The 57,321-nt window shown below is 70.9% G+C and carries 50 protein-coding genes, 1 tRNA gene and 3 pseudogenes (1 of these 54 only partly in view); 28 read left to right on the top strand and 26 right to left on the bottom strand.

From position 1 onward, the window contains the following. The 4 genes in view from AZE13_RS30335 to AZE13_RS30320 are tightly spaced (at most 18 nt apart) and all read left to right on the top strand, a layout consistent with a single transcriptional unit that may run on beyond the window. On the top strand, nt 1-1,121 hold the 3' portion of the coding sequence (locus tag AZE13_RS30335) for a methyltransferase (RefSeq protein WP_066939128.1). The gene continues 94 nt to the left of window position 1, outside the view; only the last 1,121 of its 1,215 coding nucleotides appear in the window; the start codon falls outside the window, past its left edge; the stop codon is at nt 1,119-1,121. After that, nucleotides 1,118-1,771 carry a nucleoside/nucleotide kinase family protein gene (locus AZE13_RS30330; protein ID WP_066939125.1) on the top strand — a complete coding sequence of 218 codons (654 nt, stop codon included), beginning with the start codon at nt 1,118-1,120 and terminating at the stop codon, nt 1,769-1,771. Before AZE13_RS30335 ends, AZE13_RS30330 begins: the two co-directional genes overlap by 4 nt. Nucleotides 1,772-1,789: 18 nt before the next feature. After that, the gene (locus AZE13_RS30325; protein ID WP_079124531.1) at nt 1,790-2,500 is read left to right on the top strand and encodes a MarR family winged helix-turn-helix transcriptional regulator; all 711 of its coding nucleotides are present in this window, start codon (nt 1,790-1,792) and stop codon (nt 2,498-2,500) included. Then, nucleotides 2,497-3,345 (top strand): alpha/beta fold hydrolase, encoded by an 849-nt coding sequence (locus AZE13_RS30320; protein WP_066939122.1) that lies wholly within the window; start codon nt 2,497-2,499, stop codon nt 3,343-3,345. Before AZE13_RS30325 ends, AZE13_RS30320 begins: the two co-directional genes overlap by 4 nt. 65 nt (nt 3,346-3,410) lie before the next feature. Here the strand turns inward: AZE13_RS30320 and AZE13_RS30315 are convergent, their stop codons facing one another. The 6 genes from AZE13_RS30315 to AZE13_RS30290 all read right to left on the bottom strand — a co-directional run bounded on the left by AZE13_RS30315 (nt 3,411) and on the right by AZE13_RS30290 (nt 7,664). Further along, on the bottom strand, nt 3,411-3,908 hold the full coding sequence (locus AZE13_RS30315) for a VOC family protein (protein ID WP_066939119.1): 498 nt from the start codon (nt 3,906-3,908) through the stop codon (nt 3,411-3,413). 139 nt (nt 3,909-4,047) lie between these two features. Next, complete coding sequence (locus AZE13_RS30310; RefSeq protein ID WP_066939116.1) at nt 4,048-4,605, bottom strand: DoxX family protein; 558 nt, start codon at nt 4,603-4,605, stop codon at nt 4,048-4,050. A gap of 271 nt (nt 4,606-4,876) precedes the next feature. After that, a complete protein-coding gene (locus tag AZE13_RS30305) occupies nt 4,877-5,431 on the bottom strand; it encodes a hypothetical protein (RefSeq protein ID WP_066939113.1) in 555 nt (184 codons plus the stop codon). A gap of 80 nt (nt 5,432-5,511) precedes the next feature. Beyond that, on the bottom strand, nt 5,512-7,116 hold the full coding sequence (locus AZE13_RS30300) for an alpha/beta hydrolase (protein ID WP_079124530.1): 1,605 nt from the start codon (nt 7,114-7,116) through the stop codon (nt 5,512-5,514). Between the two features lie 3 nt (nt 7,117-7,119). After that, nucleotides 7,120-7,437: a hypothetical protein gene (locus tag AZE13_RS30295; RefSeq protein ID WP_066939111.1), complete on the bottom strand. Its 318-nt coding sequence runs from the start codon at nt 7,435-7,437 to the stop codon at nt 7,120-7,122. Between the two features lie 155 nt (nt 7,438-7,592). Next, nucleotides 7,593-7,664, bottom strand: a tRNA-Val gene (locus AZE13_RS30290). Nucleotides 7,665-7,885: 221 nt separating this feature from the next. On the opposite strand from AZE13_RS30290, the gene AZE13_RS30285 reads away from it, so the two are divergent. The 4 genes from AZE13_RS30285 to AZE13_RS34705 all read left to right on the top strand — a co-directional run bounded on the left by AZE13_RS30285 (nt 7,886) and on the right by AZE13_RS34705 (nt 11,457). Next, nucleotides 7,886-9,220: a hypothetical protein gene (locus AZE13_RS30285; protein ID WP_181690495.1), complete on the top strand. Its 1,335-nt coding sequence runs from the start codon at nt 7,886-7,888 to the stop codon at nt 9,218-9,220. A 101-nt stretch (nt 9,221-9,321) separates the two neighbouring features. After that, the gene (locus AZE13_RS30280) at nt 9,322-10,074 is read left to right on the top strand and encodes a DUF4383 domain-containing protein (protein ID WP_079124529.1); all 753 of its coding nucleotides are present in this window, start codon (nt 9,322-9,324) and stop codon (nt 10,072-10,074) included. Between the two features lie 479 nt (nt 10,075-10,553). Further along, nucleotides 10,554-11,174 (top strand): bifunctional 4-hydroxy-2-oxoglutarate aldolase/2-dehydro-3-deoxy-phosphogluconate aldolase, encoded by a 621-nt coding sequence (locus AZE13_RS30275; protein ID WP_066939102.1) that lies wholly within the window; start codon nt 10,554-10,556, stop codon nt 11,172-11,174. A 55-nt stretch (nt 11,175-11,229) separates the two neighbouring features. Further along, nucleotides 11,230-11,457, top strand: coding sequence for an FmdB family zinc ribbon protein (locus AZE13_RS34705; RefSeq protein ID WP_079124528.1), 228 nt, complete (start codon nt 11,230-11,232; stop codon nt 11,455-11,457). A 107-nt stretch (nt 11,458-11,564) separates the two neighbouring features. Here the strand turns inward: AZE13_RS34705 and AZE13_RS30270 are convergent, their stop codons facing one another. The 4 genes from AZE13_RS30270 to AZE13_RS30255 all read right to left on the bottom strand — a co-directional run bounded on the left by AZE13_RS30270 (nt 11,565) and on the right by AZE13_RS30255 (nt 16,967). Continuing rightward, entirely contained in the window at nt 11,565-12,224 is a 660-nt protein-coding gene (locus tag AZE13_RS30270; RefSeq protein ID WP_066939099.1) for an O-methyltransferase, read from the bottom strand. A gap of 131 nt (nt 12,225-12,355) precedes the next feature. After that, nucleotides 12,356-13,174: an HAD family hydrolase gene (locus AZE13_RS30265; RefSeq protein WP_066939096.1), complete on the bottom strand. Its 819-nt coding sequence runs from the start codon at nt 13,172-13,174 to the stop codon at nt 12,356-12,358. Then, the gene (locus AZE13_RS30260; protein WP_066939093.1) at nt 13,171-15,708 is read right to left on the bottom strand and encodes a phosphoribosyltransferase; all 2,538 of its coding nucleotides are present in this window, start codon (nt 15,706-15,708) and stop codon (nt 13,171-13,173) included. The genes AZE13_RS30265 and AZE13_RS30260 overlap by 4 nt, the downstream gene beginning before the upstream one ends. A gap of 86 nt (nt 15,709-15,794) precedes the next feature. Next, the gene (locus AZE13_RS30255) at nt 15,795-16,967 is read right to left on the bottom strand and encodes an HpcH/HpaI aldolase/citrate lyase family protein (RefSeq protein ID WP_066939090.1); all 1,173 of its coding nucleotides are present in this window, start codon (nt 16,965-16,967) and stop codon (nt 15,795-15,797) included. Nucleotides 16,968-17,184: 217 nt separating this feature from the next. On the opposite strand from AZE13_RS30255, the gene AZE13_RS30250 reads away from it, so the two are divergent. Beyond that, on the top strand, nt 17,185-18,354 hold the full coding sequence (locus AZE13_RS30250) for a TerD family protein (RefSeq protein WP_066939088.1): 1,170 nt from the start codon (nt 17,185-17,187) through the stop codon (nt 18,352-18,354). A gap of 9 nt (nt 18,355-18,363) precedes the next feature. On the opposite strand, the gene AZE13_RS30245 is transcribed toward AZE13_RS30250, so the two are convergent. From AZE13_RS30245 to AZE13_RS30220, 6 genes are all read right to left on the bottom strand, one after another. After that, entirely contained in the window at nt 18,364-19,107 is a 744-nt protein-coding gene (locus AZE13_RS30245) for a Tellurium resistance (protein ID WP_066939086.1), read from the bottom strand. 98 nt (nt 19,108-19,205) lie between these two features. Further along, a complete protein-coding gene (locus AZE13_RS30240; RefSeq protein WP_066939083.1) occupies nt 19,206-20,333 on the bottom strand; it encodes a DUF475 domain-containing protein in 1,128 nt (375 codons plus the stop codon). 52 nt (nt 20,334-20,385) lie between these two features. Further along, a complete protein-coding gene (locus AZE13_RS30235; RefSeq protein ID WP_066939081.1) occupies nt 20,386-20,961 on the bottom strand; it encodes a TerD family protein in 576 nt (191 codons plus the stop codon). Nucleotides 20,962-21,145: 184 nt separating this feature from the next. After that, nucleotides 21,146-21,721, bottom strand: a complete 576-nt coding sequence (locus AZE13_RS30230) for a TerD family protein (RefSeq protein ID WP_066939078.1) — start codon at nt 21,719-21,721, stop codon at nt 21,146-21,148. Between the two features lie 168 nt (nt 21,722-21,889). Beyond that, a complete protein-coding gene (locus tag AZE13_RS30225) occupies nt 21,890-22,357 on the bottom strand; it encodes a peroxiredoxin (RefSeq protein ID WP_066939076.1) in 468 nt (155 codons plus the stop codon). 136 nt (nt 22,358-22,493) lie between these two features. Continuing rightward, on the bottom strand, nt 22,494-22,925 hold the full coding sequence (locus AZE13_RS30220; protein WP_066939073.1) for a DUF3052 domain-containing protein: 432 nt from the start codon (nt 22,923-22,925) through the stop codon (nt 22,494-22,496). 516 nt (nt 22,926-23,441) lie between these two features. Between AZE13_RS30220 and aceE the strand changes: the two genes are divergently transcribed. After that, nucleotides 23,442-26,189, top strand: a complete 2,748-nt coding sequence (aceE, locus tag AZE13_RS30215) for a pyruvate dehydrogenase (acetyl-transferring), homodimeric type (RefSeq protein WP_066939069.1) — start codon at nt 23,442-23,444, stop codon at nt 26,187-26,189. Nucleotides 26,190-26,260: 71 nt separating this feature from the next. Here aceE and AZE13_RS30210 read toward each other — a convergent pair whose 3' ends face one another. Both AZE13_RS30210 and AZE13_RS30205 read right to left on the bottom strand, forming a co-directional pair. Further along, the gene (locus AZE13_RS30210) at nt 26,261-26,680 is read right to left on the bottom strand and encodes a peptidase inhibitor family I36 protein (protein ID WP_066939066.1); all 420 of its coding nucleotides are present in this window, start codon (nt 26,678-26,680) and stop codon (nt 26,261-26,263) included. A gap of 607 nt (nt 26,681-27,287) precedes the next feature. Then, nucleotides 27,288-28,889, bottom strand: a complete 1,602-nt coding sequence (locus AZE13_RS30205; protein WP_066939063.1) for an MFS transporter — start codon at nt 28,887-28,889, stop codon at nt 27,288-27,290. A gap of 126 nt (nt 28,890-29,015) precedes the next feature. Here AZE13_RS30205 and AZE13_RS30200 point away from each other — a divergent pair, with 126 nt between their 5' ends. From AZE13_RS30200 to AZE13_RS30170, 7 genes are all read left to right on the top strand, one after another. Next, a complete protein-coding gene (locus AZE13_RS30200; RefSeq protein WP_079124527.1) occupies nt 29,016-29,741 on the top strand; it encodes a TetR/AcrR family transcriptional regulator in 726 nt (241 codons plus the stop codon). A 171-nt stretch (nt 29,742-29,912) separates the two neighbouring features. After that, the gene (locus AZE13_RS30195) at nt 29,913-31,127 is read left to right on the top strand and encodes an alpha/beta hydrolase (RefSeq protein WP_066939057.1); all 1,215 of its coding nucleotides are present in this window, start codon (nt 29,913-29,915) and stop codon (nt 31,125-31,127) included. Nucleotides 31,128-31,360: 233 nt separating this feature from the next. After that, entirely contained in the window at nt 31,361-32,239 is an 879-nt protein-coding gene (locus AZE13_RS30190) for a DUF4429 domain-containing protein (protein ID WP_066939054.1), read from the top strand. Nucleotides 32,240-32,342: 103 nt separating this feature from the next. Continuing rightward, on the top strand, nt 32,343-33,743 hold the full coding sequence (locus AZE13_RS30185; protein WP_066939051.1) for a sensor histidine kinase: 1,401 nt from the start codon (nt 32,343-32,345) through the stop codon (nt 33,741-33,743). Then, nucleotides 33,740-34,420, top strand: coding sequence for a response regulator (locus AZE13_RS30180; RefSeq protein ID WP_066939048.1), 681 nt, complete (start codon nt 33,740-33,742; stop codon nt 34,418-34,420). Before AZE13_RS30185 ends, AZE13_RS30180 begins: the two co-directional genes overlap by 4 nt. 213 nt (nt 34,421-34,633) lie before the next feature. Then, nucleotides 34,634-35,800, top strand: coding sequence for an alpha/beta hydrolase (locus tag AZE13_RS30175; RefSeq protein ID WP_066939046.1), 1,167 nt, complete (start codon nt 34,634-34,636; stop codon nt 35,798-35,800). 115 nt (nt 35,801-35,915) lie between these two features. Next, entirely contained in the window at nt 35,916-37,154 is a 1,239-nt protein-coding gene (locus AZE13_RS30170; RefSeq protein WP_066939043.1) for an acyltransferase family protein, read from the top strand. A 29-nt stretch (nt 37,155-37,183) separates the two neighbouring features. On the opposite strand, the gene AZE13_RS30165 is transcribed toward AZE13_RS30170, so the two are convergent. Then, nucleotides 37,184-37,666, bottom strand: a complete 483-nt coding sequence (locus AZE13_RS30165) for a MerR family transcriptional regulator (RefSeq protein ID WP_079124526.1) — start codon at nt 37,664-37,666, stop codon at nt 37,184-37,186. Between the two features lie 181 nt (nt 37,667-37,847). On the opposite strand from AZE13_RS30165, the gene AZE13_RS30160 reads away from it, so the two are divergent. After that, on the top strand, nt 37,848-38,669 hold the full coding sequence (locus AZE13_RS30160; protein WP_066939040.1) for a serine hydrolase domain-containing protein: 822 nt from the start codon (nt 37,848-37,850) through the stop codon (nt 38,667-38,669). A 92-nt stretch (nt 38,670-38,761) separates the two neighbouring features. On the opposite strand, the gene AZE13_RS30155 is transcribed toward AZE13_RS30160, so the two are convergent. Next, on the bottom strand, nt 38,762-39,454 hold the full coding sequence (locus AZE13_RS30155) for a pirin family protein (protein ID WP_066939037.1): 693 nt from the start codon (nt 39,452-39,454) through the stop codon (nt 38,762-38,764). A gap of 58 nt (nt 39,455-39,512) precedes the next feature. On the opposite strand from AZE13_RS30155, the gene AZE13_RS30150 reads away from it, so the two are divergent. From AZE13_RS30150 to AZE13_RS30130, 5 genes are all read left to right on the top strand, one after another. Continuing rightward, nucleotides 39,513-40,697: a PucR family transcriptional regulator gene (locus AZE13_RS30150; RefSeq protein ID WP_066939034.1), complete on the top strand. Its 1,185-nt coding sequence runs from the start codon at nt 39,513-39,515 to the stop codon at nt 40,695-40,697. Between the two features lie 89 nt (nt 40,698-40,786). Then, the gene (locus tag AZE13_RS30145; RefSeq protein WP_066939031.1) at nt 40,787-41,752 is read left to right on the top strand and encodes an ACP S-malonyltransferase; all 966 of its coding nucleotides are present in this window, start codon (nt 40,787-40,789) and stop codon (nt 41,750-41,752) included. A gap of 13 nt (nt 41,753-41,765) precedes the next feature. After that, the gene (locus AZE13_RS30140; protein WP_066939027.1) at nt 41,766-42,812 is read left to right on the top strand and encodes a ketoacyl-ACP synthase III; all 1,047 of its coding nucleotides are present in this window, start codon (nt 41,766-41,768) and stop codon (nt 42,810-42,812) included. Between the two features lie 106 nt (nt 42,813-42,918). Further along, entirely contained in the window at nt 42,919-43,167 is a 249-nt protein-coding gene (locus tag AZE13_RS30135) for an acyl carrier protein (protein ID WP_066939024.1), read from the top strand. Nucleotides 43,168-43,244: 77 nt separating this feature from the next. Then, nucleotides 43,245-44,504, top strand: a complete 1,260-nt coding sequence (locus AZE13_RS30130; protein ID WP_066939021.1) for a beta-ketoacyl-[acyl-carrier-protein] synthase family protein — start codon at nt 43,245-43,247, stop codon at nt 44,502-44,504. A gap of 120 nt (nt 44,505-44,624) precedes the next feature. Here AZE13_RS30130 and AZE13_RS30125 read toward each other — a convergent pair whose 3' ends face one another. Further along, nucleotides 44,625-45,119 carry a DUF3145 domain-containing protein gene (locus tag AZE13_RS30125; RefSeq protein WP_030068422.1) on the bottom strand — a complete coding sequence of 165 codons (495 nt, stop codon included), beginning with the start codon at nt 45,117-45,119 and terminating at the stop codon, nt 44,625-44,627. A gap of 322 nt (nt 45,120-45,441) precedes the next feature. Between AZE13_RS30125 and AZE13_RS30120 the strand changes: the two genes are divergently transcribed. The 5 genes and pseudogenes from AZE13_RS30120 to AZE13_RS38570 all read left to right on the top strand — a co-directional run bounded on the left by AZE13_RS30120 (nt 45,442) and on the right by AZE13_RS38570 (nt 50,289). Next, a complete protein-coding gene (locus tag AZE13_RS30120) occupies nt 45,442-46,371 on the top strand; it encodes an SGNH/GDSL hydrolase family protein (RefSeq protein ID WP_066939018.1) in 930 nt (309 codons plus the stop codon). 287 nt (nt 46,372-46,658) lie between these two features. Beyond that, nucleotides 46,659-47,357, top strand: coding sequence for a DUF4097 family beta strand repeat-containing protein (locus AZE13_RS30115; RefSeq protein WP_066939016.1), 699 nt, complete (start codon nt 46,659-46,661; stop codon nt 47,355-47,357). Between the two features lie 116 nt (nt 47,358-47,473). Further along, on the top strand, nt 47,474-48,823 hold the full coding sequence (locus AZE13_RS30110) for a pyroglutamyl peptidase (protein WP_258528083.1): 1,350 nt from the start codon (nt 47,474-47,476) through the stop codon (nt 48,821-48,823). A 75-nt stretch (nt 48,824-48,898) separates the two neighbouring features. After that, a pseudogene (locus tag AZE13_RS38575) lies at nt 48,899-49,387 on the top strand (carbon-nitrogen hydrolase family protein); the annotation flags it as partial. A gap of 258 nt (nt 49,388-49,645) precedes the next feature. Then, a pseudogene (locus tag AZE13_RS38570) lies at nt 49,646-50,289 on the top strand (M15 family metallopeptidase). 34 nt (nt 50,290-50,323) lie between these two features. Here the strand turns inward: AZE13_RS38570 and AZE13_RS30100 are convergent. The 5 genes and pseudogenes from AZE13_RS30100 to AZE13_RS30075 all read right to left on the bottom strand — a co-directional run bounded on the left by AZE13_RS30100 (nt 50,324) and on the right by AZE13_RS30075 (nt 57,257). Continuing rightward, the gene (locus AZE13_RS30100) at nt 50,324-51,247 is read right to left on the bottom strand and encodes a ribokinase (RefSeq protein WP_066939014.1); all 924 of its coding nucleotides are present in this window, start codon (nt 51,245-51,247) and stop codon (nt 50,324-50,326) included. Nucleotides 51,248-51,356: 109 nt separating this feature from the next. Further along, nucleotides 51,357-53,479: pseudogene (locus tag AZE13_RS38565) on the bottom strand (substrate-binding domain-containing protein). Between the two features lie 79 nt (nt 53,480-53,558). Beyond that, a complete protein-coding gene (locus tag AZE13_RS30085) occupies nt 53,559-55,196 on the bottom strand; it encodes a sugar ABC transporter ATP-binding protein (protein WP_066939010.1) in 1,638 nt (545 codons plus the stop codon). Nucleotides 55,197-55,442: 246 nt separating this feature from the next. After that, the gene (locus tag AZE13_RS30080; RefSeq protein WP_066939007.1) at nt 55,443-56,462 is read right to left on the bottom strand and encodes a LacI family DNA-binding transcriptional regulator; all 1,020 of its coding nucleotides are present in this window, start codon (nt 56,460-56,462) and stop codon (nt 55,443-55,445) included. A 366-nt stretch (nt 56,463-56,828) separates the two neighbouring features. Beyond that, entirely contained in the window at nt 56,829-57,257 is a 429-nt protein-coding gene (locus AZE13_RS30075) for an organic hydroperoxide resistance protein (RefSeq protein WP_066939004.1), read from the bottom strand. Nucleotides 57,258-57,321: the final 64 nt, after the last annotated feature.

The following is a 57,321-nucleotide window of genomic DNA, read 5'->3' as shown; positions in this document are numbered from 1 at the left end:
TCGTCATCGCCGACGACCGGACGCGGGCCGACGAGGCGTACAAGCTCGCCTGCGAGGGCACCGCGCTGCTGTGGCGCGGCGACTTCCACAACGCCCGCCAGCTGCTGACCGCGATGGCCCGCCGCATCGACCGCCGGCCGCGCAAGGCGCTGCCCGCCGATGCCGCCCAGGCGTTCCACCGGCACCGCGCCGCCCAGAACCAGCGCGCCCGCATCCTGGGCATGTTGCTGATCCCGCTCGACGCGGCATACGCCGTTCCGCTGCACCGCGCCCCGGACGTCCGCGAGGCCTGCATCCGCGCCTACGGCGCCCCGGAGCCGGTGCCGGCGGAGGCTTCCGGCCCGGCGGAAGCCGCTGGCCCGCCGGAGGCTCCCGGTCCGGCGGAGGAGAGCGCCGCCCCGGCCGCCACCCTCGTCTCGCTGCGGGAGGTCCTCGCCCTCATCGGCGCCAACGAGTGGCGCAAGAAGGGCGTGGAGATCCCGGCGCTCGGCGGCGACCGGATCCATCCGCACTACGGCGTCTTCTCGCCGGCCCGTGGCGAGTACGTCGACCTGGTCGCCGAGGCGCCGCTCCCCTCCCGGGAACTGGCCTTCGACATCGGCACCGGAACCGGAGTGCTGGCCTCGGTACTCGCCCGGCGCGGCGTACGCAGGATCGTGGCCACCGACCAGGATCCGCGCGCGCTGGCCTGCGCCCGCGAGAACACCGAACGACTGGGAGTCGCCGACCAGGTGGAGGTGGTCGAGGCCGACCTCTTCCCGCCCGGCCGTGCCCCGCTGGTCGTCTGCAACCCCCCGTGGGTGCCCGCGAAACCGACCTCCCCCGTGGAGCGCGCGGTGTACGACCCGGGCAACCGCATGCTGCACGGCTTCCTGAACGGCCTCGCGGATCATCTGACACCGGAGGGCGAGGGCTGGCTGATCCTCTCCGACCTGGCAGAACACCTCGGGCTGCGCCCGCATGCCGAACTCCTCGATGCCTTCGCCAAGGCCGGCCTCACGGTCCTCGGCCGACTCGACATCACCCCGCGCCATCCACGCGCCCGCGACACCGGCGACCCCCTCCACATGGCCCGCGGCGCCGAGGTCACGTCACTGTGGCGGCTGGGAAGAGCCCGGTGACGCCACCCCTCCTCCCCCGCGCCCGGCGACTGGCCGCGTCCGCAACTCCGGCCCGGCGCCGGCTGCTCGGCATCACCGGGCCGCCCGGGGCCGGCAAGTCCACCCTCGCCGCCCATCTGGTGGCCCAGCTGGCCGGCCAGGCGGCGCTCGTGCCGATGGACGGCTTCCACCTCGCCGAGGCGGAGTTGCGCCGCCTCGGCCGTACGGACCGCAAGGGCGCGCCCGACACCTTCGATCCCGCCGGCTATACGGCGCTGCTGGCGCGCCTGCGCTCCCCGGAGCCGGACACCACCGTCTACGCCCCGGCTTTTGACCGCCGCATCGAGGAACCGGTCGCCGGCAGCATCCCCGTAGCACCCGGCATCCCGCTCGTCGTCACCGAGGGCAACTACCTGCTCCTCGACTCCGCCCCCTGGTCACGGGTCCGCGAACTGCTCGACGAGGTCTGGTACGTGGAGCTGGACACCCCCGAGCGGATCCGGCGGCTGATCGACCGTCATGAGCGCTTCGGGCGCCCGCGCGCCGACGCCGAGCGGTTCGTCCACGGCTCGGACGAGGCCAACGCCCGCCTCGTGGCGGCGACTCGCGACCGCGCCGATCTCGTCATCACCTTCACGCCCGACGAAGCCCCCCTTCCCAAACGACAATGATGATGCCATCATGACACCATGAGTGTCATCGAAGGAGACGCCAAGGGGCACGCCGGAGGGGACGCCGGGGGAAAGCACGCCGCAGAGTTGCTGTACGGCGTGATCCGCCGCCTGTGGCCGCTGCACCGCACGGTCGTCCGCGCAGTGGAGCGCGAGGTGAAGGACGCCGGTATGACCGCCGGCGAACACGCCCTGCTGGACGCACTGCGCACCGAAGGCCCGCGGACGGTGCCGCAGTTGGCGCGCTCGATGGACCTCGACAGGCAGCCGGTGCAGCGCTGGGTGAACCACGCCGCGGAACTGGGCCTGGTCGTGACGGCCCCGAATCCCGCACACCGCCGCTCGTCCCTGATCGAGCTGACCGCCGAAGGAGCGGAGGCGATACGCCGCATCCAGGACTTCGAGCTGGCCGAGCTGCGGCAGCGGCTGGCCGACCTGCCCGCCGGGGATGTCCGCACCGCACTGCGCGTACTCGACCGGCTCGGCGAGGAGTTCCGGCACCTGGCCAACGACTCACGCATGTCGCCGAACGAAACCGACACTCACCACACCGACAGAGATCACGGTAGAAAAGACAGACAAGACGCCCGAATCACAGACACCGCAGACACCACAGACGCCACAGACACTGCCGGCATCGCCGACACTGCCGACACTGCCGACACCACTGGCACCGCCGACACCGCCGGCAGCACTCGCGCACCCCGCAAAGGACGGTCCGGAAAATGACCCCGCCCATCACGGCCTGGTCCGAGATCGACAACGGCATCGTGCCGATCGACGACGGCGAGCTGTTCTACGAGACAGCCGGCTCGGGTCCCGCGGTGGTACTGCTGCACGGCGGGATGCTCGACCAGCGCATGTGGGACGAACAGTTCTCCTGGCTGGTGAACTCCGGCCTCCGCGCCATCCGCTATGACTTCCGCGGCCACGGCCTGTCCTCCACGGTGACCGGCGACTACGCCCACCACGACGATCTGTGCGCGCTGCTGGACGCGCTCGATGCCCCCAGCGCCGTCCTCGTCGGCCTCTCCCACGGTTCACGGGTCGCGCTGGACACCGCGATAGCCCACCCTGACCGGGTGACGGCCCTGGCACTCGCCTCACCGGGAATCAGCGGCCGGGCCTTCACCGACCCCTTCATCCTGGAACACATCAAGGAACAGGTGGCGGCGATCGGCACACCGGACGGCGCGGAGCGCTACGTCGAGCACTTCCTACGGATGTGGGTGGACGGACCGCGCCGCGAACCGTCCGCCGTGCACCCCGGATTCCGCGAGCGGATGCGCGCCTCGGCCGCGGCCAATGCGGAGGTGCATGCCGAGGGGATGGGCGCCGGGATGCCCCTCGAAGTCGGCGCGGTGGACCGCCTGGGCGAGATCCGGGTACCGACAGTGGTCTTCGACGGCGACCTCGACAGCACGGACATCTCCGCCAACGCCCATGCGATAGCACTCGCAGTCCCCGGAGCCCGGAGAGTCCGGATACCGGGCGCCGCCCACATGGTCAACCTGGAGAACACCATGGCCTTCGACCATGAACTCCACGCGTTTCTCTCGTCCTTGGACTACTGAGACCGCTGAAGACCACTGGCGACCGCTGAAGACCACTGACGACGACTGCTCTCCGCCGCCCTGCCTCAGGTGGCCGAGCCGGCCGCCGCGCCCGTCTGCAGATCTGGTCCCCAGCGCCGCAGCGCCCCGGCCAGATCGAGCGGCCGTAGCCGGTCCGCGTCCGGTCCCGGCCAGTCCGCCCGTGGGACCCGCCACATCACCTCGAACTCAACGCCGTCCGGGTCCTTGGCGTAGAAGGACTTGGACACCAAGTGGTCGGTGGAGCCCACGAGAGCCCCCCGCTCGGCGAGCCAGGTCCCGGCCGCGGCGAGTTCGCCGAGCGTGCCGACCTCCCAGGCCAGGTGGTAGAGACCGACCCGCCCGGCCTCGGGCCCCGGCGCGTCCGATCCCACCGCGAACAGCGCCAGATCGTGATCGTTGAGCGAACCGGGCGCGGCGAGGAACGCGGCCCGCCCCGGTAGCTCGGCTTCCACCGTGAGCCCGAGGGCCTCGGTATAGAAGGCGACGGACCGCGCCACATCGCGCACGTACAGCACCGCATGATTGAGCCGTCGTACGGCCATGAGACTCTTCCCCGATCTCTCACCGCGGCACCCTCCGTGGCGCCGCACTCGTACCCTGCCCGCGCCCCTGGCCCGAGCCTCCCTGCCCTTCCCTGTCCTTCTCCCGCCCCCTTTCAGGAGCTCACTTCCGCTCAGGAGCTCACTTCCGCAGCAGCAGCACGACGCCGGCCATCACCACCGCCAGCAGCAGCGCCGCCGCGCCGTACACCAGCCGATGAGCACGCAGACCCGGTACGAAGCGGTCGAGGGCGTAGCGTCCGGGGCCGGTCAGCGCCAGCGCCGCCGCACCGACGGTGAGCAGCAGCTCGTACTCCACGCCCTTGGGCGCGAAGAATTCGCCGCCCCCCTTCACGGCGAGGGCGTTGATCATCGTGCCGACCACCGCCGCCGCGGCGAGCGGCGTCAGCAGTCCGGCCACGAGCCCCAGCCCGCCCAGCGTCTCGGTCAGGCCGGCGATGACGGCCATGGCCCGGCCCGACGGATAGCCGCTCATCGTGAAGAACTGCGCGGTCCCGTCCAGCCCCGGCCCGCCGAACCAGCCGAACAGCTTCTGGACACCGTGGGCCGCCATGGTCAGCCCGAGCGCGAGCCGCAGCAGAAGCAGTCCGGCGTCGTAACCGTGCGGAGAAGGCGCACGGCTCGTCGCGGCGCCTATCCACGAGGACCCAGGAACGCGATCACCAAGAGGGGAGGTCATCGGACCCCTTTCCATATCGAGGCCGGCCGCCGCGCCGGGAACGGCGTACCCACACCGCCCGGCCGCAGCAGCCAACCCATCAACCATTTAGTTGAAAGTTCAAGCCTTTCTGTCTTCGACCATACACAGCACACCGCCCACGAACAACAGCCCTTCGCGTCACCTCACGCCCCACCCGTGAGCGGCGGCGATCGAGACGGCCGCCTGCCCCCCCCCGGAACGCAAAAATGCCCTTCCGGAGCATGATCCGGAAGGGCATTTCCTACGGTGTCTACCCGAAGGGGTTCTCGGGGGATGCGGGCCCGGTGGGCGCCATCAGTGCGAGGCGAGGGTCCTTCGGTGTGACGGGGGCGGTATCAGTCGCGGGGGCGGATACCTGTTGCTGCTTCACTCCGGGCGGCAGGAAACAGGGTGTGTTCACCGAGAAGACGAGTTGATCGGGCGGCATATAACTCTCCACCGAAACAACGAGGTTGTCCTTACCGCCCTTGGCGTCCATCAGCGCCCAAGGGTCCTTGGTTTTGTCCTCACGGTAGCCGCTGATCTTGTAGCCCTGAGCCTCCAGCCTCTTGCGCATGGCGCGGATCGCTGTGCCGTGCTCGGCCTCGGGAAGTGCGGCGCGCACCGCGTAGGTCAGGTCGAAGCGGCCGTCATCGGTGGACTCGCCCTCCTTGCCGAAGCAGTCGCGAAACTCTTTGTGCACGGTCTTGCCGTCCACCTTCAGGCCGTACTCCTCGGCCAGCGAGTCGACCAGGCCGCGGACCAGATGCTCGGCCTGCTCCTGGCTCTTGACCGGGAGCGGGTCGTTCTTTCCACCGTCGTTCATGCATCCTCCTGATGCGAGCAGGGCCGCCAGGGCGCATCCGAGCATCCCGATACGCCTGGTCCGCCCGGGGGTCCGCAGGGTCATGAGTGGTAATCACCTTCCGAGGCATCCCGGCCGGCGATGATGCGGCCCTGATTGCGCAGGCTCGTACTGCCCCTGTCCCAGTAGCCGCCGTGGCCTTCGGTGTCCACTTCGATGACCTTGCCGCCGAACTCCTTCTCCATGGGGTCTTCGCCCAAGGTCAATCCCGACGCACCGGTGGAAACGATGTCGTCTTCGGCGCCACCGGCCCACACATGATCGGGGTCGATGTTCAAGTCCTTGGCATGCTCCACGGTCATGCCCGGGCTCCCGACCACGACGATATCGTCGGCATCGAGGCCGCCACCTTGGGAGGCGCCGACGCCTATCACCGTCGAGCCGTAGCTGTGCCCGAGCACGGTCATATGCGCACGATCGCCCTCATGGGACTCGCGCAGACCGCGTGTGAAGCTCCGCAGATCTCCGCCGGCCGGATCGGCGCGCCCCGTGGTGAACATGCTGTTGTCGGCCTCGGGTGCGTCGTACCCGAGCCAGGAGATGACGGCGGTGTCCTTGGCGCCGCTGTCGACGGCGGACTGCTGCAGCCTGTCCACGCGGTCGATCTGCTCATCGACGTTCGACAAATCATTGTCGGTACCGGGAACCTGAAGGGCAACGTTGCGGGCGGTGTCGGGATTTCCCTGCGAGACGACGGCCCGCCCGTCGTGTTTCGTGTCGATCCCGAGTACGTAGAGCCGCTTGCTGTCGTCGCCGGTGCCGTCGGCCTTGTCGAGCGCGTTCTGCAACTTCTGCAAACCGTCGTAGTTCCGCTGGTCGTGGATGCCCAACTCGCCGTTCTGCCTCTTCATGTCGTACTCCGCGAGCTGGATATCCACCACCTTGCGGTTCGCCTCGTCACGGTCGGCGCTGGGTATGCCGTCGAGCCAGCCGATCTTCTCGGGGTAGGCGTCGAGGTACGACTGCCGCTCCTGCTCGGTGAGGCCCGACCACCACTTGGCGTTCTCCTTCGGATCCTTCTTCGAGGGAATGGAATCCTCATCGAGGTGGGCGAACTTCGCGACCTCGCGGGCGTCTTCTTCGGCCTTCGACGCGCCGTAGTCCTTGTCGAGGTTGAAGGCGTCGATCAGCCGAAGGAGCCCCTTCCCTTCCGCGTCAGCCCTACTGGCACTCTCCACGGGGTACTTGATGTCGTTCTGGTAAGCCTCCCGGTAGGCGACACGCAGCTGATGCTCTTCCTGCGCTGCGGCGTCGGCATTGTCGGCGGGGCCGGCCCTGCGGTCCGTCACTTTGCCGTGATCGTCGACGGCGTACCCGTCGAGTTCCGCGGTGCGCACATTCCGCCGCAAGTCCTCCTGGGCTTCCTTCATCGTGGTGTGGACGGTGTCCAAGGTGATGGCGATGGAGGTGACATCGGACTGCGCGGTGCCGAGCCGGGTCTCGCTCGTCTCCATCTGCATGAAGGCGTAGTGAGAGTCCGTCCCCTGCCATCCGCTGGCATGCAGCGGTCCGGTCACCTTGTGCCGGTGCCGGACCTGGGCCTCCTCCAGTGCTCTGGCCAGCTTCTGCCAGGACCGGACGGCGGCTTCCAGATCGGAGAAATCCTGCTTGAGCAGTGGCTTGAAATTCTCGGACAGGTCGGACACCGGTCACCGCACCCGGAACGACTGAGCGGTGAGGTCTTCGTTGTACTCGTGACCGTCCGCGGTGCGCCGCAGACGGGACGCCGCGCTCTCGGGGTCGGCGCCGCCGATCTGCTTGCTCAGCTCGTCCAGCGCCGTGCCCCAGTCGTTGGCCACCCGCTCCATGTCCGGACCGATGAGCCACGATTTCATCGCCGTACCAGCGGCCTCGATATCGCGCCTGGCGGTCGCGATGGCCTCCTGGAGATCCTGGCTGATGGCGTCGGCGGCGCCTGCCGCCGCTCTGAGTTCCTCGGGTGAGACCGAGATGGCTCCGTTGGGCATACCCCTGCATTCCCCCTGCTGATCGAACCTGCCGACGAAATGATCACACGATCACGACAACGGGGCCGGCAGGCCCGCGGGAGGCAAGGCGAAGGCCCAGGTCCTCGCAGAGCGCTGACCTGGGCCTTTGGCGTTATCGGTGCGGGTCGCACCAGTGGGCACAGACGGATTTGAACCGCCGACATCTGCTTTGTAAGAGCAGCGCTCTACCGCTGAGCTATGCGCCCTCGTCGAGCCGACAGACTACCTTGCCATCGGGGCTGAACGGCAAACCAGTGCTCGAAGTGCGAACTTACCGGCCGGTGTGTTCGTTCCGGTGAGTGGGAGAATGACACCCGGCCCTGGCGGCCCTGGGCGATCCGATCGGGAGAGGGAAGTGACGGCGACACACACGCAGCCGCATGACCAGCGAGAACGCCGTCGCGCGCGTGGGGGTCCGGCCCGGGACATGGCGGCGCTGGCCTTGCTGCCGCTGCCGCTGTTGGCCGCGCTGGCGGCGTCGGTGCCGATGTCGTTCGCGAGTGGCGGGACCCGTCGCTGGTTCGGGCGCGGGGAGAGCCAGCGGGCCGACGCGCAGGCCGCGAAGGATGCCGCCGCGGCCGCATTCTACGAGCTGGACAGCGCGCAGCGGGACCTCCGGATCTCCCTGGAGACGATCACCGCCGTCGACAGTTCACCGCAGGCCCAGCGGGCCGCCGCGGATTACGAGAGCTTCAGCCGGCGCATCGACGAGGTGAGCCACGGCTACATCACCGCGGTCGACTCCCACGATCTGGACCGCGACGATCTCGACGGCGCCGCGGCGGCGCGGGCGCGCGCCGACCTCACCCGGGCCACGGATGAGCTGAACCGGGTCAAGGGCGAGCTCGACCGGTTCGCGCAGGGGCTGGGACCTCTGCTGCGGTCCGCGGAGACGCAGCTGGCCCGGCTGGCCCCGGCCGTGGAACGGGCACGGCAGACGCTGCTGGCGGCGAGCAATGCGCTGGACGGGGTCCGGGCGACGGGGCTGCGCGCCGATGATCTCGCGGCCCGGCTCGCGGCGCTGGGGCCGGAGCTGACCAAGCTCAATCAGGGCGCCGGACAGCATGGCGTACCGGAGACGATCCGGCGCGCGGACGAGGTGCTCCGCAAGGCGGAGGACATACGGGCCGAGGCCGAGCGGCTGCCGGCCCGGGCGGCGGAGCTCGACAAGCGGCTGGTGTCGCTGCGGACCCGGGCACAGGCGATCACCACGCGCGCCGAGAAGGTCGATCCGGTCCTCAGCGAGCTGCGCCGGCGGTACAGCGCGGCCTGCTGGCAGGACCTGCAGCAGGTGCCGGAGGAGGCCGCGCGGTCCGTCCGGCAGGCCGAGGTGAAGCTACGGGAGGCGCAGCAGGCGCGGGACGAGCAGCGCTGGGCGGATGCCACCAGCCTGCTGGCGACCGTACGCGCGCTGCTGGACACCACGGACGAGGCGGTGTCGGCGGCTGGGGACCGGCTGCGACGCCTCGACGCGGTGTCGTTCGACCGGCAGAAGGAGGTCGAACAGACCCGCTTCGCGATCCGGGACGCCCAGCGGCTCGCGATGGCCGGTCGCAGCACCCCGGATCCGCGGCACGCCCGTCCCCTGGACGACGCGGTGGCGCGGCTGGAGCGTGCGGTCGCGGGCCTGGAGGGGCGGCATCCGGACTGGTGGCATTTCCTGACCGAGACCGAGGCGGTACGGCAGACCGCGGCCCGGGTGGTGCAGGAGATCCGCGAGGCGCGGGGCGGCGCCGGGGCCGGTGCCGGAGCGAGCGGCTGAGGCCGGCGCGGGCGCGCGCGATGGCGTGAAGCAGCCCCCGGGCGGATCCTGGAGGGTGAGTGACACGACCCAGGCGGCCCATCTGCGCGAAGGAGGCCGGCATGGCAACTGGGGCTACTGGCCAGACCCTGCCCGGACCCATGGGGCACTTCCACCGCCGGGGCACGGGACGCCGTACCCGCGCCCGGCTCGATGAGCACCTGCCCGTGGACCACAGGCTCAGCAGGGTCTACCGCATCGGGGCCGGGCTGATGGGCCTGGTGCTGATCGCGTTCGGCATCCTCGGGCTGACCCGGAACATCGGCTTCTTCGACACCGGCGACAACGCTGTGGCCGGTCTGAACAGCAACGGCGCGCTGAGCGTGCTGTCGATCGTCGTCGGCGTGATCCTCGTCGGCGGGATGGTGATCGGCGGGAACTTCGCCTCGACCCTCAACATCGTCTTCGGGGTGCTCTTCCTGCTGAGCGGATTCGTGAACCTGGCAGTGCTGCGGACCGATGCGAACTTCCTCGCCTTCCGGATCCAGAACGTCCTGTTCAGCTTTGTGGTCGGGCTGATGCTGCTGGTCTTCGGGATGTACGGACGGGTCAGCGGCGGCCTCCCGCAGAACAACCCGTACTGGCGGGCCCGGCACCCGGAGGAAGCGGAACGTTTCGACCGCGGCGAGTGGCACCCGGTCCCCGGGATGACGGCCGGGCGGCAGTCCTGGCGCGTCAAGATGCAGGGCTCCCTGCACGCCGGGCAGGGGTCGATAGGCCCGGGTACCAGCACCAGCATCAGCGCCCACAGGGGCGCGGAGACCGGCGGCGGCAGTGGCAGCGGCAGCAGCGGCAGCGAGAGCAAGGAGCAGTAGGCCGGGGGGACGTCGGGGCGTACCGAGGTGGGAACGGAGCCGGGGTGCTCGGTACGCCCTGACATGGGAGCCCGGTACGTCCTGGCATAGGGGGCCCGGTACGTCCTGGCATGGGGGTGACCGCTACGTCCTGGCATCGGGGCACCCGGTACGACGTACGGACATCGGCGCCGGTACGCCCCGTAGATCGCCCGTGACTCTCTGCTGATCCCCGACGGCTGGACGCCCCACCCCCGCCCGCGGCGCCTCAAGTCGCCTCCACCACCCCGGACTTCCGCACTCCGGACAGCGCTCAAGGGCGCTCCGGGCAGTACGCAGAACAGCTCTTCGTGCCTGCCCGGGCACAGGTGGGTCACCGCTGCGCAACCGGAGCCCGCCATGCCCGCCGACCCGGAATAATCGGAGGCACCAACCCTGCGCCCGAAGGCCCCACCCGCGCGGTACGCCCGCGGCGGGGAGCGGAGAAAGTAGGAAACGCCATGGACTTCAGCGAAGCGCTCCGGGCCGAACGACTGGTTGCCATCATCCGGGGCAGGGATGCGGAAGCGTCATTCCGTACGGTCATGGCACTGGCGGAGGCGGATATTCCGCTGATCGAGGTCTCCCTCAGCGGCAAAGACGCGCTCACTGTGATCCGCCGGGCCCGTGCGGAGCTGGGCGACGCGGCCTGGCTCGGCGCCGGCGCCGTTCTGACCAGTCAGGATGCCCGTCGCGCCGCCGAAGCGGGAGCCAATCTCATCGTGACCCCGGGTCTGGGGGCGGGGCTCGAGGAGTCCGTACGGCAGGGGCTGCCCACGCTCGCCGGGGTACTGACACCGTCCGAGGTGATCGCGGCGGAGGCGCTGGGCGTGTCGGCGCTCAAGCTTTTCCCGGCGTCGGCCGGCGGTCCGGCGTATCTGGAGGCGCTCCGCGGCCCGTTCCCCGAGCTGCCGTTCGTGCCGGTCGGCGGTGTGGACCAGGCCGTGGCCCAGGCCTACTTCGACGCCGGGGCGGTGGCCGTGGGCGTCGGCTCGCCACTGGTCGGTGATGCGGCGGACGGCGGCGACCTGGACGAGCTGCGCAAGCGCGCGGCGGAGTTCACGGCGGTGTGCGCACGGTGAGCGTCCTCGGTGGCCGGCATCGTGCGCCGGGCAGCGCCACGGCTAATCTGTGGCCATGCCTCGTTATGAGTACCGCTGCCGCCCGTGTGGCTCCACCTTCGAGCTGACCCGACCGATGTCCGAGTCCTCCGCCCCGGCGGTGTGCCCCGAGGGCCACGAGGACACCGTGAAGCTCCTCTCCACGGTTGCCGTCGGCGGCTCGGCGGCCGCCCCCGCCCCGGGCGGCGGGCCCGGCGGAGGCGGTGGTGGCGGCGGCTGCTGCGGAGGCGGTTGCTGCGGCTGAGGCACGTCCGTTACGTCGCCGCCGGCCTTTGCCTCCGCGACCAGCCCTTACGTCCGCCACGGGCTCTCGCGTCCGCCACCGGCTTTCGGGCTCTTCGGCGCGGAGCGCTACCGCTTGCGCGCCAAAGTGAGACCGTCCGCCACCGTGAGCATCACCGACTCCATCCGTTCGTCGGCCCTCACATGGTCGTTGAACGCTCTGATCGCCAGGGCCGACCCGGTCGCCGCCGGGTCGACGACCTCGCCGGCGTACAGGACATTGTCGGCGGCGATCAGTCCCCCGGGCCGCAACCGCGGCACCAGCTCTTCCCAGTAGGCGATGTAGCCCGCCTTGTCCGCATCGAGATAGGCAAGGTCGATATGCGGCTCCGCGGGCATCGCCCGCAGCGTCTCCAGCGCGGGCGCGATCCGCAGCTGGATACGGTCCGCGACACCGGCCTCCGCCCACGCCTCCTTGCCGTACGCCGTCCACTCCTCGGACACATCGCAGGCGATCAGCGTGCCGTCCTCGGGCAGCGCCTGTGCCATGGACAACGCCGAGAACCCGGTGAACGTTCCCACCTCGACGACATGCCGTGCCCCGATCAACCGCACCAGGAACGCCAGCAACGGCCCCTGTTCCTCGGCGGACTGCATGATCGCGGCCTCCGGCAACCGCTGGTGCGTGAGCTCCACGATGCCGCGCTGTGCGGCGTTCAGCGGCGGGTTGTGGGCGACGACGTAGTCGTACAGCTCCGGCGTGATCGGCGTGCTCTTGGACTCAGCCACGGGCTCTCCTCTGCTCAAGGATCACGTTCTCGGCCGGTCGGCGGACAGTGCGGCCAGCCGCCCGCCGAGGGTATCCGCTCGGCGGGCGGTGGGGGAGGTGCCCTCCATGTCGGGGGAGGTGCCCACCCTGTCTACGCCGAGGCGGTGCCCGCGGCGGCGCGGAGGAAGGACCGTACGATCTCCTCGCCCGCGGCGGCGCCCCGCTCGTCGAGTGCCGTGACATGCGGCGCCTGCCAGCCGGAGTCCGCCAGTTCGCCGTGGCCCGGCCGCCATCCACGGTCCGCCGCCAGCAGCAGATCCGCGTCGAGCAGCGAGTCGCCGGCCGCGAGGACCTCGGTCGCCCCGGTGCGGCGCGCCACCTCCGCGACGGCCGCGCTCTTGGTCAGCGGACGCGGTACGGCGTAGATCTTGCGGCCCTGAAGGGAGACGGTCCAGCCGCGTTCCCCGGCCCAGCCGGCGAGGTCCTTGACCCAGGTGTCGGGCAGCAGCGGCCGCTCGACGACGAGATAGGCGAAGAGGTCCTCGGCGATCCGCTCCTTGAGCAGCCAGGCCGGATCCGCGGTGCGGACGAGGTGGGCGCGCACCTCCTCCAGGGGGGCGCACTGGGCGGCGAGGCGCTCGGTGACCGTGCGCTGCCAGTCGGGGTCCGACTCGCCGTGTACGAGCAGATGGCCGCCGTTGGCGCAGATCGCGAACTCCGGTTCCGGGCCGGGGAGGTGGATGCGCCGGTACTGCGCGCGGGTGCGCGTGGTGGCGGGCACGAAGGTGGTGCCGCCGGCCAGTTCGGCGAGCAGTCCGGCCGCCGTCTCCGTCATATAGGACAGCGGTCGGTGTTCGTAGGTCTCGACGCACAGCAGCCGCGGCGCCTCGGCGTCGGGCATGGCGAGGCCGAGCGCGGCGGCCGAATAGATCAGGGTCCGGTCGAGGTCGCTGGCGACGATCGCACTCATCGGGAGGCCACCGCCTTGCCGTCAGCGCCCGTGGCCCCGCGAGTGAAGCGGGGGTGGATCAACCCGACACAGGTATAGGGCAGTTCGTCGACCTCTTCGACGGGTACGCCCCGTTGTTCGGCCAGGAGGCGTACGTGGTCGAGGTCGGCGCCGGCGCCCTGCCGGGCCAGGATCTTCCAGGGGACCCGGCGCAGCAGTACGCGGGTGGTCTCGCCGACGCCGGGCTTCACGAGATTGACGTCGTGGATGCCGTACTCCGCGCTGATCCGCTCGACGGCCGCCCAGCCGGCCCAGGTGGGGGCGCGGTCGGCGGCGGCCAGCGCCTTCACCTCCGCGGCGACCGCCTCGGTGACGTCGTCGAAGTGCGCGCTGATCGCGTCCAGAAACGCCCGCGAGAGATCGGCGGTGGCCAGGTCGCGGTAGAACTTGGCGCCGTGGAAGTCGTCCGGGCCCACCAGATCATCGCGCAGGACGGTGCGCGATATGAGCCCGGAGACGGTGGAGTTGAGGCAGGCGGACGGAATGAGGAAGTCATCGCGGGTGCCATAGGTCTCGACGCAGCCGCCGGGGTCGGCGAGTACCGCGATCCGCGGGTCGAACCCCGGGAAGTCCGCCAGTGCCTCGGCGAGTTCGCGGGTGATGGCGCCCTTCCCGGTCCAGCCGTCCACGAAGACGACGTCCGCCGGGTCATGGTGGGCGGCCAGCCAGCGCAGTGCGGTGGTGTCGATGCCCCGGCCACGCACGATGGAAACCGCGTAGTGCGGCAGTTCCAGGCCGTGGGCGTGGCGCGCCCAGCGGCGCATCAGCACACCGACCGGTGTGCCGGCCCGCGCCAGCGACACCAGCACCGGGTTCTTCGTGCGCTCGGCGAGCACGCTCTCGGTGACGGTCCCGACGGCCTGCGCGATCCGGCTCGCGGACGCCCGCAGCGCGCTGTGGAAAAGCGCCTGGTACTGCTCGCTCGGCTGGTATTCGACCGGCAGCGACTCGGCGTAGTGGGCGCCGCCGTTCTGAATCGCCTCTTCGCGTTCCTCGGTGGGCGCTTCCAGGGTGACGTCGGAGAGGTCCTGGAGCAGCCAGCCGACCTCGTCGGCGGCGTAGGAGGAGAAGGCGGGGCCGCGCAGCGGCTCGGGGAGGGACATGGTCGGTGCCTGGGGTCGCGGGGTGTGGGAGGGGATGACGGTGAGCAGCAGCCGGTCGGTGTGCTCGGCGAGGCGGTCCAGCAGTCCGCCGGGGGCGTGGAGTTCGGGGCGGTCGCCGTACCCGTCCACGACGGCGACGATGGCGTCGAAGCGGCGCTCCGGGTCGCTGCCGGCCGCGACGTTGTAGGCGTACCGCTCCCCCGGTCCGTCGGTGGGCAGGTCGTGGGCGGGGAACGACAGCCGGGTGCGTATCGCGTAACCGGGGTCGTCCACGGCGAGCACCGGGGAGCGGGTGGTGGTCGAGAAGTAGACGCCCGGGTCGGCCGTCGTGGTGGTGGCCGGATCGCCGGTACGCGGCGTCGGTCCGGCGTCCGTCGCCTCGGCGAGCCGGGCGTCCAGCGCCTCGGCCAGCCGCAGCGGCGCGTACATCAGCTCCTCGTTGCCGAGGACGAGGACGCGGCGGGCGCCGTCCAGATGCCGCGCGATGCGGGCCGCCATGCCGGGGAGGCGGGCCTCCAGGCGTGCGCGGTGCGCCGGTGTGAAGCCGTGCCGCCCGCCGTCGGGGAGTCCGGCGGGCCAGCCGAGGTCGACGCGTACCGGCTCCGCGCGGTGGACGGCCCCGGGGGCGGTCTCCGGCGCGGACGCCGGCCCCCCTGCCGTCGCGGCCTCGTGCTCGGCGACGAGTCGCCGGCCGCGGTCCAGGACGTCCGCGGGCAGCCGTACCCCGCCCGAGGCCAGCGCCACGAGGTCCACTCGGGCGCCGAGTTCCGCGGCGAACTCCTCCAGATGGCCGCGGTCCGCGGCGGAGCGCATATCGACGAGGGCGACGACGACGTAGCGCTCGCGCGGGAAGCGCGCATGCAGCGCCCTGATGGTGTTCAGGACGGTGCGACCTGTGGAGAACTCATCGTCGACGAGCACCAACGGGCCGTCACCGGCGAGGAGTTCGGTGTCCTCGGGGAGCAGCAGATGCGAGGTGGCGTGGCTGTGCTCCTCCTCGAAGCCGCCGGCCTGCGCGACACCGTCGACCGGGCGGCGGGTGGAGTGCAGATAGGGCGCGCAGGCCAGGCCGTCGGCCACCGAGTGGCCCAGTCCGGTGGCGGTCTCGGCGTAGCCGAGGACGACGGACCGGGCGGCGGCCTCGTCGCCCAGCAGCTCCCGCACCCGGCACCCCAGCCGGTAGCCGGCGCCATGGACCACACCCGGCCGCTGTGGCACATGCTTGCCCAGCACATTGGACACGAGCAGATGGGCCCGCTTGGGGTTGCGTCGCAGCGCCAGCCCCAGCAGTTCCGGCAGCTCGTCTCCGCCGCTCAGCGAGACCCCGAGCCGTCCGGCGACCCACTCTCCCGTCCACACCACGCGTTCCGTCTCCTCCGTCGTACCGTTCATGCCGTACCGCTCACGTCGTACCGCTCATGCCGTCCGCTCATGCCGTTCGCTCATGCCGTTCGCTCATGTCGCCTTCCGCCGCGGGTTCAGGTCTGCGGCAGGCTCGCCGTCAGCAGCTCCACGAAGCCGATGCCCTCCCGGGCGACCCCGAACGCCTCGGCGCGCAGCAGGGTCCGCTCGGCCCAGGCGCGGTGCGGCTTCACCTCGTTCATCTTGTTCGTGTAGGCGGAGCGCAGCACCCCGCCCTCGCCCTGGTCCGGCCGCAGGATGTCCACGGCGTCGCTGAACTCCTCATGGCTGACGACCGAGAGCGCGTGTACCGGCGCGACGTGCGAGGGGTGGATGCAGGTCTTGCCCTGCAGGCCGTTGGCGCGGTCCAGTTCGATCTCGCGGAGCAGGCCGTCCATATCGTGCTCGATCAGCGCGGTACGCAGTTCCTCCGCGCGCCCGAGGAAGGGGCTGCGCCGGAGCTGCGGCTTGAACATCCGCTCGTGCAGCCGGAAGTACTCCCAGACGGGGCCGGTGACGGTGAAGCCCGTGCCGTCCGCGCGGCCGAGGACGTTCACCACGTCGGCGATCACGGAGGCGACGATCTGGACGTCGTACGCGGTCATGTCGGGCGGTCGGCGCAGCCCGTAGGCGGAGCAGAAGTCCGTGACGCCGAGCCGCAGGGCGAGGACCCGGTCCCGGTACTTGTCGACGGTCCTGGCGATGCCCCGCAGGGTCTCGACGCGGCTCTCCAGATGCAGCAGCTGCGGGGACTCCAGCACCGGCATCGCGAACAGCCGCCGGCCGCATGCGGACTCCGCCTCGGCCAGCGCCTCGAGGAACGGGATCCCGCGTTCCTCGGTGAACTTCGGAAGGACGAATCCGGACAGTCCGCGCACCGTCGGCCCCAGGCGGCGCACCAGGTCCGGTATCTGCGCGGGGGTGCGGACGCGGATGAAGAGCAGCGGAAGGGCCTCGCCCGCGGCGGCCGCCTCGTCGAGCAGGCCCAGCTGCCGGACGAGGTTCTCCTCACCGGCTTCGACGTCCCCGTCCCCGATGGCGTCTTCCAGACACAGCACCATGGACATCACGCCGCGTCCGGCCTGCTTGAGGACGTCGGCGGCCAGCCGCGGACGGGTGGCCGGACTGTAGAGCGTGGCGCCCAGGGCGACCGCGAGGGTATGGGCGGGGGAGTCGGCGGTGAACTCCACCGGCTCTTGGTGGAACAGTTCCTTCCGAATATCGGGCGGAAGGTACCCAAAATGACGCATATGACTCCCCGTGTACATGCGGGACCCGGGCACGCCCGCTGCGTCTCGCTGTCTGGATCCAGCCGGTAATCGTACGTGCGTGGGGGTGCGGTTAGTTCCCGCGTACGTGAAAATCACGTATCCCCCATGCGGCGTACAGATGGCCGCGAGCGCGCGTTCCGCGCCGCACGCGGCCCCCGCATTGTCCCTCCGACCTGAGGGAAGGCAGGATTGCCGCATGACGCACGCGATGCTGAAAGGGTCGAACGTCCCCCTCGACGCCACGACCGTCCGGGCCGTCCTGCGCTGGACATCCGGCGCCGGTGTTCCCGACGTCGATGCCTCGGCCCTCCTGGTGGGCCCCGGCGGAAGCGTGCGCTCCGACGAGGACTTCGTCTTCTACAACCAGCCGCGGCACCCGAGCGGCCTGGTCCGGCATCTGTCCAAGGACCGGCTCGGCGACAGTCTGACCGACACCATCGAGGCCGACCTGGCCACGATGGATCCCTCCGTCGACCGGGTGGTGCTGGCCGCTTCGTCGGACGGCGGCCCGTTCGCGGACGTGGCGGATCTGCGGGTCCTGCTGTACGACGCGGTGGAGCGGGACGGGGAGCCGATCGCGGTCTTCGACATCGTGCCGGAGACCGGCGAGGAGACCGCCCTGATCTGCGGCGAGCTGTACCGCCGCGCCGAGAGCTGGAAGTTCCGTGCCCTGGGGCAGGGGTACGAGAGCGGTCTGGTCGGGCTGGCCACCGAGTTCGGGATCTCGGTCGACGAGGACGACGCGGCTCCCGGGGACGCCGCCTCGCCGGCCCCGGACGCCCCGGATACCCCGGCCACCCCGGCCACCCCGGAGCCGGTACGGCCCGGCAGCGAGCCGACGGAGGCCGTGCCGGCCCCCGCGCGGAGCAAGCCGTCTGCCGCCGCCCCGCCCGACGATGACTTCGTACTGGCCCCGGCCGCCCCCGCGACGCCGCCGCCGAGCACCTGGCCGGAACAGGCCTCGGGCCCGCCGTCGGGCGTGGGCCCTCAGGCCGGTGGAAGCCCGCAGGCCGCTCAGGCGTCGGACCCGGAAGCCGTCACCCAGCATGTGCCGGACGCCATGCCGGAGCCGCACTCGGCGGCGCCCCTGCCGCCGGCCGCCCCGGCCGTCCCGGCACCCACGGCGCCCCAGGCACCGCTGCCCGCGAACGGCAGCTACGGCTACCCGCCCAACGTCCCGCCGCCGCCCGCACAGCCCCCGGCCCAGCAGCCCGCCTACGGCTATCCGGGACCACCCGCCCCGTACCCGTACCAGCCCCAGCAGCAGCCGCCTACGGCGTACGGCTATCCGGCGCAGCAGCAGCCGTTCGTGCCGGATCCGTCCTTTGCCCTGCCACCCCAGGGCCCGCAGTTCCAGCGCCGGTAGGGGGCCGGCTCACACCTTGGATTTGTAGCCCCGGCCCCACTGCAGGCCCCAGCCGTACAGCCGGTCCAGCTCCGCCTGGAAGCCGTAGACGTACTTCACCTCGCGGCGCACCGTCAGCTCGCCCTTGACGTTCTCCAACGTGAAGATCGCGCAGGAACGGGCCTGTGGCGCCCGTTCGTCCAGTTTGACCTCCACCCGGGGCCCGGCACTCGGGTAGAGCGTCACGACCGCGTGCGTACGGTCGAACGCGGGCGTCCCGTCATAGATGTAGACGAAGATCAGCAGCCGTTTGATCTCGTCACGATGGTCCAGGTTGATGTACAGCGTCTCGCCGGACCCCGAACCGAACCGGTCGTCACCGCTGAGCTTGACGAAGGGCGGGCCGTTGAGATCGCCGAGGAAGTTCCCCAGCGGCTGCACCACGCCCTTGGACCCGTCCATCAGCTCGTACATGCAGGCCAGGTCCAGGTCCACATTGACCACGGCCGGGCCCTGCGCCTGGACGATCTCGGGCCGGAACAGCTTGCCCGGCTGCCGCAGCAGACTGCCGGTGCGCTGTCCGCCCCGCTCGCCGAAGTCCGAGGTCCGCATCTGCCAGCTCAGATTGACCCGCAGATGACCGGCGGCCGCCCCCTGCTTGGTCAGCGAGACCACCGGATTCCGCTTCGTCAGCTCGACGACATAGGACGCTCCCCCACTCTCGAAGTCGAACCTCTGGGCACCACCGCGCCGCAGCTTCCCCAGGAATGACACCTCTCCCGCCCCCTTGATCGGCCCCAATCACCGCGGGGCGGCCCGAGGTCCGTACCCCATGGCCGCCCCGCAGAGAGCGTTCCTCAATCAGCGCCGCGTCACACTCCGGACGTGACTCCCGGCTTCTCTCCCGCCGGATCCCCCAGGCCCTCACGCCGGTTCCGGATCACGGACGAGGCGAACGAGAGGGCGATCAGCGCGACGCCGATCCCGCCGGTGACGACCTCACTGACCTCGTACTTGATCGTGATCAGCAGGATGACGGCCAGTGCGCCGATCGCGTAGTGCGCGCCGTGCTCCAGGTAGACGTAGTCGTCCAGGGTGCCCTTACGGACCAGGAAGACGGTCAGCGAGCGGATGTACATCGCGCCGATGCCGAGGCCCAGCGCCATCATGAAGATGTCGTTGGTGATCGCGAAGGCACCGATCACACCGTCGAAGGAGAAGGACGCGTCGATGACCTCGAGGTACAGGAACAGGAAGAACGCGGCCTTGCCGGCCAGCCCCAGCGCCGAGCCGCTGCCGTTCTTCGCCGGCGCCGCGGTGCCCTCCTCCTGCTCCTCTTCCTCTTCCTCTTCCAGCTTGCCCTCGAAGAAGCCGGAGATGCCGCCCACGACGAGGTAGGTGACCAGGCCCGCGACACCGGACAGCAGGACGGTGGCGGCCTTGTCGCCGGCGCCGTGCGCGGCGTCGGTGGCCACCGTCATCGCGGTCACCAGCAGGACGACCAGCGCGACGATGACGGACAGCATGTCGAGCTTGCCGATCCTGGCCATGGGCTTCTCGATCCAGGCCAGCCACTTGTAGTCGCGGTCCTCGAAGATGAAGTCGAGGAAGATCATCAGCAGGAACATCCCGCCGAAGGCCGCGATGGCCGGGTGGGCGCTGGTGACCAGTTCCTGGTACTGCGCCTTGTCGCTGATCGCGAGCTTGACCGCCTCGATCGGCCCCAGTTTCGCGGTGATCGCGACGATGGCGACCGGGAACACCAGCCGCATGCCGAACACCGCGACGAGGATGCCGACGGTCAGGAAGATCTTCTGCCAGAAGGCGTTCATCTTGCGCAGGATGCCCGCGTTGATGACTGCGTTGTCGAACGACAGCGAGATCTCCAGGATGGACAGGATCCCGACGATCGCGAGCCCCCGCCACCCCCAGAGCACGCCTGCGAAGGCGAGACCGAGCGCCGTGATGGCGAACGACCAGCCAAAGGTTTTCAGGACCACTGTCTACCCATTCCCTCGTTGTGTGGGTCCCCCGCGCGCGACGCGCGGTGCTTTACGAAACGTTGACCCCGAAGTCTAGAGCGATACCGCGCAGACCCGACGCGTACCCCTGGCCCACCGCCCGGAACTTCCACTCGCCGCTGTAGCGGTAGACCTCGCCGAAGATCATCGCGGTTTCGCTCGACGCGTCCTCGCTGAGGTCGTAACGGGCGAGTTCACTGCCGTCGGCCTGATTGACGATGCGGATGAACGCGTTGCTGACCTGGCCGAAGCTCTGGCCGCGAAGATCCGCCTCGTGGATCGAGACCGGAAAAACGATCTTGTCGACCTGCTCGGGCACCTGCGAGAGGTCCACCAGGATCGACTCGTCGTCGCCCTCCCCCTCGCCGGTGAGGTTGTCCCCGGTGTGCTCGACGGAGCCCTCCGGGCTCTTGAGGTTGTTGTAGAAGACGAAGTACTCGTCCCCCAGCACCCGACCCGACCGGCACAGCAGCGCGCTGGCGTCGAGGTCGAACGGCGCACCGGTCGTGGACCGTGCGTCCCAGCCGAGACCGACCATGATCTGCGTCAGATTCGGAGCGGCCTTGGACAGGGAGACATTGCCTCCCTTGGCGAGCGTGACGCTCATCGTTCGTTTCCTCCCCGGTGTCGGTACGGGCCGCGCCCGGGCACGGCCCGCCTCCCTTCAAGCACGTCCGGCGCCGCACTCCCCTGGCGGGGCGTACGGCGCCGGACGCGGTCACTTGCTGCACGGGCGGACGTTCGGCAGCGCCGCCCGGCCGGACCTGGAGATCGGATCCCCGTTCCGGCGGTCAGACGTTGACGCCGAAGTCCTGGGCGATACCGCGCAGGCCCGAGGCGTAGCCCTGGCCGATGGCCCGGAACTTCCACTCCGCGCCGTTGCGGTACAGCTCACCGAAGACCATGGCGGTCTCGGTCGAGGCGTCCTCGCTCAGGTCGTAGCGCGCCAGCTCGTTGTTGTCGGCCTGGTTGACCACGCGGATGAACGCGTTGCGGACCTGGCCGAAGCTCTGCTGGCGGTTCTCCGCGTCGTAGATCGACACCGGGAAGACGATCTTGGAGACATCGGCCGGCACCCCGGCCAGGTTCACCTTGATCTGCTCGTCGTCGCCCTCGCCCTCACCGGTGAGGTTGTCGCCGGTGTGCTCGACCGAACCATCCGGGCTCTTCAGGTTGTTGAAGAACACGAAGTTCTGGTCGTTGGCGACCTTGCCCTGGTCGTTCGTCAGCAGGGCGCTGGCGTCCAGGTCGAAGTCCGTACCGGTGGTGGTACGCGCGTCCCACCCCAGACCGACGATGACGGCGGTCAGATTGGGGGCTTCCTTGGTCAGCGAGACGTTGCCGCCCTTGCTGAGGCTGACTCCCACGAGTCCTCCCATAGATTCGAGGGGTACGTGCTGTGCGCCCCCATCGTGCATGGCATCGGATCAACGAACCGATCCTAGTGACCGGTTCCCGGCGATCGCAGATATCGCACCTGGACGGCAGCGGATGTCGGCCGGACGCCTGCCGGGACGTTCAGGAGATGCGCCGGCTCAGAGGCTCTCGAGGGCCTTGACGTAGTCGTTCAGGTCGCGGGCGTCGGGCAGGCCGTTGACGATCGTCCAGCGCACCACGCCCTCCTTGTCGATGACGAAGGTGCCGCGCACCGCGCAGCCCTTCTCCTCGTCGAAGACGCCGTACGCCCGCGAGGCCGCACCGTGCGGCCAGAAGTCCGACAGCAGCGGGTACTCCAGGCCCTCCTGCTCGGCGAAGACGCGCAGCGAGAACGGAGAGTCGTTGGAGACGGCCAGCAGCTGGACGTCGTCGTTGACGAACTTCGGCAGCTCGTCGCGGAGCGCGCACAGCTCGCCGGTGCACACGCCGGTGAAGGCGAAGGGGTAGAAGAGCAGCACCACGTTCTTCTTGCCACGGAAGTCCGAGAGCCGCACGGTCTCGCCGTGCTGGTTCCTGAGCTCGATCTCCGGGGCCTGGACGCCGGTCGTGATCCCAGCGAGCGTCATGAGTACGCATCCCTTCGTAGGGGCTGTTCAGGTGGTGACCACCCTACGAGAAACGCGACGGCCCCCGCCGACCGGTGCCGGCGGAGGCTGTCGCGGACGCACTGGCCGCGCGGCCGCGCGCTCAAGGCGCGGTGGTTCAGCGCCGCTTCGCCGCGGCCTTCGGGGTCACGAGGCGGCTGCCGCTCCAGTCCTTGCCCGCGCTGACGCTCTTGCTCGCGGTCAGGCCCGCGGTCGTCGCGGCCTCGCTGATATCGCTGGCCTCGACGTAGCCGTCGCGGCCGGTCTTCGGCGTCAGCAGGAGAAGGACACCCCCCTCTTCCATGTACGCGGTGGCGTCCACCAGCGCGTCAGTGAGGTCCCCGTCCTCCTCGCGGAACCAGAGCACCACGGCGTCGGCCACGTCGTCGTAGTCCTCATCGACCAGGTCGGTACCGGTGGCCGATTCGATGGCCTCACGGAGCTCCTGGTCGACATCGTCGTCGTAGCCGATCTCCTGGACCACCTGGTCGGGCTTGAAACCGAGCCTTACGGCAAGGTTCGTCTCCGCGTGGTCCGCGGTCGCGCTCACGGATTGCCTCCTGATCATGTTTGGAAGTCGTTCTCAGCCACGCGCATGCGCGAGGCATTGGGCGTAGTCCACACGGGCCGGGCGGATCGCGCAAGTACCCGGCGGTTCAGACCGCCGAAACGGTGACGTTTGGCGGCGTCTCACCGCATCCGCGACCCAAGGGAGCAGCCAGAAGTGATTCATGCCACAGCTTTCTCCCAAGTTTATGGGGTAGTCGCGCGTGACTGGTCCCTTCGGGGGTCGGAAGGGTCCGTTCCGGTTCCCGTCCGGGCGCGGATGGCCGCCCACGGGACGCTTTCGGCACGGGCGTAAGGTTGCGATGCGACCGACCGGAGAAGTCGGCTTTTCGGCGCCATATCTCAGCGGGTGGTTACCCATCGGTAGAGGTGACGTACCCGTGTGGCTCGGTACACGATGGAAGACGGCGCGGCACCACAGCACAGACCATAGGCGTCCCGTGCGCAGCAGCGACAGCGGCGTGCAGGGCACGACACGACCCGAACACGAAGGAACAGCGTGGCTTCCGGATCCGATCGCAACCCGATCATCATTGGCGGCCTTCCCAGCCAGGTCCCGGACTTCGATCCCGAAGAGACCCAGGAATGGCTCGACTCGCTCGACGCGGCCGTCGACGAGCGAGGCCGGGAACGCGCCCGCTACCTCATGCTCCGGCTGATCGAGCGGGCCCGCGAGAAGCGTGTGGCCGTGCCCGAGATGCGCAGCACGGACTACGTCAACACCATCGCGACCAAGGACGAGCCGTTCTTCCCGGGCAACGAGGAGATCGAGCGCAAGATCCTCAACGCGACCCGGTGGAACGCGGCCGTCATGGTGTCCCGCGCCCAGCGTCCCGGTATCGGTGTCGGCGGTCACATCGCCACCTTCGCCTCCTCCGCCTCCCTCTACGACGTGGGCTTCAACCACTTCTTCCGGGGCAAGGACGAGGGTGACGGCGGCGACCAGATCTTCTTCCAGGGCCACGCCTCGCCCGGTGTCTACGCCCGCGCCTTCCTTCTGGACCGGCTGTCCGAGACCCAGCTGGACGCCTTCCGCCAGGAGAAGTCCAAGGCCCCCAACGGCCTGTCCAGCTATCCGCACCCGCGGCTGATGCCGGACTTCTGGGAGTTCCCGACCGTCTCCATGGGCCTCGGCCCGCTCGGCGCGATCTACCAGGCCCGGATGAACCGCTACATGGCGGCGCGTGGCATCGCCGATACCTCCAAGTCGCACGTCTGGGCATTCCTGGGCGACGGCGAGATGGACGAGCCCGAGTCGCTCGGCCAGCTGTCCCTCGCCGCGCGCGAGGGCCTGGACAACCTGACCTTCGTCGTCAACTGCAACCTGCAGCGCCTGGACGGCCCGGTCCGCGGCAACGGCAAGATCATGCAGGAACTGGAGTCGCAGTTCCGCGGCGCCGGCTGGAACGTCATCAAGCTGGTGTGGGACCGCACCTGGGACCCGCTGCTCGCGCAGGACCGCGACGGCATCCTGGTCAACAAGCTCAACAGCACGCCGGACGGCCAGTTCCAGACCTACGCCACCGAGAGCGGCGCGTACATCCGCGAGCACTTCTTCGGCGACGACCACCGCCTGCGCGCGATGGTCGAGAACATGACCGACCACCAGCTCCAGCACCTGGGCCGCGGCGGTCACGACCACAAGAAGATCTTCGCGGCGTATGCGGCGGCCAAGGCCCACAAGGGCCAGCCGACCGTGATCCTCGCGCAGACCGTCAAGGGCTGGACGCTCGGCCCGAACTTCGAGGGCCGCAACGCGACCCACCAGATGAAGAAGCTGACGGTCGAGGACCTCAAGCACTTCCGTGACCGGCTGCACCTGCCGATCCCGGACAAGGACCTGGAAGACGGCCTGCCGCCGTACTACCACCCGGGCCGCAACTCCGAAGAGATCCAGTACATGCACGACCGCCGCAAGGGTCTGGGCGGCTATGTGCCCACCCGTGTCGTGCGCGCCGAGCCGCTGAAGCTGCCGGACGACAAGGCGTACGCGGGCGCCAAGAAGGGCTCGGGACAGCAGAAGATCGCCACGACCATGGCGTTCGTCCGGATCCTCAAGGACCTCATGCGGGACAAGGAGATCGGCAAGCGCTTCGTACCGATCGCGCCCGATGAGTACCGCACCTTCGGCATGGACGCGTTCTTCCCGTCGGCCAAGATCTACAACCCGCTGGGCCAGCAGTACGAGGCGGTGGACCGCGAACTGCTCCTGGCGTACAAGGAGTCGCCGACCGGCCAGATGCTGCACGACGGCATCACCGAGGCGGGCTGCACGGCATCGCTGATCGCGGCGGGTTCCGCCTATGCCACGCACGGCGAGCCACTGATCCCGGTCTACGTCTTCTACTCGATGTTCGGGTTCCAGCGGACCGGTGACCAGTTCTGGCAGATGGCCGACCAGCTCGCGCGCGGCTTCGTACTCGGCGCGACCGCCGGCCGGACGACGCTGACCGGTGAGGGTCTGCAGCACGCCGACGGCCATTCCCAGCTGCTGGCGTCGACCAACCCGGCCTGTGTCGCCTACGACCCGGCCTACGGCTACGAGATCGCACACATCGTCAAGGACGGTCTGCGGCGGATGTACGGCGAGACCGCCGAATTCCCCCATGGCGAGGACATCTTCTACTACCTCACCGTCTACAACGAGCCGATCCAGCACCCCGCGGAGCCGGCCGACGTCGACGTCGACGGCATCCTCCAGGGTCTGCACCGCGTCAAGCGCGGCGAGAGGGGCGAGCACGCCGCCCAGATCCTCGCCTCGGGTGTCGCGGTCCCGTGGGCGATCGAGGCCCAGCAGATCCTCGCCGACGAGTGGAACGTCAAGGCCGATGTCTGGTCGGCGACCTCCTGGAACGAGCTGCGCCGCGAGGCGGTCGAGGCCGAGCGGCACAACCTGCTCCACCCGGAGGAGGACCAGCGCGTCCCGTACGTGACGCGGAAGCTCCAGGACGCCGAGGGACCGAAGGTCGCGGTCTCCGACTGGATGCGTTCCGTCCCGGACCAGATCGCCCGCTGGGTCCCGGGCACCTACCAGTCGCTGGGCGCCGACGGCTTCGGCTTCGCCGACACCCGTGGCGCGGCCCGTCGCTTCTTCCACATCGACGCGCAGTCCATCGTCCTCGGCGTGCTCACCGAGCTCGCCAAGGAGGGCAAGGTCGACCGGTCGCTGCTGAAGCAGGCGATCGACCGCTACCAGCTCCTGGACGTCTCGGCCGCCGAAGCCGGTGAGGCCGGCGGCGACGCGTAACGCCCCGCCGCGACACCCGCGTCCGACGTCCCCGGCAGCGCCCCGCTGCCGGGGACGTCGTGCGTCCGGCCTCACCTCTCCCACACCTTGAACGCCCGTACCTGGTACGGAGACCGGGGCACCCAGCTGCCGCCGCCCGGATACGTGTCGAACTCGGCGGTCTCCGCGCACTCCGCGCTCTGGTACGTGGTGACCGGCCGGCCGGTGCGGTTGGCGAACGAGGCGGCGACACTGCCCTCGGGCAACGGGACACAGCTCTCGATGTCGGTGTCGGAGAGCTCGTAGGTCCGCCGTTCACCGCCGAAGTCCGCCTGCGGCCAGACGCACAGCCGGCCCGGCTGGCAGTCGCCCGAGGCGGGAGCGGTACGGCCGGCGGAGGCCGCGTGCGCGGCCGGGGTGCCGAGGGCGGGCGGGACGGCGAGCGCGGCGGCCAGTGCGGTGAGGCCGGTGAGGAGCGCGGTGGTGTGGGACGGGCGCGGACGCAGACGCATAGGAATCTCTCCCCCGTGACGTACGACGATGGTGTGCCGCGACGGGCCGGTTGCCCGCGGCGGGTTCGTCGTCGAACTTCGCGGGCCGGCTGCGCGATCGCCAAGGCCGTTCGGGCTCTCCCACCCGGATCAGGTATGTGGACACGCGCCATGGCGTGAAGTGGAGTGCCGGTGCGCGGAGTTGACGTAGGGCGGGTCGGCGCCGGGCGGTGCGGAAACCGTTCTCCCGGGGCTCAGCGGGGGCCGGTGCGTACGGGCGACTCCCGGAGGACGGCAGCCGGGCGCCGGTTCCCGTGCCGGCTCATCCGGATGAGGGAATCACCTCGATGACGGCGACCCAACTGCCGCCGGGAGTACGGCGGGTGGGCCGGAAGACGGGCCGGACCGGCCGGTTGACGCGCGGTGTTGACGTCCGGCGTCTCCAGCACCCGCGGCCTGCCCGTGAACGCGACGGCGCGCGGCCGGGCCGAGGTGTCTCGGCCCGGCCGCGCGCCGGGGTGATGCGGGAGAGTGCGGCCTCGTCGGCCGGGAAGCGGGAGACCAGTCAGGCCGGCCAGGCCTCTCGGGCCGGCCAGGTAGCTCGGGCCGGCCAGGTAGCTCGGGCCGGTCAGATGTGACCGGCGCCGGCGCCCGCCTCCGCGTTCGCACCGCGCTTGGTGAAGACCGCGACGACGGCCGCGAGGACGGCCACCCCGCAGGCGACCGTGAAGGCCAGCCCCATGCCGGACACGAAGGTGTCATGGGCGACCGAGGTGATCTTCTGGGCGAACTCCGGCGGGGTGCCCTTCGGAACCGGGGCGATGCCCGCCGAGACGGCGTCGGACAGCTGGGACTCCTGTGCGGGCGGGACCGGCGGAAGGCCGGCCGAACGCCAGTTGCCCGGGAGCTCGTTGTCGACGCGGGAGGCCATCACGGCGCCGAGCACGGCCGTACCGAGGCTGCCGCCGACCTGCATCGCGGCCTGCTGGAGACCGCCGGCGACACCGGACAGCTCCAGCGGGGCGTTGCCGACGATAACCTCCGTCGCACCGACCATCACGGGCGCCAGCCCCAGGCCGAGCAGCGCGAACCAGAGGGACATCGGAGCCGTGGCGGTGTCCGTGTCCAGGCCGGACATGCCGTACATGGCGACGGCGGTCAGGACCATGCCGCCCACCAGCGGAATGCGCGGGCCGAGCTTGGTGATCAGGGCGCCCGCGAGCGGGGAGCCGACGATCATCATGCCGGTCAGCGGAAGGAGGTGCAGTCCGCTGTCGACGGGGGACATGCCGTGCACGTTCTGGAGGTAGAACGTCACGAAGAACAGGCCGCCCATGAAGGCGAAGGCCATCAGCACCATCAGGACCGTGCCGGCGGTCAGCGGCACGGAGCGGAACATCCGCAGCGGGATGAGCGGTTCGCGGACCTTCGTCTCCAGGACGGCGAACAGTGCGAACAGGACGACCGAGCCGATCAGGAAGCCCCAGGTCTTCATGTCGCCCCAGCCCCACTCCGACGCCTTGATCAGCGGCCAGATGAGGCAGAACATCGCGCCGGAGAGCAGCACGATGCCCGGGATGTCGAACGACCGCGGGGCGTTCTCCGCGCGGTGGTCCTTGAGGATCGCCAGGCCCATGACCAGCGCCAGGACACCGACCGGGATGTTGATGAAGAACACGGACTGCCAGCTGACGTGCTCGACCAGCAGTCCGCCGACTATCGGGCCGCCGGCGGTGGAGGCGCCGATGACCATGCCCCAGATGCCGATCGCCATGTTGAGCTTCTCGGCGGGGAAGCTGGCGCGCAGCAGCCCCAACGCGGCGGGCATGAGCAGCGCGCCGAAGAGGCCCTGCAGCACGCGGAAGACGATGACCAGCGTGACCTCATCGGAGAACCCGATGGCACCGGAGGCGGCGGCGAAGCCGAGGATGCCTATGAGGAACGTCTGGCGGTGACCGAAGCGGTCACCGAGCTTGCCTGCGGTGATCAGCGAAACGGCCAGCGCGAGCATATAGCCGTTGGTGATCCATTGGACGTCGGCGAGCGAGGCGCCGAGATCCTCTTTGATGGCCGGGTTGGCGATGGCGACGATCGTGCCGTCCAGGGCGACCATCATGACGCCGATGGCGACGGAGATCAGGGTCAGCCACGGATGGCCTCGCAGCCCCCTCTGGGGCTCCGGTACGGAAAGGTCCGGCGCGGCGTCGGCGACCGGGGTCTGGGAACTCATGCCATTGAGGCTAATGTCAGCCACTGACAGTTGACAAAGCAAATCATGAGTCGGTAACTGTCATCTCGCTCACAGGTAACCTGAGCAGCGAGAACACCACCAGAAAGACCAGGAGGGCGGCGCAGGATGGCGAGCCCGACGCCGCACACGGCATCTGCGGAAGATCTCCGCGGAACAGCCTCGGACAACCTCCGGCCGCCCCCCGTGGGCGGCCTCCGCGAGCGAAAGAAGCAGCGCACCCGCGACGCCCTGATCCGCGCGGCGCTGGAGCTGTTCACGGAGCAGGGGTACGAGGCGACTACGGTCGACGAGATCGCGGAGGCCGTGGACGTCTCCCAGCGCACCTACTTCCGGTACTTCGCCAACAAGGAGGACGTCACCTTCGCCGTCCAGGAGATGGTCGAGGCGCGCTTCCTGGAGGAGCTGACGGCGCGGCCCGCGCCCGAGCCCCCACTGACCGCACTGCGCAGCGCGGTACTGGCCTCCTGGGACGACATCGGCAGCGCCATCGAGTCGGTGGTCCCGGTGGAGCTGTACATGCGCACGTACCAGATGATCGAGTCGACGCCCGCGCTGACCGCTTCGCACCTGCGGCGGTCCTCCGAGCTGGAGGAGCAGATCGCACGGCTGATCGCCGGGCGCGAGGGGCTGGACGTGGACTCCGATCCGCGGCCGCGGGTGCTGGTCGCCGCGTTCAGCGGGGTGATGCGGGTCGCGGGCAAGGTATGGGGCGAGGGGCCGGACTACAGCGTGGCGTCCCTCCGCGAGCTGACCGAGTCCTACCTGAACCACATGGCCCCGGCGATCGACGACAAGTGGGACCGGCGCGACATCACGGCGAGCGCTGAGTAACGGCTTCCCGCCGCTGCGCAACCGATTTATCCGCCTATGAGAACACCCATGCACGACTGAGCGCGAATACTGGACGATTCACGTCCGGTTTGGTCGAAATACCCACCGCGAAACGTGAGATCACTCACGGCCGCCTCAGCCGCCCTGCCGCGTCTCCTAGGGTGGCCTGCGGTGAATTCCTTCCCGGGCCTCGGCCCCTCCTCCGGTTTTCTGCAGTCCACCGCCTGGCGTGCGTCGCTCGCCCTGGTGGTGGTGTTCGTCATGCTTGCCATAACCGGCTGGACGGCCGTCAGAGAGACCCACGAGGACGCCAACCCCCTGGCCACCGCGAGGGCCGCCTGGCGGCAGGCCACCTTCCTCGGGCGTCCGCTGCCCGACCCCAGCGCCTCCCCGGCCGCGCTCCGCGCCTTCTTCGCCACTCTCAGCCGGGCCGAGAAACAGCAGCTCGCCGCCCGCCATCCCCTGGTCGTCGGCAACATGGGCGGCGCGCCCGTCCAACTCCGCTACCGCGCCAACCGGATGGCCCTCGATGACGCCCGCGCCGTAGCGGAGACGCGGATGACCGACGACCGGCTCACCCCCGTCGGGCGCCAGGAGGCGCGTCGGCTGACGCACCGCCTCACCTCGCTGATGAGCCCAGGCCGGCAGATCCTGGCCTTCGATCCGGCCGGCGGGGGCCGGGCCGCCGAGGTCTTCGGCAACCTGCCCGCGGCGAACCGGGTTTCGGTCGTGGTGCCCGGTGTGGACACCAACCTCTCGACCTTCGAACGCACCGCGCGGGCGACCACCGCCCCCGTCGGCATGGCCCGCTCCCTGCACGACGCCGAGCGGGAGGCCGGGCCGGACAGCCGGACCGCCGTGATCGCCTGGGCCGACTACACCGCGCCGTCCGGACTGGGCGTCGGAGCCGCCACCGGGCAGCTCGCCGAGGCCGGCGCGGTCCGGCTGCGGGCGCTGGTGGAGTCGCTGCCGTCCTCCAACACCGTCTCGCTGTTCTGCCACAGCTACGGGTCCGTGGTGTGCGGCATCGCCGCCCGCGACCTGCCGTCCAATGTCGAGGACATAGCGGTGGCGGGCAGCCCCGGTATGCGGGCCGGGAACGTCACGGGGCTGGGCACCCGGGCCCGGGTCTGGGCCATGCGGGACGCCGACGACTGGATCCAGGACGTGCCGAACCTGGAGGTCGGCGGGCTCGGCCACGGCGCCGACCCGGTCGATCCCGCCTTCGGCTCACGCATCCTCTCGGCCGACGGGGCCGTCGGACACGCCGGATACTTCGCGCCAGGCACCCGCAGCCTGCGCAACTTCGCACTGGTCGGGGTGGGCGCGACCGAGTCGGTGGAGTGCGCCCCGAACGATCCGGACTGCAGCACGGGCCCGGCCTGAGCGCTGATGGGCCGTACGACCAGCGGGCCGCGGGGATGGTCCGGCGCCCGGGGACGGGCGATACCTGCGAGAACCGCTTTCCGCGGCGCGGACGTCAACGGGACTGGGGCGAGTGCCGGACGTGCCGTCGGCCGTCCGAAGGGCACGCCGCGCGACGTGCGGGGTTCCGACAGGTTCCTTCCAGATGTCCGGAAGGGGGACGGGCGGGCGACCGCCCGCATACGATGAGCCACATGGGTGATGTACTGGCCGGTTTTCACGCCGTCTGGGAGTTCGACACGGACTCCGTGCTCATCCGCTTCGAACGGGGGATCCGCAGGCCGAAGCTGTTCCAGGCGCTCGGCGAGCGACGCATTCCGTACGAAGCGTTGGCATCGGTCGAGGTGACCGAGGGCAGACGCGGCACGGTGGCGCTGCGCGCCGTGCCCCGGCCGGGCGCCGATCCGCTGATGGAAGTGGCGAACGGCCAGCTCAAGGACGACGCCGACCCCTACCGGCTGGTGCTGCCGGCCGAGCGCGGAACGCTGGCCGAGTACTACGCCGACGAACTGCGCACCACACTCGGCCCGGCGGCGAAGGAGCCCGCCGAGCGCCATCTGGTGGCCGCGCCGGACCCGCCGCTGCACTTCAAGGCGTACGACGGCAAAGCATCCTTCGACGGCAGTTCGGTCGCCTTCCGCTGGTTCTGGACAGGCGCGTCGTCCGCGAAGTGGAAGCGCGGTGACCAGACCTTCACCGTCGGTGCGCTGGCCGGGGTCGAGTGGCGCTCGCCGGAGATCTTCAACGGGTATCTGCGGCTGCTGGAGCGCGAGGCCCCGGGGCCGGCGGCCGGTGAGGCGGACCAGGACCCGGCCGCCGTGGTGTTCGGACTGGGCTACGGCCCGGTCCATGAGTCGCTGCCGTTCGCGGCCTCGGTGCTACAGGCCGTCCGCGCCGCGGAGGGCGAGGAGCCGGCGCGGGACGAGCCGGTGCGCCGCCGGGCCGGCGAGCCCCGCCGGGACCCGGCGGACATCGCGGACCGGATACGGCATCTGGGCGAGCTGCACGACGCGGGGCTGGTGACGGACGACGAGTTCAGCACGAAGAAGGCGGAACTCCTGGCGGAGCTCTGACGGGCGCGCCGCGCCGCTCGGGGACTCATACCGTGGTACGAGGCGTGGTCCCGCACCCCGGTATGACGCCTCGCCGACGGGCTCCGCTTACATTGGCTTCGCGATGAACGGATCACCTCCCACCCCCGCAGAGGCCCCGCCCGAACCGGCCGCCGGCCACGGGCGCGGCTCGGCCCGCGCCCGGGTACTGCGCGCCGCGCGCCAGGCACTGCGCGTCCTCGCCGTCGAGCTCGGCACCCCGACCGAGCCCGGCACGCCCCTCTTCGCCGGCGTCCAAAGCCGCTGGCTCCGCCTCCTGCCGTACCTGGTCGCGTTCGTCTTCACGCTCGTCCTGCTGCCGGCGACCATCACCCTCCTCGGCAACGAATACCGCATGAGCGGTGCGCTGGCCGGTGTGCTGGGCACCGCGCAGACCGCGCCGCTGCTGCTCGCGGTGACCCGTCCGCTGCAGGCCTGGTGGATCATCTTCGCCGCGGACGTGGTCGGTGCCGTGGCGCTCCTCGGCAACGACGGCGTGATAGGGCGGGCCTGGCCCTGGACGCCCACGGCGGTCGTCGGCTACCTCGTGCTGATGCTGGCGCTGTCCCTCCGGGAACGCCGCCGCGCCCTGACCGCCGTCTGGCTGACGACCGGCGCGGCGGGCATCCTCCTGGAGACGGCCGCCCCCCGCAGCGTCCAGAGCACCTGGGTGGTGATGTTCGTCCTGGCCGGTGTGGTGCTGCTGATGGGCGCCACACTGCGGGAACGGGGCGACGCCCAGCGGAAGCTGCGCGAGCAGGAGACCATCAGCGAGGCCGAGCGGGCCCACCGTACGCTGCTGGAGGAGCGCACCCGGATCGCCCGTGAGCTGCACGATGTCGTCGCCCATCACATGTCGGTGATCACTGTCCAGGCGGACAGCGCGCCCTACCGGATCAGCGGGATCCCCCAGGAGGCCGTGGAGGAGTTCGGGTCCATCGCGTCGGCCGCGCGGGAGTCGCTGGCGGAGATGCGGCGGCTGCTCGGGGTGCTGCGCAGCGAGGAGACGGAGCGGCACGGCGGTCCGGAGAAGGCCCCGCAGCCCGGGATCCAGATGCTGCCGAAGCTGGTCGAGAGCACGGTACGGGCCGGTGTGCCGGTCGAGTTGGCGCTGCCCGAGGAGCAGGTGGTGCTGGAACCGGCCGTGGATCTGTCCGCGTACCGCATCGTCCAGGAGGCGCTTGCCAACGTGGTGCGGCATGCCCCGGGCGCGCGGACCAGAGTGTCCGTGATGACGTCGATGGACGGCTCGCGGCTGACGGTACTGGTCGTCAACTCCGCGCCGCCCGCGCCGTCCGAGCCTCTGGAGACCACCGGAACCGGCCATGGTCTGATCGGTATGCGGGAGCGGGTGCGCCTGGTGGACGGCTCGCTCGACACCGGGCCGCTGCCCGACGGCGGCTTCCGCGTCGCCGCGTTGCTGCCCCTCGCCCCACCGCCCTCGTCCGCCTCCCCTCTCTCCCCGAAGGACTCCGACCCGCTATGACCACGCGCGTGATCATCGTCGACGACCAGGCCATGGTGCGTGCGGGGTTCGCCGCGCTGCTCGCCGCACAGAGCGATATCGATGTGGTGGGCGACGCGCCGGACGGAGTGCAGGGTGTGGCACTGAGCCGGCGCACACACCCCGACGTGGTGCTGATGGACGTCCGGATGCCGGAGATGGACGGGTTGGAGGCGGCCCGGCAGCTGCTCGACCCGCCGGCCGGTGTCACCCACCGGCCGAAGGTCCTGATGCTGACCACTTTCGATGTCGACGACTACGTCTACGAGGCGCTGCGTGCGGGCGCCTCCGGATTCCTGCTCAAGGACGCGCCGCCGGCCGATCTGATCTCCGCGGTCCGCGTGGTGGCGGCCGGGGAGGCGCTGCTCGCACCGTCCGTGACCCGGCGGCTGATCGCGGACTTCGCCCGTCGGCGGCCGACCCCCCGCAAGGACCGGACCTCGCTACGGCTGAACGACCTCACCCCGCGGGAGACCGAGGTCCTGGAGCTGATCGCCCGCGGGCTGTCCAACCAGGAGATCGCCGACGCACTGATCGTCGCGGAGCAGACCGTGAAGACCCATATCGGCCGGGTACTCGCCAAGCTGGGACTGCGGGACCGGGCCCAGGCCGTGATCTTCGCGTACGAGTCGGGGCTCGTATCGCCCGGGGAGCGGTAGGACATGCCGTACACGCCGGCCACGCCGGCCACGCCCTGACGACCTCCCCTACCTGGCCGCTTCCCCCGCCCCTCGTCCCCTCCTGGGCCGAGGGGCGGGCCGCACCCCCTACCCCGGTATCACCCCGGAGTTGGCTCCGGGGTGTGACGCAGCGTCATCCACCTTCTCCCTACGTTTCCCTCCGCCACACCAACGGGAGAGGGAGACACCACCATGTCCGTGCTGCGTACCGCCGTCCGTCGCAGCAGGCGCACACTCGTCGGCGCCGCGCTCGCGGCGGCTCTCGTCGCCGGGACCGGCGGCTGGGCCGCCGGGACCACGCAGACCGCCGTCACCGGCCCCGCGCCCGGTGCCGCCGCCTGGCGCGCCGACCAGTCACTCGGCGTGCGGCTGCCCGACCCCGCGACCACACGCCCGGCCGATGTCGCCCGCTTCTTCGCCTCGCTGACCGACGCCCAGCGGCACTCTCTCGCCGTCCGGCATCCGCTCACCGTGGGAAACCTCGACGGCGCGCCGGTCACCCTGCGGTACGAGGCCAACTCCCGTGCGATCACCGCGGAACGGGACCGTCAGCTGGCCCGCGCCACCGACCCGGCCGGCACCCCGGAGGACCACCGCAGGGCCCGGACGGCCGCCGACCGCTGCACCGCACTGCTCACCCCCGGCCGCCAGATCCTCGCCTTCGACCCGCGCGGCCGAGGCCAAGTGGCCGAGGTCCACGGTGACCTGACAACCGCACAGCGCACCGCGGTGATCGTCCCCGGCTCGGACATCGACCTGGCCTCGTTCGACCGCACCACGGACCGGTACGGCACACCGGCCGGGATGGCCGGGTCACTGCGTACCCAGCTGGCAGCCGACGCACCGGGGACCCGTACCGCGGTCATCGCCTGGGCCGGGTACACCACTCCGGTCGGTCTCGGTCCGGACGCCGCCACCGGCCGGCTCGCCGAGGCCGGTGCGCCACGGCTGGTCCGCCTGCTGACGGGGCTGACGGCCGTCGGCGCGCCGGCGCCCGCCGTGCTGTGCCACAGCTACGGCTCGGTGGTCTGCGGGCTGGCGGTACCGCAACTGGACCGCGGCGCCCTCGCCGACCTGGTGGTCTTCGGTTCCCCCGGTATACGCCGGGACAGCGTGGCGGACCTGCACACCACGGCGCGGGTCTGGGCGGCCCGCGACGCGTCCGACTGGATCGGCAACATCCCGAACGTCGAACTGCTGGGCCTGGGCCACGGCACGGATCCGACCGACCCCGCCTTCGGCGCCCGCCGGGTGTCCGCCGAGCGGGCCGAGGGCCACACCGGCTACCTCGCCCCCGGTACGGACTCCCTGCGGAACTTCGCGGCCATCGTGCTGGGCCGCTACGGCGACGTGCGCTGACACCGACCTTCCGGCCGGCCCCCGACGCCCCGACGCCCCGCATCCGCCGGTGCCGCGAAATCCGCCTGTTCATCCACTGGTTCATCCGCCGGTTCCACGAACTCAAGGACGCCTCATGGACACCGCACTCCTCGCGCCGCTCAGAGACGCGGCCCGGAAGACGGTCCGCACCCTCGACAACCGCACCCCCGCGGACCGCGACCGGGCGATCGACGGGCTGCGCGCCTTGGCCCTGCTCGCCGTGCCCACCGGTCACTGGCTGATCGGCGGCTTCACCCTCGACACCGACGGCGCACTGCACAACGCCAGCCTGCTGACCTCCTTCGGCCGTCTCTCGCCCGCCAGTTGGGTGTTCCAGATGCTCGGCATCTTCTTTCTGGTGGGCGGCTACGCGTCGGTGCTGTCCTACCGGCGCGCCCTCGCACGGGGCGGTTCCGCCGGCGGCTGGGTGCGCGGCCGACTGGTCCGGCTGGGGCGGCCGGTGCTCGGCGTGACGGCTGTATGGGCGGTGCTGCTCCCCCTGCTGCACGGCCTGGGGGTGCCGGAGGCGACGCTGCGGACCGGGGCGACGCTGGTGATCCAGCCACTGTGGTTCGTCGGGGTGTACGCGGGTGTCACCGCGCTCACGCCGTACTGCGTCCGTGCGGCACGGTGGATGGGCGCCTGGGCCGCGGCACCGCTGCTGGCGGTCGTGGCGGTGGTGGACTCGCTGCGTTACGGCCCGTTCGCGGACGCCATGCCCTCCTGGCTGAGCCTGCTGAACCTGCTCCCCGGTTGGATGTTCGGGTATCAGCTCGGGGTCTCCTGGGGCGAGCGGCGGCTCGGCCGACGCGCGGCCTGGGTGCTGCTGCTCGGCGGCGCCGCGCTGTTCGCGGCGCTGCTGGTGTTCTTCCACTACCCGACGAGCATGGTCGGCGTCCCCGGCCAGGACCGTACGAACTCCCATCCGCCGTCGCTACTGGTGCCGGCGCTGGCCGCGGCGCAGTCCGGCGCCGCGATCCTGCTCCACGACCGGCTCGCGCGGATCCTGCGCCGGCCCGGGCTGTGGGCGCCGGTCGTGATCATCAACCTGTCGGCGATGACGATCCTGTGCTGGCACCAGACGGCGATGCTGGCGGTGGCCGTGCCGGCCTCGTTCCTGGAGCCGGTGGCCGGGCTGACCGCCGCACCGGTCACGCTCGGCTGGCTCGCGGCCCGGCTCGCCTGGCTGCCGCTGTTCGCCGCCGCACTCGTCCTGATCAGCCGCACCGCGCGCCGCTTCGAGGCGCCCTGGACCGGGGTCCCCCGGGCCCGGCGAGCACTCGCGGCCGTCCTGGCCGCCTGCTTCGCCCTCTTCGCACTGGGGCTGGCGTGAGTCCGGTCGCCCTGGAGGGGCGCCGGCGATCAGAACCTCTCGGACTCCCGGCGGGCGTCGGCGTAGATCCCGATCTTGTGGTCGAGGACGTCCAGCGTGGTCCGGAGCTCGGCCATGCGCTGCCGCACGTCCTCGCGGTGCGCGGTCAGCAGCTGCTCACGCTCGGCGAAGGTGGTCTCCCCCTGCCGCACCAGTTCGGCGTAGCGGACCATGTCCGCGACCGGCATTCCGGTCAGCCGCAGCTTGGTGACCAGGCCCAGCCAGTCCAGATCGCGGTTGGTGAAACGGCGCTGCCCGGTGTGCGTACGGTCCACATGGGGCATCAGGCCTATCCGCTCGTACCAGCGCAGGGTGTGCGCGCTGAGGCCGGTGTACTCCGCGACCTCGCTGATGGTGTAGCGGTCACGGCCGGCCGGGCGTGGATGCGTGGGCGCGACGCCGCAGTGGTCCACCGGCGGTTCACCGGCCATGGCCACGCCGCTCGTCACCGGTTCGTACTGCGTCACCGTCATGCCCCGTCTCCCCTGCTACGCCGGTTCTCTCCCGGCCCTTGCGTCAGCTGTCCCTCGGCTGTACCCCTGCCGTCCCTCGACGTCGTCAACGCTAGAGACTTCGAGCGCACTCCAAGCAAGCGGCGATCACGCGCAGACTTGACCGAATCTTGGGAAAGTCCAGGACGGTTAGGCTCGGGGCATGCAGAGCCTCCGGATGATCGAGAACTGGCCGGTGCCCACCGCCGCGGCCGCCGTCATACGCGCCGACGGGGTGGTGGCCGGGTCCTACGGGCCCCTGGACCACCGGTTCCCGCTGGCGTCGGTGACCAAGCCGCTGGCCGCGTATGCCGCACTGCTGGCCATCGAGGAAGGGGCGATCGAGCTGGACGAGCCGGCCGGGCCCGAAGGGTCCACGGTGCGCCATCTCCTCGCGCACACCTCGGGGCTGGCCTTCGACGAGCAGCGGACGATGGCCGCACCGGGCACCCGCCGGCTCTACTCCAACGCCGGGTTCGAGGCGCTGGGCGACCATATCGCCAAGGCGACCGACATCCCCTTCCCGCGCTATCTGCACGAGGCGGTGCTGGCACCACTCGGGATGCACGCCACCGAACTGCCCGGTTCGCCCGCGAAGGACGGCATCTCCACGGTCGCCGACCTGATCCGCTTCGCGGCCGAGCTGCAGGCGCCGCGGCTGCTCGCACCCCAGACGCTGGCGGCGGCGACCCAGGTGGTCTTCCCCGGTCTGACGGGTGTGCTGCCCGGCTACGGCCACCAGAAGCCCAACGACTGGGGGCTCGGCTTCGAGATCCGCGACGGCAAGTCGCCGCACTGGACGGGCTCCGGTTCCTCGCCCCGTACCTTCGGGCACTTCGGGCAGTCCGGGACGTTCCTGTGGGTGGACCCCGACGCCCGGGCGGCCTGTGTGGCACTGACCGACCGGGACTTCGGGCCGTGGGCGATCGAGGCCTGGCCGAAGCTGACGGACGCGGTGCTGGACGAGCTGGCACGCTCGGCCTGAACGGGCTGAACAGCCCGGACGCGCTGAACGGCCCGGACAGACGGAACGGCCCGAACGGCCTGGGCAAGCAGCCGGCTCACTCAGCAGTCGGCTCACTCAGGAGCCGGACCCGGTCCCGGCTCCGGGCCCATCTCCCACACCAGGCACTCCGACGCCGCCGCCAGCCCCGTCAGTTCCAGGCCCTGCCCGTCGGCGATCCGCGCCGCGTCGCCCGCCTCCAGGCGCGCGTCACCGAGCCGTACCGCACCGCGCACCACCTGCACGTAGGCGCGTGCGGCGGCCGGGACGGCGGTGCGGTCGCCGGCGGCCGGGCGACGTACATGGAGCAGAGCGCCGGCCGCCGGGACCGCGTACGGGGTGCCGTCGGCGATCTGGCGCACCACCTCGTACGACGGCTCACCACCGAGGTGGCACGAGCGGGGCGCCAGCCACATCTGGACGAAGCGCAGCGGCGCGGAGCCCGCGTTGCGCTCCACATGCCGTACACCGCCGGCCGAACTGAGCCGCTGGAGATCGCCGGGGCGTACCGTGGTCTCGTGGCCGGCCGTGTCGCGGTGGGTCAGTTCGCCCTCGATCACCCAGGTCACGATCTCGGTGTCGCGGTGCGGATGCTCGTCGAAGCCGGCGCCGGCCGCCAGCCGCTCCTCGTTGCAGGCGATCAGCGCACCGAAGCGCAGATTGTCCGGGTCGAAGTGGGGCCCGAAGGAGAATGTGTGCAGTGACTCGATCCCGACGTCCGGATCGCCGCCCCGATAGCGCTCCTCGCCCCTGCGCACCTGAATCATGGGCCCACGGTAGCCCCCGCCCCCTGACCTCCCCGCCCCGATAGTGCAGGCTTGTCCCGTGTCTGAACCCTCATCGCGCGACGCGCACCCGCACTCCGCGACTCTCCGGCGCCTGGAGAACTCGTCCGGCAAGCTGGCCGCCGCGGCCATCGCCCGTATGGACGCCACGCTGCCGTGGTACCGCGCGATGCCGCCGGAGAACCGTTCCTGGATCGGCCTGGTGGCGCAGGCGGGCATCGCCGCCTTCACCGAGTGGTTCCGGCATCCGGAGACCCCGCAGGCGATCAGTACCGATGTCTTCGGCACCGCGCCGCGCGAGCTGACCCGGGCGATCACCCTGCGCCAGACCGTGGAGATGGTCCGTACGACCATCGAGGTCATGGAGGCGGCGATCGACGACGTGGCCGCCCCGGGCGATGAGTCGGTACTGCGCGAGGCGCTGCTGGTCTATGCGCGCGAGATCGCCTTCGCCACCGCCCAGGTGTACGCGCAGGCCGCCGAGGCGCGCGGGGCATGGGACGCCCGGCTGGAGTCGCTGGTGGTCAACGCGGTGCTGTCCGGGGAGGCGGACGAGGGCGCGGTCTCCCGCGCCGCGGCGCTGGGCTGGAACTCGCCGGAACATGTGTGTGTCGTGCTCGGCACCGCGCCGGACGGGGACAGCGAGCTGACCGTGGAGGCGATCCGGCGGGCCTCCCGGCACGCCAAGCTCCAGGTGCTGACCGGTGTGCTGGGCTCCCGCCTGGTGGTGATCGCGGGCGGTTCGGACAATCCGCTCAAGGCGGCGAAGGCGCTGATCGGCCCGTTCGCCGCCGGTCCCGTGGTGGCCGGCCCGGTCGTCTCCGATCTGCTGGCGGCGACCCGCTCCGCGCAGGCCGCGGCGGCCGGGCTGCGGGCGTGTGCCGCCTGGCCGGACGCCCCCCGGCCGGTGCTCGCGGACGATCTGCTGCCGGAGCGCGCGATGGCCTCGGACCCGGTCGCGCGGGAGCAGCTGGTGGAGGAGATCTACAGACCGCTGGAGGAGGCCGGATCGGCGCTCCTGGAGACCCTGAGCGTCTATCTGGAACAGGCGAGCAGTCTGGAGGGCGCCGCCCGGATGCTGTTCGTCCACCCCAACACCGTGCGCTATCGGCTCCGTCGTGTGACTGACGTCACCGGATGGTCACCGTCCGATGTGCGCTCGGCGTTTACGCTGCGTATCGCGCTGATTCTGGGGCGCCTGGCTGCTGGAGACGCCCAACCCTAGACTTTTGTTGGAGACCGACAATTCCCCCGATGGTTCTTCGTCCCTGTCCCCACGGGCGGGCGGAACCACCCACAAGAGAGAGTGTGAGGGTGCTCGTACTCGTCGCTCCCGGCCAAGGCGCTCAGACGCCCGGCTTCCTGACCCCCTGGCTCGACCTCCCCGGTGTCGAGGACCGGCTCCGCGCCTGGTCGGACGCCATCGACCTGGACCTCGTCCACTACGGCACGAAGGCGACGGAGGAGGAGATCCGCGACACCGCGGTGGCCCAGCCGCTGCTGGTGGCGTCCGCGCTGATCTCCAGCCGTCAGCTGTTCGCGACGGACGCCGACGTCGCCGCGCAGGTCGGCGCCACGGCCGGCCACAGCGTCGGTGAGCTGGCCGCCGCCGCACTGGCCGGCACCCTCTCCGACGAGGCCGCGATGCGGCTGGTGCGCCGCCGTGGCCTGGCGATGGCCGAGGCCGCCGCGGTCAGCGAGACCGGTATGGCCGCGCTGCTGGGCGGCGACGCGGACGTCGTCCTCCCGCACCTGGAGCGGCTGGGCCTGACCCCGGCGAACGTCAACGGCGCCGGCCAGATCGTCGCCGCGGGCACCGCCGAGCAGATCGCCGCGCTGGTCGAGGACAAGCCGGAGGGCACGCGCCGGGTCGTACCGCTGAAGGTGGCGGGCGCGTTCCATACTCACCACATGGCACCCGCCGTCTCGGCCCTGGAATCCGCGACCACCCAGCTGTCGGTCGCCGATCCGCACACCCGTTACGTCTCCAACAAGGACGGTCAGCTGGTCTCCTCCGGGCAGGAACTGGTGCGTCGGCTGGTCGGCCAGGTGGCCAACCCGGTGCGCTGGGACCTGTGCATGGAGACCTTCAAGGAGCTCGGCGTCACCGCGCTCGTCGAGGCCACCCCGGGCGGCACGCTCACCGGCCTGGCCAAGCGCGCACTGCCCGGCGTGAAGACGCTCCCCCTCAAGACGCCGGACGACCTCGACGCGGCCCGCGCCCTGATCGCCGAGACGGCGTCAGCCGATGCCGCTGCGGGCTCCGCACCGGCCGAATAGGAGTCGCAAGCGCATGACCTCGAAGATCAAGCCCTCGCAGGGCGCCCCGTACGCGCGGATCATGGGCGTCGGCGGCTACCGCCCGACCCGTGTGGTGCCCAACGAGGAGATCCTCAAGCACATCGACTCGTCCGACGAGTGGATCCGTTCGCGGTCCGGCATCGCGACCCGTCACTGGGCGGGCCCCGAGGAGACCGTCGCGACGATGGCGATCGAGGCGTCCGGCAAGGCGATCGCGGACGCCGGGATCACGCCCGAGCAGATCGGCGCGGTGATCGTCTCCACCGTCTCGCACTTCAAGCAGACCCCGGCCATCGCGACCGAGATCGCGCACCGCATCGGTGCCGGCAAGCCGGCCGCGTTCGACATCTCGGCGGGCTGCGCCGGCTTCGGCTACGGACTGACCCTGGCCAAGGGCCTGGTGACCGAGGGCAGCGCGGAGCACGTCCTGGTCATCGGCGTCGAGCGGCTCTCGGACCTGACCGACCTGGAGGACCGTGCGACGGCCTTCCTCTTCGGCGACGGTGCCGGCGCGGTGATCGTCGGCCCGGCCAAGGAGCCGGCGATCGGCCCGACCGTGTGGGGCTCGGAGGGCGACAAGTCCGAGACGATCATGCAGACCCTCGGCTGGGACGTCTACCGCCCCACCCCGCTCCCCGGAGGCGACGGCCCCGAAAGCCGCCCGGCTCAGGAGGAGATCCGGTACCCCGCCATTACCCAGGAGGGCCAGGCGGTCTTCCGGTGGGCGGTGTTCGAGATGGCGAAGGTCGCCCAGCAGGCGCTGGACGTGGCCGGAGTCAGCCCGGACGACCTGGACGTCTTCATTCCGCACCAGGCCAACATGCGGATCATCGACTCGATGGTGAAGACTCTGAAGCTGCCGGAGAGCGTGACGGTCGCCCGCGATGTGGAGACCACCGGCAACACCTCGGCCGCCTCCATTCCGCTCGCCATGGAGCGGCTGTTGGCGACCGGACGGGCCAAGAGCGGCGACACCGCGCTGGTCATCGGCTTCGGGGCGGGTCTCGTCTACGCCGCGACGGTCGTTACCCTCCCCTAGGGCAAGATCTACGCAGCACCGGACGTCTTCGGACGTGCCAGCCACCGCACGGATCCTCATCCCAAGTAACGCAGTTCCCCCTAGAAAAGACCGAAGGAGCGCCATCATGGCCGCCACGAAGGAAGAGATCATCGCCGGTCTCGCCGAGATCGTGAACGAGATCGCCGGGATCCCCACCGAGGACGTCCAGGAGGGCAAGTCCTTCACCGACGACCTGGACGTCGACTCGCTGTCCATGGTCGAGGTCGTCGTCGCCGCTGAAGAGCGCTTCAGCGTGAAGATCCCGGACGACGACGTCAAGAACCTCAAGACCGTCGGGGACGCGACCAAGTACATCCTCGACCACCAGAGCTGATCCAGCTCCTGCGCATGTCGCCACCCCGCGGTGGCGCCGTCGATTCAGACCCCTCTACCCGTGGAGTAAGAATTCCCGTGAACGCGACCAATCGCACCGTGGTCGTCACCGGTATCGGCGCAACCACACCGCTGGGTGGCGACAGCGCTTCGACCTGGGAGGCCCTGCTCGCCGGACGCTCCGGTGTCAGCGCCCTCACCCAGGACTGGGCTGCCGAGCTGCCTGTCCGTATCGCCGCCCAGGCGGCCGTCGACCCGACAGAGGTCCTGCCCCGTCCGCTGGCCCGCAAGCTGGACCGCTCGGCGCAGTTCGCGCTGCTCGCGGCCCGTGAGGCGTGGGCGGATGCCGGCTTCACCGCCAAGGCCGGCGAGGACCCCACCGTGGTTCCCGAGCGTCTGGGCGCGGTCATCGCCTCCGGTATCGGCGGTGTGACGACCCTGCTCAGCCAGTACGACAACCTGCGGGAGAAGGGCGCCCGCCGGGTCTCCCCGCACACCGTGCCCATGCTGATGCCCAACAGCCCGTCCGCGAATGTGGGCCTGGAGCTCTGCGCCCGCGCCGGTGTGCACACCCCGGTCAGCGCCTGCGCCTCCGGTTCCGAGGCCATCGGCTACGCGATCGAGATGATCCGCAGCGGCCGGGCGGACGTGGTGGTCGCCGGTGGTACGGAGGCGGCGATCCACCCGCTGCCGATCGCCGCGTTCGGCAACATGATGGCGATGACGAAGAACAACGACGACCCGCAGGGTGCCTCGCGGCCCTTCGACGTCGACCGCAACGGCTTCGTCCTCGGTGAGGGCGCCGGCGTCGTCGTCCTGGAGTCGGCCGAGCACGCCGCCAAGCGCGGTGCGAAGGTCTACGCCGAGGCCATCGGCCAGGGCCTGTCCTCCGACAGCCACGACATCGTCGCCCCCGAGCCTTCCGGTATCGCGCACGCGCTGCAGAACCTCCTGGACGGCACCGGCCTGAAGGCCTCCGACATCGTGCACGTCAACGCGCACGCCACCTCCACGCCGCAGGGCGACCTGGCCGAGCTGAAGGCGCTGCGCAAGGTCTTCGGCGACGACGTCAACCACATGGCGATCTCCGCCACGAAGTCCATGACCGGCCATCTGCTGGGCGGTGCGGGCGGTATCGAGACGGTGGCCACGGTCCTGGCGCTGCACCACCGTGTCGCCCCGCCGACGATCAACGTCGAGAACCTCGACCCGGAGGTGGACGCGGACATCGTCCGCGACGAGCCCCGCAAGCTGCCGGCCGAGGGCACAATCGCCGCGCTGAACGACTCGTTCGGCTTCGGCGGCCACAACGTCGTGCTCGCCTTCCGTACGGTCTGACATCTGCGCCGAGGGCCCGTCCGGTGTTCGTCACCGGGCGGGCCCTCGTGCTGTCCTGGGACGGGTGGCCCGTCCGGCGTCATACGACTTGGTGGAGGCAGCGCACGGGCGCCTGGCTTCTCAAACGACTTGGTGGAGCCAGCGCACGGGGGCGCCCTCGCCGGCGTAGCGGAACGGCTCGAGTTCGTCGTCCCAGGGCTTGCCGAGCAGCTTGGCGACCTCGGCGGCCAGCTCGGTCTCGCCGCGCGCGGAGCGGGCGACCGCGGCCCGCAGCCGGTCCTCGGGGATCAGGATGTCGCCGTGGATGCCCGTGACGGCGTGGAAGATGCCCAGGTCGGGGGTGGAGCTGTAGCGCTCGCCCTCCGCGGTGGCGCACGGTTCCGCGGTCACCTCGAAGCGCAGCAGATGCCAGCCGCGCAGTGCGGAGGCCAGCTTGGACGCCGTACCGGCCTCGCCCTGCCAGGAGAACTCGGCTCTCCAGGTGCCCGGAGCCGCCGGCTGCCGGATCCAGTCGAGATTGACGCGCACACCGAGGACGCCCGCCACGGCCCATTCGACGTGCGGGCACAGCGCGCGCGGAGCGGAGTGGACGTACAGAACTCCACGTGTCGTCACCGGGACCTCCAGTGCGGTTCGAGGTTCGCCTTCCCCAGCGGCCTCGTGCCCGTTCCGGTTGCGGCCGGGACAGGTGTCATTCTGCCCCAGTGATCACTTCGGCACCAGCATGCGAGGTGACCTACAGTAAACACCATCAGGCGGAATTTGCCGCAAAAGGGACAGGAAATGACGCGATGCCATGTGTCCGTGCCGACCGCACATGCCCTCTGGGTCACCGCCCGGCAGGCACGGGGCAAAGCTATCGCGCGGCGCCGGTGGCGAGAGTGACGTACCGTCGGCACCTGAAGAGATATCACTCGCACGCCGGAGGGGACAGGGGATGACGCAGATCAACCGCCCCTTTCGCGCCCTGCGCCACCGCTTCGGCCGCCGAACCTCACGCTCCGTCACCGCCACTGCCACCGCTGCCGCCACTGCCGCCCTGCTGACCGCCCTCACCGCCTGTGGCGCCGACGGCGCATCCGGCCCACAGCCCGGCGCGTCCTCCGGACGTCAGGCCAAACCGGCCGCCGTCTGGCGCACCGACCCCGGCTCGATCGCGGCACTCGGCGATTCGATCACCGTAGGCTTCGACGCCTGTACGGTGCTCGCCGACTGCCCCGAGGTCTCCTGGGCCACCGGTACCGACCCCAAGGTCAACAGCCTCGCCCGGCGGCTGCTCGACCGCCCCGCCGCGCAGAGCTGGAACTTCGCCAGAACCGGCGCGCTGATGAGCGATCTGCCCGGCCAGGTCTCCGCGGCCGCCGCGCGGAAGCCCGAGCTGGTCACGGTCCTGATCGGCGCCAACGACGCCTGCCGGCGCACCGTGGGGGCGATGACCCCGGCGGCCGCCTTCCGCACCGACTTCGCACGGTCCCTGAAGGAACTGCGGCGCGCCCTGCCGCGCACCCAGGTCTATGTCGCGGCGGTGCCCGATCTGCTGCGGCTGTGGTCCGAGGGGCGCAAGAACCCGCTCGGCAAGGAGGTCTGGAAGCTGGGCGTCTGCGGGTCGATGCTGAGCGATCCGGACGATCTGACGAAGGCCGCCCAGGACCGGCGGACGGCGGTGCGCGAGCGGGTGATGGCGTACAACGCGGCACTGGCGGAGGTGTGCGGCAAGGACCCGCTGTGCCGGTTCGACGGGTCGGTCTTCGACTACCGCTTCACCGGCCGGCAGCTGAGCACCTGGGACTGGTTCCACCCGGGCACCGGCGGCCAGCAACAGCTGGCGGAGCTGGCGTTCCGGACGATCACCCGTAAGGAGTCGTAGCGGAGGGTCGTAGGCCCTTCCGCTCCGGTCCTCTCCGGTCCTCTCCGGTCCTCTCCGGTCCGCTCGGGTCCGCTCCGGGATTCCCCCTACGCCCCGGCGGTGGGCATCGCCCAGGCAGACCAAGGCATCCCTCAGGGGGCGTCATACCGTGCGGTGACGGGGAACTCATACCCTGCGGCGACGACGGCGGAGCCGCGAGGGCCGAAAATGATCTGTGATCGGTTCGGTCCGTTCCGATCGGCCCCGTTCCGATTTCGTTCACCGTCCTGCCTCGGGAGTACCTGACCATGGCCCGCCTCCGCGCTTCCCACCTCGTTCTGCCCTGTGCGGCGCTGACCGCGCTGCTCACCGGCTGCTCGCTGTCGGGCTACGGCCCGATGAAGGAGGCGCAGCGTACGTACACCGTGGACGGGAAGGTCACCACGCTCGCGGCGACCACGCACGGCGGCGACATCGAGGTGGTGCCGATAGATGCGGGCGGTTCGGTGAAGGTGACGGAGAAGTACCGCTACAACGACCGGAAGCCCGCGCCGTCGCACGACGTCAAGGACGGCCGGCTGACGCTGAAGGCCGAGGAGTGCGGTATGGGGCGCAAGTGCGAGGTGGGTTACCGGGTGCTGCTGCCCCGGGACGCCTCGGTCGAGCTGCGCACCAGCGGCGGGGACATCACCGTCCGTGGAACCGCCGGCCGGATCGACGCGGATACCAGCGGTGGTGACATCACCGTCGCCGACTCCACGGCTCGTAAGGGGAAGGTGCGGACCAGCGGCGGGGATGTGGACATCACGCTGTCCGAGGCGCCGGACGACTTCCAGGGGCGGACCAGCGGAGGCAATGTCACCGTCCGCCTCCCGAAGGGGAGCTACGCCGTGGACGCCTCGACGAGCGGCGGCACCAGCAAGGTCTCCGTGCCGACGGACCCCCGGTCCGCGCACAAGGTCACGGCCCGGACGAGCGGAGGCGATGTGCGCGTGCAGCCCTCCTGAGACATGCAGAGCGTGCCGCGGGTAGAGGGATCTGGGCGGAGGGGTCTGGGCAAGTGCCCCGGGCAAGTGGCCCAACCCTCTACCGTCCTACCGAGTGTGCCGCTTTACTCGCCACCATGACACATATAGCTACCAAGCCGGTCGCGTTCGGTCTCGCGCTGGCCGCCGCTCTCCCGCTGTCCCTCTCCACGCCCTCCCCGGCCGCCGCCGCAGGAACATCAGGCGGCACCGCGGAGACCGTGGAGGAGGGTCGGCTGTCGCAGGCCGCACCACGGGAGATCCTCCGGCGGAGCGGATTCGACAGCTGGGCGCGGGAGTTCGGGCGGGGCCTGGCGCAGGTGACCTCGTATCCGGAGGCCGCGCGGTATGTCGAGGGCCAGGGCCGGGCGCTGTGGCGGCGGGCTGTGGACCGGGCCCAGGGGCGCGGACCGGACGGCGGCGATCTGAGCCGGGACGACGACCGGCCGCTGTACTGGGCGCGGCTGGGGATGACCAAAGAGCTGCGGCAGTGGCGGCCGGACTTCCGCCTGACCGCTGACCGGCGCAACTCCCTCCTGGGAAAGCTGGAGCGCGGCTCACGGGGCCAGGATTCGATCGAACTGCCGGCCGGCAAGCGCATGCTGCGGATCGTGGTGACCGGCTTCGACCCGTTCCAGCTGGACGCCGACCCACGGCGGAGCAACCCCTCGGGCGCGGCGGCGCTCGCGCTGGACGGGACGACGGTGCGTACCGCCTCGGGGCGGACGGCGCGGATCGAGGCCGCGGTCTTCCCCGTACGCTGGGCGGATTTCGCCGGCGGCACGGTGGAGCACACGCTGCTGCCGCACCTCCTGCGGGGGCCGCGGCAGGTGGATCTGTTCACGACGATCAGCCAGGGGCGTCCCGGGCAGTTCGATGTCGAGCGGACCAACGGAGCCTGGCGGGGCGGCTATCCGGACAACGCCAGGGAATCCCGCACCGAAACCGTGCCGGTTCCGGCGGGCGTGCCGACGGTGACTCCGCAGCCGCAGTGGACGACCACCACCCTGCCGTACGCACGGATCACAGCGGCCCCCACCGGGCCGTATCCGGTCGTCGACCACACCACCGTCACGGAGATCCCGGCGGGTGGCACCGAGCCGGTCGAGCGGGCGGACGGGCCGACTCCGGGGTCCACCGCCCGTGCCGGGGGCGGCGGGGACTACCTCTCCAATGAGATCGCCTACCGTGCGACCCTCCTCCGCGACGCAGTACGGCGGCCCTCGCTGCCGGGTGGCCATCTGCACACTCCGGTGCTGGAGTTCGGCCCGGGCAACACCGACCCGAAGGACGGCCGGATCACCGACCCGGTCTTCGTGGCGAACCGCACGGCGATCACCAAGCAGGTGCGGACGATCGTCGCACTGGCCGCCGGGGAGGGCGTCGACAAGCACGGTGACAGGGCCAGTGACACGGCCAGCGACAAGGAGAGTGACAAGGACGGCTGACCGCATGTCGGCTGCCCGGCCGTCAGTTATCCACAGGCCCGCACGCGGCGCGGCAATTTTGGGCACCATGGAGAAATGATCGCCGCAGCCGCACAGTTCAGCCCCGTACCGGGGGACATCGAGACCAACGCCGCGCGGATGGCCGCACTCATCACCGAGGCTGCCGACCGCGGTGCGGGCCTGGTGCTGTTCTCCGAACTCGCCCTGACGCACTACGACCTGGACCTGATAGCGGCCGATCCGGCCGGGCTGTCGGTGCTGCCCGACGATGCCCGGCTGACACCCGTACGGGAGGCGTGCCGGACGGCCGGGGTCGCGGCGGTCGTGAACACAGCGGGCCGCGCCGCCGACGGCGGGACCGGGCCGGCCATCGCCACGTTCGTCTACGGGCCGGACGGCGCCCTGCTGACCCGCTACGACAAGATCCATGTATCCGAGGAGGAGGGCAAGGTCTTCGCACCGCGTGGCTCCGACGGCCGCTTCACCCTTGGCGGGATCCGGTTCGCGCTGGCCACCTGCCGCGACAGCAGCTTCCCCGATGTGCCGGCCCGGGCCGCGGCGGACGGCTGTCGGGTGTACCTCTCCAGCGCCTTCCACGACGAACCGGAGCGCGTGGAGCGGTATGCAGAGCTGGCGCGGGAGCACGGGCTGCACGTGGTGCTCGCCAACGGCATGGGTGCAGGCGGCAGGGAGTATGGCTGCGGCCTGAGCGGTGCGTGGCTGCCCGGCGGCGAGCGGGTGGCGAGCGCCGTCGACGCGGCGTCGCTCCCGGAGGGCGGCGCCGAGCTGGTGCTGACCGACGTCCAGGACCGGATCACGCTGATGACGGACCCGGCCGTGGCGGCGATACCGGTCGCGGAGTGCGACGAACCGCTGGTGGACATCCGCACCGCGGCCCCCGGGCTGCTGGTGGCGGAGGCCCGGAGGGACGAACGGGGTGCGTTCGCCCATCTGCGGAAGGGGGTGCTGCGGCGGCTGCTGGCCGCGCAGGAGTCACTGCCGGAGGGACTGCGGCTGCAGATCGTCGAGGGCTACCGCCCGCCGGCCCTCCAGCGCCGTTACTTCGAGCGGTACGCGGACGAGCTGCGCGCCGCGTACCCCGACCGGGACGCGGCGCGGATCCGTCAGGACGCCGGCCGCTATGTGTCACCGCCCGAGATCGCTCCGCACAGCGCGGGCGGCGCCGTGGACCTCACCCTCGTCACGACGGACGGCGGGCACGTCGACATGGGAACGCCGATCAATGCCTCCCCCGAGGCGAGCGACGGCGCCTGCTACACCTCGCCCCGGGCCTGACACCCACCGCCCGTGCCCACCGCCGGATACTCGGCTCCGCACTCCGGGCCGCCGGGCTGGTCAACTACCCGACCGAGTGGTGGCACTGGTCCTACGGCGACCGCTACTGGGCGCTGGAGACCGGCGCGGATCACGCCCTGTACGGCCCGAAGGAGGTGGCCGACCACTGACGTGGGGTGCGCCGGGGCGGTGGCGGGCCCGGGTTCAGTCCTGTGGTGCCTCCGGGGCCAGCAGCTCCAGCTCGGCGCGGGTGGGGTAGGACGGCTGGGCTCCGGGCTTGGTGACGGCGGCGGCACCGACGCGTACGGCGAAGCGGGCCGCTGCGGGGAGGGCGTCGCCGCGGGCAAGGCAGGTGGCGAGGGCCCCGGTGAAGGCATCGCCGGCGCCGGTGGTGTCGACCGCCTTGACCCGTACGCCGGGGATCTCCGCGGCTCCGGAGGCGTCCAGAACCAGCGCGCCGTCCCCGCCGAGGGTGACGACCACGGAGCGCGCGCCATGGTCGCGCAGCGCCTGCGCCCACTCGGCGGGCGTGCCGTCGGCCCGGCCGGAGAGCTGCCGTGCCTCGTGCTCGTTCACCACCAGCGGGTCGGCCACCGCGAGGAGTTCGGGCGCCAGCATGCTCGCGGGCGCCGGGGAGGGGTTGAGGACGACCCGGGTACCGGCCTCCTCGGCAGCCGCCGCGGCGGCCCGTACCGATTCCATGGGGATCTCCAGCTGGAGGGAGACCACCGAGGCCGCGGCGATGGTGTCCTTCGCCGCGGCCACGTCCTCCGGCGTGAGGGCGGCGTTGGCGCCGGGCGAGACCACGATGCTGTTGTCCCCGTCCGGGTCGACGATGATCATCGCGGTGCCGGTGCGGGCGGCCTCGTCCACGATGACCGGTGCGACGTCGGTGCCCGCCTCGCGCTGGGCGTGCAGCAGAAGTTCGCCATACGCGTCGCCGCCGACCCGCGCCAGCAGTGCGGTACGCCCGCCGATCCGGGCCGCGGCGGCCGCCTGGTTGGCGCCCTTCCCGCCGGCCGACTCGACCAGGTCCGTGCCGAGCACGGTTTCCCCCGCGCCGGGCCGCCGCTCGACCCGTACCGTCAGGTCCGCGTTGGCCGAGCCGACCACCAGGACGTCATACATGCGCCGTTCTCCCATGTCCGTCGCGGCGCGCTCGGTGTCGCCGCGCCGCTCTTGTCGTTGTTGCCGTGCTTGTTGTTGCCGTGCTTGTTGTTCTTATTGTTTCTGCTGGTCATCCGGCGTCGAACTGCGCGGCGTTCGCCGCCGTCACCAGCACCACCGGCACCTTGACCCGCTGCGGCAGCTTCTCACCGTGGGCGGCCTTCATCGCCCACTCCACGGCCAGCTTGCCGAGGAGTTCCGGCTGCTGGGCGACGGTCGCGGTGAGCGTGCCGGCCCGGACGGCCATGATGCCGTCCGGTGTGCCGTCGAAGGCCACCACCTTGACGTCCTTGCCCGAGCGTCCGCCCAGCGCCTTGGCCACGCCGAGCGCCATCTCGTCGTTGGCGGCGAACACCCCGGCGACATCGCGGTGTGCCTGCAGCATGTTGGTCATCACGTCCATGCCCTTGGCACGGTCGAAGTCGGCGGGCTGGCGGGCGACCACCTGGATACCGGGATACATCTTGATGCCCGCTTCGAAGCCCTGGCCGCGTTCCCGGGCCGCGGAGGTGCCGGGTTGCCCCTCCAGGAAAGCCACCTTGCCCTTGCCGCCGAGCGATTCGGCCAGCGTCTTCGCGGCCAACCGCCCGCCCGCGACATTGTCGGAGGCGACGGCCGAGCCGACCGTACCGCCGTTGACACCGCGGTCGAGGGAGATGACCGGTACCTTCGCCCGGTTGGCGACACCGACGGCCGGGGCGGCGGCGTCGGAGTCGACCGGGTTGATGATGGCGGCCCTGACGTTCTGGCTGGTGAACGTCTCCATCTGGTTGACCTGCTGGGTGGGGTCGTTCTGCGCGTCGGTGATGTTGATGTGCAGCCCGCGGGCGTCCGCCTCCGCCTGGGCGCCCTTCTTGATGCCGACGAAGAACGGGTTGTTCATCGTGGACAGCGCCAGGCCCAGGTCGGTGTGGCCGCCGCGGTCGCAGCCGGCCAGGACGAGCGCGAGGGTCGCGGCCAGCCCGGCCACCAGTGGCACCCTGATCCGGGCCGCCGTCCTTCTCCAGCTCCTCCGGCTCCTCCAACTCATCGAGCTCCTCCAACTCATCGAGCTCATCCGAGTGGCCGCTCCGACAGGGGCGACGGTGGTGACTGTGGCGGGGGTGGCGGCCCTGGCGGGGGTGGCGGCCCCGGTAGGGACGCTCGTCCTGGCCCGGGGCCCCGTCCTCGCCCCCGCGCCCGTGCTCGTACCCGCGCCGCCGCCCGTCCTCCCCCGGGCGCTCATCGGGCGCTCCGGCGCCGCAGCGTGTCCAGCAGCACCGCCAGCGCGATGACCAGTCCGGTGGCCACCTGCTGCCAGAACGCCGAAACGCTCAGCAGGTTGAGGCCGTTGCGCAGCACGGCAAGGATCAGCGCGCCGATCAGGGTGCCGGACGCCTTGCCGGAGCCGCCGGAGAGGCTGGCCCCGCCGATCACCACGGCGGCGATCGCGTCCAGTTCGTAGCCGACGGCCGCCTGCGGCTGGGCGGAGGTGAGCCGGGCCGCGAGCACCATGCCGGCGACCGCGGCGAACAGGCCGGACAGCGCGTAAATGACCAGCTTGCGGCGCTTGACGTCGATGCCGGAGAGCCGCGCCGCCTCCTCGTTGCCGCCGATCGCGAACATCGCGCGTCCGGTGTACGTACGGGCCAGGACCAGCGCGGCGATCAACCCCATCGCGACCATGACGAGGACCGGTACCGGCAGCCAGCCACCGAGGGTGTCACCGAGCCGGCTGACCGCCCCCGGGAAGGCGATCGGCGAGCCGCCGGAGATGACCAGGGCAAGGCCGCGGGCGACCGAGAGCATCGCCAACGTGGCGATGAAGGCGGGCAGTTTGCCGTAGGCGACCAGCGCTCCGGAGACCAGACCGGCCGCCGCCCCGACCGCGAGGCCGAGCAGCACCGCCACCCAGACCGGCAGGCCCTCGCCGGTGGCCGCCCAGGCGACCACGGTGGCGGAGAGGGCGGCGACCGAGCCGACCGACAGATCGATCCCGGCCGAGACGATCACGAAGGTGACGCCGAAGGCGAGGATCGCGGTGACCGAGGCCTGCACCCCGACGTTGAGGAGGTTCTGTCCGTTGAGGAAGTCCGCGGACAGCACCGCCATCACCACGACCAGGGCGATCAGACCACCGAGCGGACCGTTCCTGAGGACCGCGCGGGAGAACCACGCCGCCGGCCCCTCCCGGCCTGCCGGCTGCCGCACCACCTCGGCGGCCGGTCCGCTCTTCACCCCGGCCCCGGTGGGTATCCCACCTCCCCCGCCTATCCCACCTGTCCCACCCATCTCACCGGACATCGGAGCCCTCCCTCACGCTCTCGTAGGTGTCGCCGCCCTTGGTCGTACTGCCCGGAGAACGGAGCGCGAGCTCCATCACCGCGTCCTGGGTGGCCTCTTCGGCCGACAGCTCGCCGGTCAGCCGGCCCTGGGACATCACCAGCACCCGGTCGCTCATGCCCAGCACCTCGGGCAGATCGCTGGAGATCATCAGCACCGCGCGGCCGGACGCCGTCAGCTCGTTGATGAGCTGGTAGATCTCGACCTTGGCGGCGACGTCGATACCGCGCGTGGGCTCGTCGAGGATCAGCAGTCTGGTGTCCGCCAGCAGCCACTTGCCGATGACGATCTTCTGCTGGTTGCCACCGGAGAGCGTCCGGGCGTGCTGCGCCAGACTGCTCATCCGCACCGTCAGCTGCTCGGCGACGGCAGCCGCCCGGCGTCGCTGGGCACGGCGGTCCACCAGCCCGCCATGGGTGTCACGGTCGAGGCGGGCGAGCGTGAGGTTGTCCTGGAGGGACGCGTCCAGGACCAGCCCCTGGCCTTTACGGTCCTCCGGCACAAGGCCGAGACCGGCGCGCATCGCGGCGCGCACATCACCGCGGGCCAGCTCCTGGCCGTCGATCTCGACCGTACCGGCGTCATAACGGTCCACCCCGAAGACGGCCCGGGCAACCTCGGTACGGCCCGCGCCGACCAGTCCGGCCAGCCCCACCACCTCACCGGCCCGTACCTCGAAGTCGATGCCCTCGAAGACCGGCCCGGAGGTCGTCCCGTTACGGGTCAGACCACGGACCCGCAGCAGTGGCGCGCCAGGAACGCCGGGCCGTTTCCGCGGGTACTGCTCGGCGATTTCCCGGCCGACCATCAGGCGGATCAGCTCGTCCTCGTCGGTACCGGCGGGCACCTCGGCGACGGATCGGCCGTCGCGCAGGACGGTGACCCGGTCGCCGAGCGCCCCGATCTCCTCCAGGTGGTGGGTGATGAAGATGATCCCGACACCGGCATCGCGCAGCTCGCGGACGATCGCGAAGAGCGTCTCGACCTCCTCGGAGGTGAGCACCGCGGTCGGCTCGTCCATGATCAGCACGCGTGCCCGCAGGCTCAGCGCCTTGGCGATCTCGACCATCTGGAGGCGGGCGATGCCCAGTTCCGCCACCGGCGTGTCAGGGGAGACGTCGAGGCGTACCCGCCTGAGCAGCTCGGCGGCCCGTGCCCGCATGGTCTTCTTGTCGACCAGGCCGAGCGCGGTGCGCGGCTGACGGCCCAGGAAGATGTTCTCCGCGACGGTAAGGCGTGGGACGAGGTTGAACTCCTGGTAGATGGTGGCGATACCGAGGCGCTCGGCGTCCTGCGCGGCGCGGAGGTGCACCTCGTGCAGACCACGGCCGGAACTGGCCCGTCCGGGTCGTCCGGGCCGTCCGCCCGCCACGAGGATCCTTCCCGCGTCCGGGCGATGCGCACCGGAGAGCATCTTGATCAGGGTGCTCTTGCCCGCGCCGTTCTCGCCGAGCAGGACATGCACTTCGCCGGTGCGCAGGCTGAGGTCCACACCGTCCAGGGCGCGGACGCCCGGGAACGACTTCGTCACGCCCTCCACACGCAGCAGTTCGCGGCCGCCCGGTACGTCGTCGCTGACGCCGGTCATGCGCTGCCCCTCTCTCCTCAAGCTGCTCAAGCTCTACTCAGGGTGCCGTTCTTCAAGGGTGCCGTTCTTCAACTGGCCTTCTCGGGCTGCTTTCTCGGTCTACTTCTCGGGCTGCTTTCTTGGACTGTCTTCTTCCTGGACTGCCCTTCTTCGGCTGGCGTGCTCGGTGGTGCGCGGTTCGGTGTGCCTCCGACGGAGTCGAAGGAGCCTCAGTGAGCCGGTGATGCTTCAGGAGGCGGTGGTGATTCAAGGGCCCGGCGGCGCTTCCGGCGGTAGCTGTCCGCCACACGAACGACGGGTGATGAGATGGGCCGGCAGCAGCACGGACTCCGCGGGCCGGCCCTCGATCCGTTCCAGCAGAGTGCGCACGGCGGCCTGGCCCAGTTCGCGGGTGGGCTGGGCGATGGCGGTCAGCGGCGGATCGGTGTGCGCGAACCACGGCACGTCGTCGTAGACCACCAGCGCCATGTCGTCAGGGACCCGCAGCCCGCGGGCGCGGAGCTCGTCCAGCGCGCCGAGCGCCATCAGGTTGTCGGTGGCCAGCACCGCGTCCGGCGGCTCGGGCAGATCGAGGAAGTCGCTCATCGCCCGGCGGCCGCCGGCGGGTTGGAGGTCGAGGGAGGCGCCGACGCGTTCGTCGGGCAGGGTGAGGCCATGGGCGGCCAGCGCCGTCCGGAAGAGGTCGAGGCGCTCGTCGCCGGTGGGGGTGCCGGCCGGGGCGACGATGACCGCGGGTCGGCGGCGGCCGAGCGCGGCCAGCCGGGCGGCGAGTTCGGTGAGCGCGGCGCGGCCGTCGGTGCGGACACAGGGCGCGTCGACGCCGGGCACGGTGCGGTCCAGCAGGACCAGTGGGGTACCGGAGGCGACGACCTCGCTGAGCATCGGCGAACCGGTACCGGCCGAGCTCACCAGCAGGCCGTCGATCCGGCGGTCCAGCAGGGTGCGGATATAGCCGTCCTGCTGCTCGGGGCGCTCACCGGCATTGCCGATGACCAAGCTGTAGCCGAGGCCGCGGGCCGCGTCCTCGACCGCGTCGGCCAGCTCGGTGAAGAACGGGTTGGTGAGGTCGCTGATGATCAGGCCGAGCGCGCCGGTGCGTGCGGTGCGCAGTGCGCGAGCCACGTTGTTGGGACGGTAGCCCAGCTCGCGTACGGCGGCGAGCACCCGCTCACGGGTCTCGGCGACCGGGCTGCGGCCATTGAGCACCCGGGAGACGGTGGCGACGGAGACCCCTGCCCGCTCTGCCACATCCTTGATGTTCGCCATGGCCCCGCTGCCGTTCCGTCCATGCGACCGGGTAGGCCCGAGGGCCGGACGACTCTGTCCGATCGCGGTCCGATCGCGCTGTAATCGTTTTCTTGTGAGAGGTGCAGGGGTTACGAAATCGATTACACGGCGGGCGCGTCAAGCCGCCGTACAGGTGGCCCGCATCACACCGAGGGCGCCGACCCCGGCGGAAACCAACCGCCGCGACCGCCAGAGGCCGCACCCCAATGACGGGATGCGACCCCTGGCACCGACGCGCCATCCATCAGCGACCGGCCAAGACAGCCGGTCAGCAACCGATCGAGACGATCAAGGACGACCGGTAGTCAGCGAATCAGGGAATTCACGGATCCCCTGAACCACGAATCAGGCGACGCTCACCGTGACGTCGATATTGCCGCGGGTGGCGCGGGAGTACGGGCAGACCTGGTGTGCCTTCTCCACCAGGTTCTGGGCGGTGGCCGGGTCGACATCCGGAATCAAGGCGGAGATCTGGACGGTGAGGCCGAAACCGCCGTCCGGAGTCTTGCCGATACCGACCTTCGCCGTCACCCGGGAGCCCGAGACATCCACACTCTCCCGGCGGGCGACGACGCTGAGCGCACCCTGGAAGCAGGTGCTGTAACCGGCCGCGAAAAGCTGCTCGGGGTTGGTGCCGGCGCCACTACCGCCCTGCTCCTTGGGCGGGTTGACGACCACATCGAGCTTGCCGTCGTCGCTGGCGACGCGGCCGTCACGGCCGTTCTCAGCGGTGGCGACGGCGGTGTAGACGACGTCGACGGGCTGGATCGACATACCGAATCCTCCTCTGTCGCGCCGCGACTCGCGCCCACGCATCGCGACGGCCTGCCGCCGAGCC

Origin of the sequence: Streptomyces sp. NBRC 110611, from assembly GCF_001590865.1 — a bacterium.
Taxonomy (GTDB): domain Bacteria; phylum Actinomycetota; class Actinomycetes; order Streptomycetales; family Streptomycetaceae; genus Streptomyces.
This window is presented reverse-complemented; position numbering and strand designations above follow the sequence as displayed.

Coding starts and splice junctions, on each gene's coding strand:
- AZE13_RS30325 (WP_079124531.1), top strand. CDS start 1,790: ATGAGTGTCATCGAAGGAGACGCCAAGGGGCACGCCGGAGGGGACGCC.
- AZE13_RS30320 (WP_066939122.1), top strand. CDS start 2,497: ATGACCCCGCCCATCACGGCCTGGTCCGAGATCGACAACGGCATCGTG.
- AZE13_RS30315 (WP_066939119.1), bottom strand. CDS start 3,908: ATGGCCGTACGACGGCTCAATCATGCGGTGCTGTACGTGCGCGATGTG.
- AZE13_RS30310 (WP_066939116.1), bottom strand. CDS start 4,605: ATGACCTCCCCTCTTGGTGATCGCGTTCCTGGGTCCTCGTGGATAGGC.
- AZE13_RS30305 (WP_066939113.1), bottom strand. CDS start 5,431: ATGAACGACGGTGGAAAGAACGACCCGCTCCCGGTCAAGAGCCAGGAG.
- AZE13_RS30295 (WP_066939111.1), bottom strand. CDS start 7,437: ATGCCCAACGGAGCCATCTCGGTCTCACCCGAGGAACTCAGAGCGGCG.
- AZE13_RS30285 (WP_181690495.1), top strand. CDS start 7,886: ATGGCGGCGCTGGCCTTGCTGCCGCTGCCGCTGTTGGCCGCGCTGGCG.
- AZE13_RS30280 (WP_079124529.1), top strand. CDS start 9,322: ATGGCAACTGGGGCTACTGGCCAGACCCTGCCCGGACCCATGGGGCAC.
- AZE13_RS30275 (WP_066939102.1), top strand. CDS start 10,554: ATGGACTTCAGCGAAGCGCTCCGGGCCGAACGACTGGTTGCCATCATC.
- AZE13_RS34705 (WP_079124528.1), top strand. CDS start 11,230: ATGCCTCGTTATGAGTACCGCTGCCGCCCGTGTGGCTCCACCTTCGAG.
- AZE13_RS30265 (WP_066939096.1), bottom strand. CDS start 13,174: ATGAGTGCGATCGTCGCCAGCGACCTCGACCGGACCCTGATCTATTCG.
- AZE13_RS30260 (WP_066939093.1), bottom strand. CDS start 15,708: ATGAACGGTACGACGGAGGAGACGGAACGCGTGGTGTGGACGGGAGAG.
- AZE13_RS30255 (WP_066939090.1), bottom strand. CDS start 16,967: ATGCGTCATTTTGGGTACCTTCCGCCCGATATTCGGAAGGAACTGTTC.
- AZE13_RS30250 (WP_066939088.1), top strand. CDS start 17,185: ATGACGCACGCGATGCTGAAAGGGTCGAACGTCCCCCTCGACGCCACG.
- AZE13_RS30235 (WP_066939081.1), bottom strand. CDS start 20,961: ATGAGCGTCACGCTCGCCAAGGGAGGCAATGTCTCCCTGTCCAAGGCC.
- AZE13_RS30225 (WP_066939076.1), bottom strand. CDS start 22,357: ATGACGCTCGCTGGGATCACGACCGGCGTCCAGGCCCCGGAGATCGAG.
- AZE13_RS30210 (WP_066939066.1), bottom strand. CDS start 26,680: ATGCGTCTGCGTCCGCGCCCGTCCCACACCACCGCGCTCCTCACCGGC.
- AZE13_RS30205 (WP_066939063.1), bottom strand. CDS start 28,889: ATGAGTTCCCAGACCCCGGTCGCCGACGCCGCGCCGGACCTTTCCGTA.
- AZE13_RS30200 (WP_079124527.1), top strand. CDS start 29,016: ATGGCGAGCCCGACGCCGCACACGGCATCTGCGGAAGATCTCCGCGGA.
- AZE13_RS30190 (WP_066939054.1), top strand. CDS start 31,361: ATGGGTGATGTACTGGCCGGTTTTCACGCCGTCTGGGAGTTCGACACG.
- AZE13_RS30185 (WP_066939051.1), top strand. CDS start 32,343: ATGAACGGATCACCTCCCACCCCCGCAGAGGCCCCGCCCGAACCGGCC.
- AZE13_RS30180 (WP_066939048.1), top strand. CDS start 33,740: ATGACCACGCGCGTGATCATCGTCGACGACCAGGCCATGGTGCGTGCG.
- AZE13_RS30175 (WP_066939046.1), top strand. CDS start 34,634: ATGTCCGTGCTGCGTACCGCCGTCCGTCGCAGCAGGCGCACACTCGTC.
- AZE13_RS30170 (WP_066939043.1), top strand. CDS start 35,916: ATGGACACCGCACTCCTCGCGCCGCTCAGAGACGCGGCCCGGAAGACG.
- AZE13_RS30165 (WP_079124526.1), bottom strand. CDS start 37,666: ATGACGGTGACGCAGTACGAACCGGTGACGAGCGGCGTGGCCATGGCC.
- AZE13_RS30160 (WP_066939040.1), top strand. CDS start 37,848: ATGCAGAGCCTCCGGATGATCGAGAACTGGCCGGTGCCCACCGCCGCG.
- AZE13_RS30155 (WP_066939037.1), bottom strand. CDS start 39,454: ATGATTCAGGTGCGCAGGGGCGAGGAGCGCTATCGGGGCGGCGATCCG.
- AZE13_RS30140 (WP_066939027.1), top strand. CDS start 41,766: ATGACCTCGAAGATCAAGCCCTCGCAGGGCGCCCCGTACGCGCGGATC.
- AZE13_RS30135 (WP_066939024.1), top strand. CDS start 42,919: ATGGCCGCCACGAAGGAAGAGATCATCGCCGGTCTCGCCGAGATCGTG.
- AZE13_RS30120 (WP_066939018.1), top strand. CDS start 45,442: ATGACGCAGATCAACCGCCCCTTTCGCGCCCTGCGCCACCGCTTCGGC.
- AZE13_RS30115 (WP_066939016.1), top strand. CDS start 46,659: ATGGCCCGCCTCCGCGCTTCCCACCTCGTTCTGCCCTGTGCGGCGCTG.
- AZE13_RS30110 (WP_258528083.1), top strand. CDS start 47,474: ATGACACATATAGCTACCAAGCCGGTCGCGTTCGGTCTCGCGCTGGCC.
- AZE13_RS30100 (WP_066939014.1), bottom strand. CDS start 51,247: ATGTATGACGTCCTGGTGGTCGGCTCGGCCAACGCGGACCTGACGGTA.
- AZE13_RS30085 (WP_066939010.1), bottom strand. CDS start 55,196: ATGACCGGCGTCAGCGACGACGTACCGGGCGGCCGCGAACTGCTGCGT.
- AZE13_RS30080 (WP_066939007.1), bottom strand. CDS start 56,462: ATGGCGAACATCAAGGATGTGGCAGAGCGGGCAGGGGTCTCCGTCGCC.
- AZE13_RS30075 (WP_066939004.1), bottom strand. CDS start 57,257: ATGTCGATCCAGCCCGTCGACGTCGTCTACACCGCCGTCGCCACCGCT.